This window comes from Marinomonas pollencensis (assembly GCF_003387375.1).
In the GTDB taxonomy this organism is placed as follows: Bacteria; Pseudomonadota; Gammaproteobacteria; order Pseudomonadales; family Marinomonadaceae; genus Marinomonas; species Marinomonas pollencensis.
Map to the genome: position 1 here is coordinate 115,344 of NZ_QUNG01000001.1, position 57,671 is coordinate 173,014.

Here is a 57,671-nt window from a genome sequence, read left to right on the forward strand (position 1 = left end):
ACCGCCACTCTTGATCGCGCTGGACGCTCAACTGCAATTAAGACAAGGCAATCAAACCCGACAAGTGGCCATCGAAGACTACTTCTTGGATTACAAAAAGACCGTACGCCAGACAAGCGAATTTACTGAAAAGATCCTCGTCCCTCTGCCAAAACAGTCGATTTTTAAAGCCTATAAGGTGTCAAAACGCCTAGACGATGACATCTCTGCTGTGTGTGCCGCCATCAATATTGAGATCAGCGCGGGTACAGTAAGCACGGTACGCATTGCCTTTGGTGGCATGGCCGCCATCCCGAAACGCGCCAGCCATTGTGAACAAGCGCTAATCGGACAAGATTGGACGCAAGATACGCTAGAAGCGGCTTGCGCCGCCCTTGCCCAAGACTTTACCCCTTTGAGCGACTTTAGAGCCTCAAAAGAGTATCGCCTGCTGGTTGCACAAAACTTATTACGTAAATACTTCATTGAAACCACGTCTAACCCAGACTACCTGAACACGCGAGTAACGGCCCATGTCTAATCATTCCGCCCCACAACTCAGCCAAGCAGAGCTAGAGCGCTTATTTAAAGCCAACCTAAAGAGCGGTGTTGGTCGTGGTATAAAACACGAAAGCGGTGACAAACACGTCAGTGGTGAAGCGCAATACATAGACGACAAATTAGAATTCCCTAATCAGCTTCACGTCTATGTTCATACCAGTGAATACGCACACGCTAAGATACTCAACATAGACACCAGCGCTTGCCTTTCCATGCCTGGTGTTGTGCGAGTGATTACCGCGCAAGATGTGCCGGGGGAGCTCGACGTAGGACCAATACTGAAAGGCGACCCATTGCTTGCCGATGGTTTGGTTGAATATTACGGCCAGCCGATTGTCGCGGTGGCGGCGAACAGTCACGAAGCGGCACTGAAAGCAGCCAAAGCCATTAAAATAGATTACCAAGCACTTACACCCATCCTTGATGTAAAAGAAGCGCTTGAAAAGCAGCACTTTGTGCAAGAAAGCCATCAGTTAGTAATCGGCGACAGTGCCAAAGCACTGGCGAGTGCTCCTCACCGCCTACAAGATGAGCTCTATATTGGTGGCCAAGAGCATTTTTACCTAGAAACCCAAGTGGCGTCTGTCATGCCTACCGAAGACGGCGGCATGATAGTGTATTCCAGCACCCAAAACCCCACCGAAGTACAAAAGCTAGTGGCCAGTGTGCTGGGCATTAGTATGAACAAGGTATTGGTAGATATGCGCCGCATGGGCGGTGGCTTTGGTGGTAAAGAAACCCAAGCCGCACCACTTGCTTGTTTGTGCGCTGTGTTTGCTCATCTCACTGGACGACCTACCAAAATGCGCCTACCGCGCATGGAAGACATGACCATCACTGGCAAACGCCATCCATTTTATGTTCGTTACGATGTGGGGTATGACGATGATGGCCGGGTTCTGGCCCTCAACATGGATCTGGCCGGAAACTGTGGTTATTCTCCAGATTTGTCTGGCTCTATTGTCGACCGCGCCATGTTTCACGCAGACAATGCGTATTTCTTCGAACATGCCACCATTACCGGCTATCGCTGCAAAACCAACACAGCCTCCAATACCGCCTATCGTGGCTTTGGTGGCCCGCAAGGCATGGTCCCCACAGAAGACATGCTGGATACCATTGCGCGCCGACTTGGCAAAGACCCGCTCGATGTTCGCCGTCTCAATTATTATGGTGTGAACGATCGCAATATCACCCCCTATCATCAAACGGTTGAGCACAATATTCTGCCTGAGATTACCGAGGAACTGCTCGCCACCAGCGACTATTATGCACGCAGAGAAAGTATCAAAGAATTTAATGCGAGCAGTCCGATTTTGAAAAAGGGCTTGGCTTTTACCCCAGTTAAGTTCGGCATTTCCTTTACCAACTCTTTTTTGAACCAAGCCGGCGCTCTGATCCACATTTACACCGATGGCACCATTCATTTGAACCACGGCGGTACTGAAATGGGCCAAGGGCTGAATACCAAGGTTCAGCAAATTGTTGCTCAGGTGTTTCAAGTGGAAACCGATAAGATTCAAGTCAGCGCCACCAACACAGAGAAAGTGCCAAACACCTCCCCTACGGCGGCGTCCTCTGGTACTGATCTAAACGGCAAAGCGGCGCAAAATGCCGCCTTAACCATCAAGCAACGCTTAGTGGATTTTCTGGCCAACCATTACCGAGTGTCCTTAGAGGAAATCGAGTTTAATAATGGTCAAGTAAAGGTCCGTGACACCTATTTGTCTTTCGAGTCGGTGATTGGCTTGGCCTACGTCAACCAAATCTCTTTATCGAGCACTGGGTTTTATAAAACACCAAAGATCCATTACGATCGCGCCACCGCCAAAGGTCGCCCATTTTATTACTTCGCCTACGGTCTTGCCTGCTGTGAAGTCATGGTCGACAGCTTAACCGGCGAATACCACTTTACTCGCACCGATATTCTTCATGATGTGGGGGCCACCCTGAACCCGGCCATCGACATTGGCCAGATCGAGGGCGGTTTCGTGCAAGGTATGGGCTGGCTTACCAGCGAAGAACTCGTTTGGAATGAACAAGGTCGCCTCATGACAAACGGTCCGGCGAGCTATAAAATCCCCGCCATAGCAGATATGCCGAATGATTTACGCGTGTCCTTGGTGGAAAGCCGTAAAAACCCAGAAGATACCGTCTACCACTCGAAAGCCGTTGGCGAGCCGCCCTTTATGCTGGGCATCGCCGCTTGGTGCGCGATAAAAGACGCGGTTGCGTCTGTGGGTGACTATCAAATCCATCCCAACATTGATGCGCCAGCCACACCAGAACGTGTGCTAATGGGCATTGAGTCAATTCGAAAACAAACGAACAACCAGTAAGAGAGACCTAATGAGTCAACTTAAAGCCTGGCGCTCAGCCATAATACATTGTATTGCAGACCCTAAAGAAGTGGGTGTTGAGCAGGCCTATGAATATTTCGAAGATGGTATGCTGATTGTCAAAGACGACAAAATTCAAGCCATTGGTCATGCTGCCGATCTATTGCCTACACTCGACTGCGACACTCTTGTCGAACACCACCCAGATGGTTTGATCACCCCAGGATTCATCGACACCCATATTCACTACCCGCAAACCGACATGATCGGCTCTTACGGTGAACAACTGCTGACCTGGTTAAACACCTATACCTTTCCAGAAGAAGGTAAATTTCACGACAAAACCCACGCCCGTGACGTAGCTGATCGCTTCTTAAAAGAGTTATTACGTAACGGCACCACCACGGCTCTCGTGTTTGGCACGGTACATAAAGTGTCTGTGGACGCTTTCTTTGAAGCCAGTGAAGTGCATAACCTGCGAATGATTTGTGGCAAGGTAATGATGGATCGTAATGCGCCGGATTTTCTAACCGACACGCCAGAAACCAGTTACCAAGAAAGCAAAGAGCTGATCGACACTTGGCATAACAAGGGGCGCTTGCACTATGCTATTACCCCACGCTTTGCGCCAACCAGCTCAGACGAGCAACTTAAACTCGCGGGCAAACTGCTCAACGAGTACGACGATGTTTATATGCACACACACCTGTCAGAAAATAAAGACGAGTGTGCCTGGGTACAAGACCTGTTTCCAGAGAGTAAAAACTACCTGGACGTATACGACCAACATAAGCTTTTAAGCGAACGCTCGGTGTTTGCCCATGGTATTCACTTATGCGACAGCGAGTACCATCGCTTGCATGAGACTGGCTCGGCAATCGCTTTTTGCCCGACTTCCAACCTCTTTATTGGCAGTGGTTTGTTTAAACTAAATAAGGCAGAAGAACATAAGGTTAACGTTGGTATGGGAACGGACGTCGGCGGCGGTACCAGCTTCTCCATGCTGCAAACCTTAAATGAAGCCTATAAGGTCATTCAATTGCAAAATGAAAACCTCAGCCCAATTAAATCCCTTTATTTAGCTACTTTAGGCGGCGCTAAAGCCTTGCGTCTAGAAGACAAAATTGGCAACTTGGCGGTGGGCACTGAAGCTGACTTTGTCATCCTCGATAAAAAGGCCACCCCTTTACTTAGCTCACGCCTTGCTCTATCAAAAGGCATTGAAGAAAGCCTGTTTGTTTTCATGACCCTTGGCGATGACCGAGCCATTAAAGCAACTTATTCTGCTGGGCAATGCGTCCACCAGCGCTAGTCGAGGCACTTTAGCTATCGCTTCCTGTGTGAAAAAGGTGTTCTGTTGAGCGCCTTTTTTTGCTTAGAATGAAGCCTATATGTTCCGCCACCCTATTTTAATCATTTGATTGGTGCTTTATGACTCACACTCTCATGCTCTATTCTAGCGTCGACGGCCACACTCAGGCTATTTGTCAGCGCCTGGCGAATCAGCTTGGCCCGCAACATAAGGTCAGACTGGCGTCCCTTGATGGGCTCGAACTGACCACTGCTCAGCTCGATGAATATGAGAAAATCGTCATTGGTGCCAGCATTCGCTACGGTAAACACAGAGCCAATGTTGGCCAATTTATTACTGATAATAGAGCGCTATTAAACACCAAGAAATGCGCTATTTTTAGCGTCAATCTAGTGGCTCGAAAAGCCGAGAAAAACACCCCTGAAAGCAACCCCTATTTGCAAAAGCTGCTCTCTGAGTGCGACTGGCAACCTAGCTTAACAGGCATCTTTGCGGGCAAGGTGGATTATCAGCAATACCGTTTTTTTGACCGGCAAATGATTCGTATGATCATGTGGATGACAAAAGGCCCAACGGCACTGGACAGCTCCATTGATTATACCGATTGGCAGAAGGTAGATGAGTTCGCAGGGCAAATTATTGCGCTCTAACACGTCTTTAATAAGAACGTATTCGGAGATTTTCCAAGGTGCCGGCTTCTGCTACAATGCCAGCATCTAAAATAGGACCCTTTACCATGAATTATGCAACTCTCTCATTAGGCGTTTTTGCCATTTTGTTTCTTGGCTTGGCGTTGACCATCGCTATACTGCAGATCAAAAAAATCAAGAAAAGCAAAAAATAGCCGCACTGGTAAACGTATCGAATGGCGCGTCGATAACCCTTACCAATCCACCATCATCGACTACCTGACTCTAAGGATAGAGTCGTACGATTCCTGTTTCTCCTGCCATATCTCCGACGATCCATACTTTCTCAAAGGCATGGGGCTCAGGTATCGTAATCAAGTGTTCAAGCGCCTTAATGTCTTCTTTGCTCCACGCGGGGTGGGCATTACGTATCACTAACCAAACTCGCTTAGATCGGTACTTTTTTTTGGATTTATTCTCTAAAATTCGATTCAGAGACTGCAACAATCGACTGTCGGTTGGTTCACTTTCCAACTTATGCAACACCTCACGAGTTTTGTCGGTTAAGTTGCGTCCTAAAATGGCCATGGCTTCCGCTTCATCACCATATAGGTGTGCGATCTCAAGATCTAATCGCTCTCCCTCCAATAGACAAGAAACATCTGGGCGAATCGGATCATTATGCCAAATATGGCGAATATGCTTACCCGTATTGCGTTCGTACCAGCGCATAAACAATTTAGCGGCTTGATGCTCTAATGTGATTTTCTCTTCTTCGCTATGAGACATAAATCCTCCCTTTTAGTACGGCCTGAAGATTTTGCCCGAGGAACTAGCGGCCAATGTAAAGTATAGAGTGAAAACATACTCTGGGAAGTAATCTGAATTCATTTCGCTCGACGCCCACCATAAAAACGCCTTTGCCCGAGGCGCATTTAAGAAGAATTGGTCGCCCAACAGCCCTTCGTTATTCACCATAAATACCTGCTTGAGGAGAATATTAGGTTATAATATCTAGCCCGTTTTTCAGCGGCATCTCTTTATTGCCTTTAACTTGGATACATTATGGAAAATCATCAAAACAGCACCTCATCAGGCATGTCGTCAAAAGAATTTACTATTTTGGTGGCGATGTTGATGTCGATTGTTGCCATCTCAATCGATGCACTGCTGCCTGCGCTTGGCATTATCGGCAAGGACTTAGCCGCTGCCTCAGCGAACCAACCTCAATTACTGATCAGCATGTTGTTCTTAGGCATGGCAATTGGCCAGCTTATTTGCGGCCCTTTGTCTGACTCACTGGGACGGCGCCCCGTGCTCTTTGGTGGTTTTGGCATCTACCTTATTGGCACCGTAATTTGCTACCAAGCCAATAGTATGGAAACCCTTATGTTTGGGCGTTTCATTCAGGGCTTAGGCGTTGCTGGGCCTTATATTTCTGCTATTTCTTTGGTTCGTGATTTATACCACGGCTCACAGATGGCGCGCATTATGTCCTTAGTGATGATGATTTTTATGTTGGTGCCCGCACTCGCTCCCACGCTTGGGCAGGCGATCCTCATCTTAGATGATTGGCGAGGTATCTTTGAGATGTACCTTATTTATGCGGTTATTTTAATTGCTTGGATTATGCTGCGCTTAAAAGAGACCCTTCCCAAAGAGCATCGAATTCCCTTTACCCAAAAAGGCTTTTACGAAGGCTTCAGAGAAGTGCTAACCAACCGCATCACCGCCAGCTACACCATTTGCATGGGGTTATTTTTTGGCAGTTTTATTGGCTATTTAAACTCGGCTCAACAAATCTTCCAAGTACAGTTTAAAACCGGCGCTTTGTTTGCTCTTTATTTTGGCATGCTGGCGGTTGTGTTGGCCATTTCCTCACTCATTAACTCGCGCATTGTCGAAAAGCACGGGGCAAAACACATTGCCTTTCGTGGCATTTATTGCGTTGTCATCGCATCAGCGATCTTTTTGAGCCTGCACGCCTTTGTCACTATCACTTTGTGGATGTTCTTACTCTACGCGGCGGTGTTTTTCTTCTGCTTTGGCTTACTATTTGGCAACATCAACTCATTAGCAATGGAGCCAATGGGGCACGTGGCGGGCATTGCTTCTGCGGTCATCGGCTCGGTTTCCTCGATTATGTCTATGGTGATTGGCACCGTGATTGGCCAGATGTACGATAATACATTGATCCCGATTGCTGGTGGGTTCACTGTCTTTGGTAGCATTGCAATAGGGATTATGTACTGGGCTGAAAAAGGCAGGATTGAAGAAACAGAAGAAGAGCTTAGTGAGGCTGAGTCTGTTTAGCGACGAAAAGTCTGTTTAGAAACGAAGCATCATTTGTTAAACACAGCTTCTAATACGAAAAGGCCGAGCTATGACTCGGCCTTTGCATTAATGAACACGCTTAACTGACTCACTAAGTCGTCGTCTGATAAGGCGTCTTGATGTAACAGTGTTGGCGTTAATAGCGCCTCTTTACTGATCGCCTTTAGCGCAAAAAAATGAGTAACTGGCATCTGATGCGCTTCTAACCAAGCCAGTAATACTTTTTCTAAAACGGCTTCAAACTGGGCAAACAAGCTCACTGTGGTCGCCGCCATTTTATGCTGTTCGCCCAATAGAATGCGATACACAGCCAAGCGCTCAGAGCGGCTTGACCAGACTTTCCACAAGCTAATCCAGCCGCTAATCACTGAATTCAGCTCACTCGATGAAGAAACATGATTTTGCTGCGCTACTAACGCTTGCGACATTTCGGTATTTGCCTGCTCGATAATCGCTTCTAGAACCGACTCCCACAACACCAACTTAGTCGGGAAATTGCTGTATACGGTCGGCTTAGACACCGCCGCTGTGACCACAACTTGGTCAACACTGGTACCTTGATAGCCTTTTTGGGTAAACAGCTCAGTCGCCGCACTGACAATCTCGCCCTTTTTACTGGGTCTTCCTCGGGCCACACCCTTCTCCTCATCACTTTTGATCTTGTGAAACATTCTAACCCATTGATTCAAAAATGTTTCATTTTCACCTAAGTTATTGGAGTAGGATGGAAAAAAGCCTACAAGCTCACCATGACTCTGTTGCAGCGCACGTTACAGCGCAAACAACACATCACTGCGAATAATGTATTTAACCCCTTCAGTAATGATAGTAGAGCCATGTAAGCAATGTAATGGATGGCTACCATGGGGAAAGAAAAGCAAGCCGCCTACTGGAGTACGAACCTCTACCTGCTGAGCGTTTTTCAGCTTTCTCGCCGGCAAACTAGGGTCATCCTGATCCACCAGAAACTGGGTCTCCCCTCCGCTAAAATCTTCACTTAAGAAAATCAAACAGGTGTATAAACTATAACGATCGCCAAAAGAGTCAACCACGGGCTGACCATTAATAATCCTGCTGCCAGGCCATGCACCGTCCGTATGAATACCGAAAAAATCCCCCGATTGATAACGATAAAAACGACAGCGCTGATTCAACCCCAGTGCGGCTCTTTCGAGTTGGGCCGCTTCTTTAGCTAAAAAAGGTGAAATACGCTGCCAAATTGTCCGTTCTGTAACCTCATCTATGATCCAATTGAGGTTCATATTGTGACGCACATTACGACCAAGAGACACAGCCGCATCTTCGGTATAGCCCATGGTTTCTGTCGCTTGAATAAAGGCTTTGCATTCCTCTTCACTAAACACATTTAATAACTGAAAAGCCCCTGGAACACCGGCAATTTCTTTACGCTCAATCTGGTTTGACGAACCGCTTGCCAAGGACAAAGGGTTATCGCTTGCACTCCCCCACAGCGGCAACCGTTGTGAAACTCTGCCTGACTCATAGGCGGCAACGAAAAAATCTTCTGGATTGATCTGTTTCATTATTGAGGAATTCCTTGTATTTCAAGTATGAGGTTTTCAGGGGCGCGAACGAAGATCTGCTTAACAGGGGAATCAGGTACGGCAGCGATCGAATGCGCCAGCCCCATGCGCTCAACTCGCGCCAAGACTTCCTGATAGTCATCACAGAAAAAACTCACGTGATGAACAATGTTTTGCTCTGCATATAGCAACGAATCTTGCTCTACGCCCCGCCTCATGGGTTGGCCAAAAATATGGATAACGTCTTTATCACCGGCAAACAGAAAATAGCCTTTAAAATTTAACTGAGAACGCTTGCCCACTTTCAGCCCTAATAACTCGACTAAGAAATCTCTCATGACTTCTGGGTGTTTTGCGCTTAATGAAAGATGGTCAAATCGGATATTCATGAGTAATACCTAACATCTTACTTCACGTTTAATGGGGATTAGAAAAGCGACGGGCGTCCGATAGGAAGAAAAAGCGCTATTGCGCATGCTGTAAAAATAACAAGAAGGACACCGGTAAAGCCGTTATAACCATGAAAAGTCACTGCGATAGCAACGTCCCATAATGATATCGGCTTACCGACAGGGTTAATACAAGCTCGCGTTTGAATCATTCCCTAATAAAATTAGAGAATCCCCCGCAACGCGACCTGATAGGAGGTATCGTGCCGAGAATAGCCCTCTACTGGCTCGTGTTGCGGACCATTAAAGTATAGTTCTTTGTCATCACCAAATCGGCAGCATTCTCAGACGCCATTTCATATTCAGCAGGTGTGCCCGATTTAGGATCACTTCGCTGAGCACCAGCGCCATGCCAGTCATAGTAGGTTGTAGCAGAGGAGTTTTTCTTACTAAAAGCCTTGCCAAACGAGATGTAATCCGCTGAATATTTAAAATCTCCCTGCGTAGTGCTTGACCACACCCACATAGGGTCGGCGACGGTATTTTTACTACTCAAGGTGAAGAACCTGGTATCTATCGCAGGCCAATCACCCACCTGCCCACCATATTCGACAATGCTTTGCAGCTCTTTAATATTTGGCAAACGCCAATCCGAATACCCAGCAAAGGTTGAATTCTCAGCATAAGACAAAGCATCTTGCCAGTTTCTACGGTTGCCATCATCGGCTTGTTGCCACATTAACCCGGTTGCTTCATCGGTCACTGTACCGTCTTGATTATCGACAAAATGGTTAACCCCGTAGACATTCTCTTCACCGCGCACACAGCGAACAAAATTGCCCGGAGCAAAAACGCCCTGCTTCTTGCTAGCAAATTCATAACCTGTTTCATAACCTTTGATATGACCATCGGCAAAATTAAAGCCAAACGCGGCATCCACATTCTGGGTATCATGCAAAGGCCCTAAGGTATACTTGGTAATGGACCAGTACTGCCCGATGTAAGCCATTCTTTTATCGTATTGAAAATCAAAATACTGAGTATCAATATAAGGCGTATTTTTCGTTTCATCCCGAGGGTCAACAATTTCACCATTAAAATCAGCAATAGAATAAAGCTCTTTGATTCTTGGTAAACGCCAATCTGAGTAACCCGCCACATTCAAACTGCCACAGTACGCAATCGCGCCTTCATAAGAATGATGTTTAAAATCTGGGGTTTGCTGCCAGATTAAGCCCGTGTTGTTGTCGGTTACCGTTTTATCGCCATTATCTGTAAAAGAGTTTTGGATACCTTGGTATTGAGCATCTTGACCATAAAGCTTGCTACCCACCACAGGACACGTTATTGCATCGCCATCATTGTCATAACAAGCATCTTGTCCGGTATCGGTTAACACATATTTTACCGCTGGCGTCGAGTTCACAGATGCAGCCTCAGACGCTGCCGCCCCATTGCCAACAAAGTAGCTGCAGCCAGACAACAAACCTAAAGCAACAGAAAAAGGAATAATGGCTAAGCGCCTATTAGTAAGCATGGAAATACCCTAAATAAATTTGTCTAGAAAACGGCAAAGATACCGCCAATAATAGTATTGAATATGGAGAAAAAGAAAAAGCCTAATACATGGCTAATAAAACGGCTTACATCTGCGTATGCGAAACATTAAAAAGCACTATTTTCATACAAGCCTGATTTCACTGTAATAAGCCTCCTCCCTGCTACGTCTAAAGACAATACCACTAGAAACTTGAACAAATGAGGTCTTTATTATGACAATAACAAAGCGGCTAAGAACAATAATCGGGCTTGGGGCACTCACTGGTACTGTTTTTTACATGAGCGCCGCCACTGCTGACACACAAACCATGATAGTCGCTGGCGGTTGTTTTTGGTGTGTGGAATCGGACTTCGAAAAAGTGCCTGGTGTACTAGAGGTAGAGTCTGGCTATATTGGTGGTCACACAAAAAACCCAACCTATGGCCAAGTGTCAGGCAAACAAACAGGCCACTTTGAAGCCGTTATAATCAAATACGACGATACTCAAGTCTCCCTTGCAAGCCTATCCGACTACTTCTGGAAAACCATCGACCCAACAGATCCAAACGGCCAATTTTGTGACAAAGGTGCTCCCTATAAAACCGCCATGTTTTATCAAAACGAAGAGCAAAAAGCCGTGTTCGATACTGCCTTAAAAAATGTCGAAGCCAACAAACCTTTTAACGCCAAAATAGTCACCGAAATACTGCCCGCTACGACCTTTTACCCCGCGGAAGAATACCACCAGGATTACTACAAAAAGAATCCGTTTCGTTACCGCTTTTACCGCAGCAGCTGTGGCCGAGATAACAAAATAGAAAGCCTCTGGGGCGACGTCGCCAGCAAGGCTTATCATTAAAAAAATCATTAACAGCCGCCGTGTTTAAAGGGACTTGACCTCGGCGAGCAACCACTTAACTTGCTAGCATCCAGCTCAATCGGTATTTTTCTTCGAAACTAATTGTGCCTGTCCTGTTGACGGATTTAGGGGTCATTTCCCATTAAAATCCCACCGAATTGGTAACATCTAAAATCACTGCCTTTAAAGGGACTTGACCCCGGCTCGCGTTGATTACTATCTCAACACAAAAACGGGACTCTAATGGCCAACATTAAGGCGGCTAGGTAGACAATTCATGATAGAAAAAAACAATAAGCAGAAAGGTTATTTTTAAACGAATCTATTGCTTGCTCATATAGCCATTTTGAATGGCTATCTTTTGCGTGCTTACACTGGAATAAAATAAAAAATGGCTTTAAGATCAATGACTAATGATTCACAGTACTGAGATAAGAGGCTGGGGATAAAAGTGTAAGCGCGTATGCTCGTTTAGCCGGTTGTTAATTTTGTGGTTAGCTTTATAAAACCATTAAAAATCAGTTAATTATAGAGATATTCAGAGTTTTTAAAAGTGCAAACGAGCATACCTACTAATAAAATGTTATACGCCTAATCATATATTGGAGTATCTAAGTGAATAGTGAAAATTTTAATAAATGTAGAGAATTTTTAGAAAAATCTCTCGAAAGTTCACCAGAAAATAATGAGCTGCTAAATGCATATGTTAAGTTGCTTGAACTCAAAAGCAAATATGATACTGAAACGGACAAAGCTCTAATAGAAAAAGAAATAAGGGAGTCTGAAGTTCAGGCAAATTATCAAACAGCCGTACATACTAATAATACAAATTATAATACAGCATCAAATAAAAATTTTGCCGAAAGCTATCGTCACGACCAAACACAGATGCATGGTACTGTTCAAACGGCTATGAATACGGGGTATTATCTACAACAGCCATTACCAAATAACCGTACTTATTAGTACAGTGTATAACAAGTTGCTTAAACGGTTAAGAGGTATTATGAATTGGTTAATAGAAAATAAAGAATGGATTTTTAGTGGTGTCGGTGTGTCTGTAATTATCTTTATTCTATCAGTCTTAAGAAAAAACTCTGACTCCAAACAAGTACAGAAGTCGGGGGCTAATTCTACTAACTATCAAGCCGGTGGTGATATAAAAATCGGTGAAAAAAAATGATAAATGATAAAGTTCAAAAGCAGCAAGGTGGAGATTCATCTACAAATCTTCAAGGTCAGTCTATTGTAATAAATCAAGGTATCAGTTATTCGGATGCGCGAGATATTGCTTTGGATGTGTACATGTCGAATTTTGTACAGCTTTCGCAAGATGCTGCAGAAGTAGCAAGAAATAGAGCTGAAGAGCTAACAGATAACTTTCTGGAAGAATTAAAAGAAAAAAATGAAGCTGCTATTAGCGAAATGAAGCAACCCGCGATGCAGGCTGCATTATATGAGGCTCAAAAGCAGTATGCGAAATCAGGCGATGAAAAACTAGAGTTTATGCTGGTTGATATTTTAGTACAAAGAGCATCGACACCTGAACGTAATACTAAACAAATTGTGCTTGATGAGGCCCTTGAAGTTGTTAGTAAATTAACTAATGAACAGCTAAATATTCTATCTTTAAATTTTGCTTTAACTCGGCTTTCCCGTCCAAGTGTTACTAATTTAGAGAAACTAATAAACTATATAAATGAAGAGTTGTTGGTGTTTGTAGATTCCAGTGTGGAATACCATCACTCATGGTTTGAGCATCTAGCTTATAGTGGTTGCGTTACACTTATGGATAGCTCTTATTACAAGAGTATACCTGAGCTTATATTGGGGAATTATCCAGCAATGTTTCAGAAAGGGTTTGATGACAAAGAGTTTGAAAAAATCGTTAGTAAATCTATGTCTGAATTTGAACCCTTACTGATGCGAAGCTTTCATGCAGTAAACTTTTTTCAATTTAATTCAATGGATGAAAGCATACTTGAAAATAAAGCGGAAGGGTTGGGGATAGACAACGAAGACATTAAAAGGTTAAAGAGCTGTTTCAATACATACCTCATGAAGCATGGTGAAGTTAGAAAATGGTTATTAGAAAAAGTTCCTGAGTTTGATATTTTATTTAAAAGATGGGGTGGTAGGGAACAGCTGTCAAAAATTAAGCTAACAACTGTTGGCGTTGCATTAGCTCAGGCAAATTACAAACAAAAAGTTAAAACTATAAACTTTGACCTTGGAGTATGGGTGAAATAATCGTATAACAAGGAAAACAAGCAGACGCGCATAGGTTGGCATCGTTATATTTTTCATAGGAAGTTTTTATTTTGCAAGGATTAGAGCATTTAGAAAACCAGCTAGATAAAGTCGAGTACCTTCAGAACCTACTAGTTGCCAGAGCTACTGGTGGTGATGCAAATGATGGGCACTATCAAATCATCAGGCAGGAAATATTAGACTCTCCTGTTGTTTCGGAGATGATGCCTCGTTGGATAAAGACAAACAGAAACTTGTCTCAGTTCTGGGAGTTTATAAAGGCAAAGTTTCCTAGTTACGCAGAACGTAGGCGATTCATATGGGATTCTTTTAATCCTATATTAGAATTTGTCGAAAGTGGCTTAGACCATCCGGCAAAGAAAACTATTGATGAAGTTCTAAGTAATTTCGATTCAGAGAGTATTCATTTTGCGTGGGCAAAGGCTCTTGAACGAAAAGCATCAGACCCAGAGGGGGCAATCACTATCTCAAGGTCAATGTTAGAAAGTGTTTGTAAGCACATTCTGGATGATAAAGGAATAAGCTATAACTCTTCTTCAATTGAACTGTCTGAACTCTATAAAATGACGGCTAAAGAATTAAACCTAGCCCCCGAACAGCATACTGAACAAATATTCAAACAGATTCTTGGGGGATGCTCTGGTATCGTTAATGGTCTCGGAACACTTAGAAATAAATTAGGCGACGCCCACGGACAAGGTAGATTAGCAGTAAAACCCCAAGCTCGTCATGCAGAGCTGGCTGTAAATTTAGCTGGTTCAATGGCTCTATTCCTAATCTCAACGTATGCCAGTAAAAAAATATAACAAACCACTTAAGGCACTCGCGGTGACGCTAACACATGGGCTGCGTCACTTTGCTCCTAATTTTAGCCCATGTATTATCACCCCTTAGTGGGAAGTTAGGAAGTTCATCAGCTTCGATTCGTGATAGTAGTTAAGAAATATGAAAGGTTTACTCAATAAAGTTACTGAGAAGTTGTTCAGCATATCCTTGGCCGTTATGTTAATTAGCATGATGGTAACGGTTATTACTGTAGTGCCTGCACTGCTGCTTACGGCATTTTTTCCTAGTTTTGGTGAGGCCTTATTTAAAATAACGTCGTGGTCTAGCTGGTGTTGGTTATGGTCAATGTTGCCTACTGGTATATTTGGCGTGTTTCAAGATTTCTTTGAATAAATAATAGAGCATAAGTATGGAGTCGGTAGAAATACCCTTCCTAACAAGCAAAGGCAAACTGGACGGCTTCGCACCCCTGCTTTGAGCGTTATGCCTCTTTCGTCATCCGCAAGGCTCAATATATAAATAAGGATATTAATGGATTTTTTACAGTTCGACTTAGGAAACCTCAAACGGGGTGAGATTGTTGAAGTAACACTAACAAGTGGTGCCAATGTAAGGTTAATGACTAGTTCAGAGTTTAATAATTACAAAAACGGAAGAAAGCATAGATTCATTGGTGGGCTAGCTAAAAGATCACCTGTAAACCTTCAAGTAACAAGTTCAGGTCGATGGTACGTTGCTGTGGATATGCAAGGGCTTCGAGGCTCAACAAAAGCATCAGTGAGAACACTTCCAGGAATGTTACCTGAAATACAAGAACGACCATTATCAGAAGTGCCCAGCCTAGTTAGGGATAATGTTCCTCCCCCTCTTGAGTCTGGTGGTGAAACTCACGATGTATTCATATCTCATGCATCCGAAGATAAAGATGATTTAGTTCGCCCTTTGGCAAATGCGCTAATTGCCAAAGGTTTAAATGTTTGGTTTGATGAAATGACACTTAGAATTGGTGATAGTCTAAGGCAGAAAATTGATAAAGGGCTAGCTAATAGCCGTGTAGGTTTAGTGGTTTTATCTCCATCCTTTATTAAAAAAGGTTGGACTAACTACGAACTTGATGGAATTGTCACAAGAACAGTATCAGGTGAACAGGTTCTTTTGCCTATTTGGCACAATATTACCAAACAACAAGTTGTTGATTTTAGTCCGTCTTTAGCTGACAAAGTGGCTCGTAGTACAGCAACTCATACAATAGATGAAATCGCTGATGAGATATATGAGCTTCTCGAGTCTAAGGCATAACAAGCCAATTCAGCAGGACAAAAAACAGCTGGCTGTGCTCGTTCCTTGCTATTATAGCCTGCCATTTTTAGCCGCTTAGCAAAGCGTTAAACATGTCTGTCCTAGTTAATGACCCCGATAAAAAAACATAAGCTCTCACGAATAACACCAGAGCGATTCTTCGCGCCTGCGCGGGAGCGAAGGCGTTATGAAAGAGATCACCTCTGACCAAGTTCAAGCCCAAGAGCATAACCCCCTCCAACTCCCCCTTGAAGAAAAGGGGGAGAGCTAAGAGCAAGCCCTGCCCTGCTGCTGATAACTATGCCTGTCCTACTAAGTACTGGTCCTGATAACTACTGCTAACTACTAACCTCCGCCACGACTGGGATTTAAACATGCCTGTCCTAATAACTGTGCCTGTCCTGATAACTGTGCCTGTCCTAGTAAAAGACTAAGGGGGGCATGGGTTATGCCTGAGCGATCCTCTGCGCTTGCGCGGGAGCGAAGGTGTAACACATGGGCGCCTTTTTGAACGCGCGCGCGTGCCTGTCCTGCTAAGTACTGCTTGCTTAATGCCGGGTGAGCTCGCTGAAGATAAAAGCCGTTGACCTCTTGACGAATCAAGTAATCGGCATTAAATTAACTATACCGTTTAGTTAATAAATGACAGGAGTACACCACAATGCAGAGCGAGAACGGTTTCTACGGGGAATACGGCGGTAGCTACATTCCAGAGATTCTTCATGCTAGTCAGCAGCAAATACTAAAAGCCTATGAAGATGCTAAAAATGACCCAGAGTTTCTCGCTGAGCTGCACAAACAATGGCAACAATACTCTGGCCGACCAACGCCACTGACCTACTGTGCTAACCTCACAGAGCACTTTGGTGGTGCGCAAATTTATCTTAAGCGTGAAGACCTTAACCACAGTGGTGCCCATAAAATGAACAATGTGATTGGCCAAGGTTTATTGGTCAAACGTATGGGTAAAAAACGGGTTATTGCCGAAACGGGTGCAGGACAACATGGGATTGCAACTGCGCTTGTGGCGGCGCGTTTAGGCCTTGAATGCACCATATACATGGGCGCGAAAGACGTAGAGCGCCAGTACCCAAATGTGTTCTGGATGCGTCAACTTGGCGCCACCGTTGTGCCTGTTGAAACTGGCTCACAAACCCTTCGGGATGCTCTGGATGAAGCCCTTCGCGACTGGTCATCAAGCCATGAAGAAAGCCATTACCTAATCGGTACTGCCTGTGGTTGTGCGCCCTTCCCTGAAATGGTGGCCTTCTTTCAGTCCGTGATTGGTGACGAAGTGCGCGAACAAAGCATCAACCAATTTGGTCAATTTCCAGATCGCTTGTACGCCTGTGTGGGTGGTGGCTCTAACGCCTGTGGTTTATTTCTGCCTTTCCTCGAAGACGAGAAGGTTGCTATGGTGGGTGTAGAAGCAGGTGGCCGCGGTATTAAACTGGGCGACCATTCCGTTCGCTTGTCCCATGACCTTGGCTCCAAGGGCATAGCCCAAGGCTTTGCCACCAAATTTATCCAAGACGATGCAGGGCAATTACAAGACACCCACTCCATTGCGGCTGGATTAGATTACGTGGGGGTATCCCCTATTATTGCGCATCTTGCGGACACTGGACGGATTGAAATGACCTACGCCATGGATGATGACGTGGTGGAAGCTTGTACTTTATTGCTCAAAAAAGAAGGTATTATTCCTGCCCTTGAGTCGTCTCATGCATTAGCGGGCGCCTTTAAAGATGCGCCAAACCTGCCGAAAGACAGCCATATAGTAATCAATCTATCAGGACGAGGTGACAAGGACATATTCAATGTAGCAAAAGCCGTTGAAGATGAAACCTTCCCACAATTCTTAAGTAGCTATCTTGCCACTTACCACGCGGATATGGAGAAAAAAGCATGAGCCAACTTGCCGAATTTATCCAAGATAAACGCCAAGCAAAACCTATTTTGTCCATGACTCACGTGGTCTATGGCTACCCAACACGCCAACAAAGTTTGGCTTGGATCAGCCGCTTATTATCTGAAGGGGTGGACTTTGTAGAAGTCCAATTCCCATTTTCTGATCCGGTGGCCGATGGCCCCAGCATTGTCGCTGCTTGTCACAAAGCATTAGAACAAGATCTTAACGTAGAAGACTTTTTAACCGACATGGGAGTACTCACCCGGGACTTCCCAAATAGCCGTATCGTCTTAATGAGCTACTTAAACCCCATGTATCGCTATGGTTTGGATAAGCTTGCCAAACGTGCTGCTGAAATCAATATGCCGGGATTGATCATTCCAGATTTACCGATTGAACTGTCAGCAGATTACATCACCGCTTGTGAAGCCAATCACATTGATCCGATCTGGTTAGTCACACCGGTGACGCCCAAAACGCGGCTCGAAATGCTGGCAAGCAAAGCCTCCGGGTTCTTGTACTGTGTGGCACGTTCTGGGGTGACTGGCCATTCAAACCACGAAGGCAAAGGCTCAACCAACTCTGTGGATGACTACCTAGCCCAGATCAAAGCCCATGCAAATGCCCCAATCGGAGTGGGGTTTGGCTTGCGAGAACGTCGCCAAATCGAAGCTTTAATAGGCAAAGCAGACATTGCCATTTTAGGCTCAGCCCTTCTAGATGCCTACAACCAAGGGGGTGAAGAAGCAGGGCTTAAACTACTGCGTTCCCTGTTCCCTACCCAGTAGCGATATTGCCCAATATGCCGAGCCAAAACGACAAAGCCGCTGTACTAAACATACAACGGCTTTGCTGATTGTCAGGCTCTGTCTGCTGTCTAAAATAATCAGATAAGCAGCTCACGCACTTTCGCAGATAAGAACTCAGACACCACTACGGTGGCTAGAATGACCAGAATAATCAGAGTCACTTGTGGCCAAGCTAACACGTTGAGCGATGAGGATAAAAACAAACCTATGCCCCCAGCGCCCACCAAGCCTAAGATGGTCGATTCCCTGATGTTAATGTCCCAGCGGAAAATAGTGATACCTAAAAAAGCCGGCAATATCTGTGGAATAATGGCGTAATTGATCGTTTGAAAACGCGATGCACCGGTGGATTCAATCGCCTCCACACTGGTGCCATTCACTTCTTCGATGCTTTCATAAAGCAGTTTCGCCACAAAGCCAATCGATCTCAAACCAATCGCAATCACACCCGCAAGAATCCCAGGACCTAAGATAGTCACTAGTAGCAGCGCCCAGATCAGCGAGTTAATTGAGCGTGATGAAGCAATGATCAAGAGCGCAATAGGACGCACAAACACAACCGAAGGGGTGGTATTTCGAGCCGCTAAAAAGGCCACTGGAAACGCTAGAATCACACCAAGCAAGGTGCCCAAAGTGGCAATATTCAAGGTATCCCACAAGGCTTTATAAAGCAGATGAATGTATGACCATTCTGGTGGAAACATTCGGTCAATCAAATCCGCCGCTTGCACTGGCGCATCGAGGACAAAGAACCAAATAGTGTCTTCGGTCATTTCCATCCAGCAGTATATCGTTAACAGGGTAATGGCAAACCAGCCACCCCAGACCATCCATGCTTTGCGTTTAGTACGGCCATGCCATACTAATTTTTGTTCTAACTCACCCATTTTCTTATCCATCCAGAAAAGTATTCACACGCCAACACAATAAGAATAATCAAAATGAGAATGGCGCCAGCGGAGTCGTATTCATAACGGTCAATCGAGGTGTTTAAGGTGGCGCCAATACCACCAGCACCAACAATACCGATCACCGCTGATTCACGAAAGTTGATATCAAAACGGTAGAAAGACAGGCCTATCATCCGCGGCATGACCTGCGGCCAGATTGCTATGTGCACTCTTTGCAACCAGGAGGCACCGGTCGAGGAAATGGCTTCCAACTGCTTATTGTCGATTTCTTCAATTTCTTCCGCGAGCAACTTACCCAAAAAGCCAATCGTCGCGTAAGTCAGGGTTAAAAACCCAGCAAAAGCGCCAAAGCCGAACAAAGCCACTAAGAAAATCGCCACGATCACTTCTTGCATAGAACGAGAAACCGCAATAAATGAGCGACAAAACAGATAAATCGGTTTCGGTGAAATATTACGAGCAGCCCCCATACCAAAGGGTATCGACAATAATATGCCGACCACAGTGGAGGTAACCGTCATGGTCAGACTTTCCAGAATGCCAGAGTAGATATCCGCAGCACGACGGGAAAAGTTAGGGTTAACAAACCCTTCCATAAACCGCATACCACGCTCTAGGCCTTCATAAGCGCGCTGCCAATTGACTTCAACGCTACTGATCCCTATAACCAAATAAAGCGCAAAAACAATCCAAAGGGCGATTCGCCAACGCTTATCTGGCACCAGATAATGAGGTCGCTGCCAAGTGCGCATTACGCCGCCTCCCCATTTTCGAGGTCATCTTCGTCCGGCTTAACCGACGTCCAATCTTCATCACCATAAATGCGCGTTAACACGTCTTCCGTCAAGGCTTCCGGCTTACCATCAAACACAATCTCGCCACCTTGCAGACCAATAATACGGTCAACAAACTGCATAGCGAGGGGCACATCGTGAATATTGATAATGGCAGATAGGGATTTTTCACGACAAATAGACTGTATTAAACGCATGATCTGACGTGACGTCTTCGGGTCCAAACTGGCCGTCGGCTCATCCACTAACAATAAACGCGGGTCTTGCGCCAAGGCTCTGGCGATACCAACACGTTGACGTTGACCACCAGAGAGTTCATCAGCGCGCTTATTAGCATGATCAATCAAGCCCACACGCTCTAAATATTCAAACGCATTGTCGATATCTTGCTCTGGATAGCGCCGTAAAAATGAGCGCCAGAATGGCAAATAACCAAGCCGACCAGACAGCACATTTTCCATCACACTTAAGCGTTCCACCAAAGCGTATTCTTGGAAAATCATACCAATATGACGGCGTTGCTCGCGAATTTTCCCCGCAGACAAACTACTCAGATTCACATCGTCTAGCTGAATATTGCCATCAGTCGGGTCGATTAAGCGGTTTACACAACGGATTAAGGAAGATTTACCGGCCCCACTGGGGCCGATAAGTCCAACAATCTCTCCATCAGGGACCTCAAAACTGATGTCTTTCAACACCCAAGGTCCGGTTTTATAGCGTTTCTTTAAATGTTCAATTTTAAGCACAGAAAATCCCTATCGGCAGCTATAAGAAACGCCATTCGCTTCGTCTATTTTACGGATAACACTCCACTCTTTCTTGAAGGTAATCGGTACAAATTTGTCTTCTTTAGCAAACTCTTTCTTCAGCGGGCTACCTTCCCACTTATAAGTGAAAAAGGCCTCTTTGATTTTTGCTTGTAGCTCAGGGGTTAAGTTATACGCCACGCCATAACTGGTGGTAGGGAAAGTTTGTGACTTGTAAATGGATTTGATTTGGTCGGCCTTAACCACACCACGCTCTTCCATACGGTGTAACACTGAGTTTGCCACCGCGGCAGCTGGGTAATCTTTGTTCGCCACACCTAAAATAGAGTTATCGTGCTTACCTGAGAACATCGGTTCAAAGTCACGATCAGGAATCAGATCAAAATCTGCTTTAAGAATCGCTGAAGGGGCTTTAAAACCTGAGTTAGAGGTTTGTGAAGTAAAGGCTAATTTTTTACCTTTAATATCTTCTGGGGTGTTAATACCAGAACCTGGGTAAGTGATGATTTCCATCTCATAGCCGTAAGAGCCATCTTTTGCCGCCATCATAGTAAATGGACGATAACCCGCACAGGCGACTGCCAATGGGTTGGAACCGGTATTAAAACCAGCAATATGAAGGCGACCGGCACGCATTGCCTCGATTTGTGCCGCATTAGATTGCACTGGGAAGAACTTAACTTTTTTACCTGTGACTTTTTCCATATGAGCCAAAAAGTCAGACCATACACCCGCATAAACCGCCGGATCTTCCACTGGCGTATAGGCGAAAATCAGTGTGCTAGGGTCCAATAACTTAGATTTATCTGTTGGTACATCGGCAATCAAGTCATTGTCTTTATCAACATAACGGCTGTCTAAAGTGAAGGCAGCATGGGCAGAACTAGCAGACAAAATCGAAGCGACAAGCAAAGAGTACATAGGTTTCATTTGGGCATCCCCTGAATAAGTTGTATCCAGACTCTACCCCTCTTATATGACACTTATGTTAAATATATACGCCAAAACACATATAGTTATTTTGCTTACTCATGTCGGCGTCATACTTGAACCACACTAAAAAGGCCGTTGCACGTATTATGCAACGACCTTTTTAGTAACACTATTTGCTTAGCCAACGGCTTTTCGCTTGTAGATAGTCGGCCAATTACCGGCCTATGCCGTTACTGATACGTTCGCTTCATTGGCAAATGGTAACGCTTGATAGTTGCCGGCGCCTTACAACTTGCTGCCATGGCGTCTTTGCCTAATAGTATCCAATGGCGTCCATGAGCTTTGCCCAGCTGGGTCGCTTTGCTGGCATCAAAACACACCATGGAACTATCCTGGATCGACAGGATAAAGCGGTTGGGCTTTTCGCGCATCCACAACCAAGCGTTTCTATCTTGCTCTTGGGTGGAGGTTAAATAGCTAAAATGCGTTAACGGAATGTCGCTGAAGAGTAAAAACTGCTCTTTAAAGCGTGTTAACCCTAACTCTCCCGCTGGCCCAATATCTTGCTGAGCCCTCTCCATGATGCCTTTTGCAGGGGTGCGAATAGGGTTTAACAAGGTGTAACCCCAAGTACTATAAATCACCCAAGTGATCGAGAAGACGGCCGCAAAGGCAAATAAGTCCATCGATTTCCACTTCCAAACCAAGACACCTAACCATACAAAGCCGGTGACAAGGAACAACCAAGCAAATTTCGTGGTGTCATCGCCCAGCTCCTTGGCCACTATATGAGAATGGCTAAAGCACAAGCCCGCAGCGACAAAAAACACTGAACCAAAGACAATAGCACCAGCAATCAGCACGCGCCGAAACCAAGGCTGGATTCCTACATGGCTAACATGAGCGCCCATTAGCAACGCCATCATAGGCAGCGCAGGCAAAACATACAGTCCACGTTTCCCAGGGCTGATACTAAAGAACACCACCACCAACACAACCCAAGCAAGTAAACTGATCATCGCCGGCGAGACTTTTACATTACGCCAAAATGATTTACTGAATAAAAAAGCATATAGCGGGAACCAAAAAGCAGGAATTACACTGACCACAAAGTAATACCATGGCTTAATGTGCCCCCAAGAGTTAGCGTAGCGCTCGCCTGTTTGCTTAAACAAAATGTTATCTCGATAGGCCGAGAAATCAGGATTGCTACTGGTGTTCGCAATATAAAGCATGGGCAACAGCCAAGCGGCCAGTACCAACAACATGGCAATTGGGCCCAGCAAAAGTCGCCAGTTTACCTGCGCTTTGCTAAAGCGATGCTTTGCGCTGAAATGCAGTACCAGGACTGGCAACAAGAAAAACAACGGCAAGAAGCCAACGCCTTTGGTTATGATACCTAGGCCCATAAAAGCCCAACTGCTCAAATACCAAGCCATACTGGCTTTATAGAAAAAGTGCCGCAATAAACCATACATGGCCACTGTTATCCAGCAGGCTACCATGGCATCGATCTGAGCACTTTTGGCTTGATCAATAAACTGCGGTGCAATCAGTAAAAACAGCACAGCGTTACGTGCGGTTTTCACATTCCAAAGTTTTGCCGCAATATCATATACACAAAATACCGACAGCAAACTTGCCAATGCATTGGGAATCAAAAAAGTGGCAGATAAGTTGCCAGTCAGCCAGTAAAGCGCGGCGATAGACCACATGAAAACAGGCGGTTTATCTGGGTACAATTCCCCTCCCCGCATAGGAAAAAACCAATTACCTGAATTCACCATTTCTTTCGCGACTTCCACAAAACGTGGCTCATCCGCAGGCCAAGGGTCACGTAAACCAACGCCTGCTAATATGACGACCGCGGTAATTAACAGAAGCAACCAAAGTGTTTTAGCGTAATCGTCATTATTAAACATTTTCGGTATCGTCATGATGCCTTGCCTTCAACCTGTAAAGTAGAGAGTTTGTATTTAAGGTGGTCTCGGTATATCAATGCGGTCAGTACAAAGCTTAATAGCGACAAGCCTACACTGGTATAAATCATCGCGTGGTTGGCGCCATTAATACCATGACCTACGAGTGCAAAAATCACCGTTTGCGGTAAGTAACCAAGCACACTAGCGCTGATGAATGCCCATAAAGGCACCCCCACACTGCCAGACAACAAGTTGGTGACCAAGTTGCTGCCAACGGGCAGCAAACGCAGCATTAGTATTTTCATAAAAGGAGCACGACTGGCAAACTGATTGAACTTATTCATACGCCGAGGAAAGTAATGAGCCAGCGTATGAGACAAGAGCACCCTAGCCATTAAATAATTGGCTAGTGCCGCGGTTAAACACAGCAACAAGGTGGCCAGAGTCCCCAACCATGCGCCGTACAAATAACCAAATAAAAAAGCCACTACTTGCTTAGGACCACCCGCTGTGACCAATACAAAGGCCGCCAATGCAACCCAGAGATAGCCCTGGTAACCCTGCCCGGCCAAATAGCTCGACAGCCAGTTCTTGTCTGAAAGGTGTGCTAGGATCGGGTTCAATACTCCGGAAAATAGCAAGCCTGCAAAAAGGCAGCCTAAAGCCAGTTTAACCCACTTCATTGCTTAGTCCTGATTAGAATAGACGGTCGCTATGATAGGTTGTTTAGCGCGCTTTTTCAGCCAAATTACCCCAACAATATCAACAATGCCTACCCAGGCTCTATTCCATGCGTTGTAATTGGAAACCCCTGCATTGCGGTCTCTATGGTTCACTTGGCATACGACAATCTCACCATCAATACGCTTGATCAAAGCAGGTAAAAATCGATGCATATGGTCAAAATAAGGCAACATTAAAAAAGTATGTTTAGGAAATAACTTCAGGCCACAGCCAGAATCAGGAACTCCATCATCTAATAATCCTTGGCGGATTTTATTGGCGACACGGGATTGAAAGCGAACCCACGCAGTATCAAGGCGTTTTTTCCGATAACCAGCAACACAAAAATGTTCCTTTGTTATTTGCTTGGCTTGATGAATAAGATTGGGGTAATCCTGCGGATCATTTTGTCCATCTGCATCCGAAGTGATAATCCACTCTCCCTTAGCATGACGCACACCAGAGGATAACGCCGTGCTCTGGCCACAACTCTTTGCATGAAACACTACTTGCAGCTGACAGCCAATTTCTTTGGCAGTATTGATCGCCACTTGCGCCGTATTATCGTCACTTCCATCATCGGTTAGCACTACTTCAAAAGAGTATTCTGGTGATAAGCTCGCGTGAATTTCTCTAATTAATACCCCTATGTTGCCCTGTTCATTTTTGGCAGGCAGAACAACCGATAAAAAAGGTACCATATACACTCCATCACAATAAATTAATTGCCAATTATAGCGGTAAGATTGAAAGCGTTATGATTCCATAACCAACACGAAAAAAATGTCGAATAAAAGAAAAAAACTTGCACGAATATAGCCTAGACCTGTGACTTTTGCGTTACAAATTGATTGTTTTTCAAACAAAATATTCTAATTCCATGGTTTTTTTGTCATTCAGCCGAGTTTCCACCCATCAAATAGACTGAGAAGCTTTTAAACGAGGGGATTTTCCTTGTATCATGCCGTCATAAAGACATTTCTCTGAAAAGGAAGTTACAGTGAAAAAAGTACTCGGAGTGTCCCTGGTCACGCTTATTGCAGCCTGCCTTATCGCCCCAAAATTTATTGCCAACGAGTATCAAGAGAATCTCACCGATCTAATCAATAATATCAACAGCGAAGCTGGCTACAGTGCGACAATCACCGCCTCTGAACAAGGCTGGTTTGGTGCGACGAGCACCGTATTAGTGAGCTTTGATAGCGCCATGATTAGCCCATCCGCCTCCGCTCAAAAGTTAACCGCTGAGCTCCAGTTGGAAAGCCATTTCGGCCCGCTGCTGTTTAGCAAAGAAAGTCTAGTTGGCTTATTCGCGACCGATGTCCAACTAAAAGGCGATCAACAGCGCCAGTATTTAAACTGGAACAATCAGACCCCTCTTTACCATCTTTCGATAGCCAGTAACTTAGCGGGTGACCTAAAATTCGATGACTACATTCCTGCCTTCACCAACAAAGCACAAACCTTGTCTGTCAGTGAATACAAAGGCCATGGTCAATACGCCAACAATAAACTGGTTTATAACGGCGGCTTCAAAGCAGCAACCTGTAAAGAGCGCGCCTCAGCCACAGTGGAAAATGTTGCTTTACACTTGGACCTCGATGCTGATTGGGCGACGCTGCGCAGCGAAGGGTTTTATAACGGTGATATGAGCCTCAACATCGATAAGCTAACGACCCAAGAGCAAGAGGAATTGACAGGCATCAAAGTCACTCTAAAAACTCAGCTAGATGAAGAAACTCAGCTAGGCAGTATGCAAATCGGTTACGCCATTAAAAAACTCATCGCCGACGACTTTCAAGCAGACAACCTCGAGCTAGTTACCGAGCTAAACCATTTAGACAATCAGGTGTTTCTTGATTATGGCAAGCTGGTCAGAGAATCAACCGAGCTTTCTGCCTCTCAGCAGCTCGACTTTATCCAACAACATCTTGAGCCCCTACTGGCAGGCAAGCCAGAGTTCAACATCCTGGCATTACGCGGTACCACCAATGATGGGACATTTAACGCCACGTTAAACAGCCACTTAGCAGACATCAATAACCCAAACCTTGGCCAAATGAATGATCCAAGATTTTGGTTATACAACGCGGTAATTCAGGCCGATGTCGAGATCGACCAAACGTTACTGCACACCGCGGTCCAACACTATGTGGCCAAGAAAATGTATGCACCAGCCAATTCACCAGAGGTGAAACAACAGTCTGATATGCTAATCGATAGCCTGCTTCATCAAGGTATTATCAAACCTGAAGGCTCTCAATACGTAACCCAGTTTCATAGTGAAAAAGGGCAAGCGACCATCTACGACCTAAGTTTTCCTCTGATCTGAGGTTTACCCTCTCTTTCAGCGTCGCTGTTAACAAAAATACCGCTCAATTTGAGCGGTATTTTTATTCATCTTGTTCTTAGTGTTTTGCCGTCTATGTTAAATAGCCCCTTGCCAGCATGGCATTTAATCCGCCGACACTAACGTTTGAATATCATCAACTCCACTGACACTAATATCAGCACATAAAACAGCTCCAGCACCCCCCACATCAAATTCGGATATTCAAGGGCTAACGTCATCGCCCCCAATGGGCTTAACATATTCAGCATCCATAATAATGCGGACAGCAACACCACAATAACGCCGCCAATTTTCGTTTTTAAGCGAATCATCGCGCCCACACCCAATAAGGTTAACAACCACCAAATACCAGAGCTGGAAACCAGCATTCCAGTCACACCAAACACTTCTCTGATGATAGTGGTCAGCAATAATGGCGGTTCAACAAGGACATAAAAGCCCACATCGATGATCAAGCAAAACAAAAACACATACATACGCCGACGCCCTTACTGGTTGCCCTTGTGGTGCCTCCTACACACTCGCGCTGTCATTACACTGGCACCGCAAATAACATGCTAAGGCTACTTTTGCTTTTCTGAACGTTTTTCTTTCTCTTCTCGTGCCTTTGCCAATAACAAAAAGCGTTTATGGATTTTACGCGTGGTAAACCAGACACCGCCAACAACAAGCGGCACAGATAAACCAAGGGCGAGACTTTTATCAAACTGCACGCCCTTGTCATAGACAGCTTCGATGATAAATTTAAGCAAACCAACCGAATAATAACTGATCGCGGCAACCGACAAACCTTCAACCGTATGCTGCATCGCCAATTGGATTTTAGAACGCCTATCCATAGACGCAAGAAGGTGTTGGTTCTGTGACTGTATCGACATTTCTACCCGCGTACGCATCATGTCTGAAACACGATCAATACGACGCGACAGGTTTTCTAAATGGTCTCCTGTGGCTTTGCAGGTTCTTACCGCGGGAGTGAGACGTCGCGTCATAAACTCTGTAATGGTTAAATGTCCCGATACTTCATCTTCTTTAAGCTCTGCTAAACGCTTGAGAACCAAATCATGGTAAGCATTGGTTGCGCTGAAACGAAAGGTAGTTTGCGCCCTGGCCGCTTCCACCCAAGCCGCCATATCAATCAGCTCTGCCAACAAGGCTTGCTCGTCTAGCTTCTCATTAGAGTCCGCTAAGCGAGCCGTAGTGGTCGCGAGCTGCTCATCCATTTTAGCCAGCTGCGCATTGTATTTTCGCGCAATGGGAAGCCCTAATAAGGCCATTAAGCGATAGGTTTCAATCTCCACAACACGCTGCACCATTCGCCCCAGCTGGCTATCACTCATGTTTTTATTATAAATAAGAAAGCGACCGCAACCATCACTGTGCAGCTGAAACGTTGTCCATACTTGTGCATCGCCGTTTTGTGGTCGACTACCAACTAAGCGCATACTTTCAAAGCCGCTTTTAACCGATACCAAATCTGGCTCTGGCTGTGTTCTGGCGTCTTCAATGGCAATATGAAAGGCCGCAATAATGGTGCCTGGTAATGCGGCCAGCCAAGCGTCAGGCAGTATTGCCAAGGCATGACTGGCAAAAGGGCTCACCGCTTGATTGGTGTCTGTATTAATGAACATATACGAAGTGAACTCTAAGTGCTTTTCACGCCGCACTCGCAACGAACCAAAATCCACTTCATAACATACCCCCTCCTGACTAGGCGGTTGCTGCTGAAAATGCTGGTAAAGACGACAAAAATGTTCAAACTCTTCCTGTTTATCATCCGCGCCAAGCATCACTGCCAAGTAGCTAATCCGAGCAGGACTCGACAGCACTTGAAACGGCCTTGAGTGTAACTCAGCGTATAGCTCTTCTCGCATTGGGTGTATCGATAACCCATAGGCATTTGATTCTTTATTCACAATATAATCCAGAGTGTGTATTTTCGGGGGAGTCATTAAATAATTCGATGAAAAGCAATAAATTGCAACCATACTAATGAGATAGAGGTGAGTTATTTAAATTTAATCAGGCGCTGCTCTGGGCCTTGTGAGGGAAAAACAGCAGACGGGCAATTTGCCCTTGGCCTCTGACTGCCCCTTGCCAAGCAAATGACAGTATAAAAGTGGCGCTATATTGCGATAGACTTAGTATAACTTTCAGCAGGATATGAATAGCTTATGATGCGCTCTTTTTCTAAACGGACAGAAAAACTCATTAATGCGGCATTGCTGTGTGGATGTGTCAGCGTGAGTGGCCAGCTGCAAGCGGTGGATTTAGTCACATTCGGTCAAGCCTGCCTAAAACAAGAAAGCTATTTAAACACCCTTAAGCGCAACATAGATGAAGCCGACTTTGCTAGACATACATCAAAAGATTTAAACCAAGGTGCTCGTGCCAATTTACGCTCTTACAATCGTCAGCTGAATGAGCTTGAACCTGAGCTACAAGCGTGCCAAAAAAACGCCCCCAACAGCCGCACTTGCCATGATATTCGTATCCGTCATAACCGCCTAACGGAGCTGGCTGACCGCGCTGAGCAACGGCTTGATAAGCAGCACGATGCGCTCAATCTGGACCCCCCTCAAACCCTCTTCTTTCGCCAACAGCGTTACCATGACGTGTACGATCAATTCATTGCCATGTGCCGCGATTCGGATGTGCACTACCAGCTGATCCAAGACCCTAACGCTTATCAACAAGTATGCGGCAGCGGATCAAACAAGGCCTCAATTACCTGCTCACTGTTCTAAGTGAATAGAGTTTTTGGCGCTGTTCAACTTGTCGACACTCAAGGTCGCACAATCACATAATTGTCATCTCTTTGTTGCATGCTTAGCTGAGGAAGGTGCGAATAAGTCGCCTTAGCCCCAAAGAACATGATCTAAAAGCTTGCTGTCTTTGTTAAGCATCTCGTTAATAGGCCTACTATTCACTTTCGATGCTCGCCGTGAGCAGCCTGCTTTTCATTTCATGTTAGAACAAGGGCATTTGTTCTCACCCTCCCTAGGCAACAGCAGGAGACTATTACCTTGACGAATTCAGCCCGTATTCGATTTCGCTTCTATAAACCCCGACTCGCCCGTCAGCCAAGACACGTCACCGTCAACCTAAACAAGACCCAAGCCAGTCACACCATAGACAAGAAATACCTTTCCTTTTCAATCGATATCTCGGTGTTAGCCGGTGGTTTTTGGTGGGATGGCAGCCAAGGCACCCACAAAGGATTAGGCACTCAAAAAACCGCACCGTTGGATTTACAGCAGAGTAAATTAAACAAATTAGTGCATGCTTTAGGGCCTGCTTATTTACGGGTTGGTGGCTCTGAGGCCGATAAACTGCATTACTTTAGTGCCCCAACTGAGCAACCGGATGCCCTTCTCCTGAGCCACACTATGTGGGATGAATTACACCATTTTTGCCAACGACATGAGTTGTCGCTCATGTTTACCTTTAAATATGGTCTGTTCCGTAAATCGTTGCATGGCCGCTGGCAAGCGGATGAAGTAGAAAAATTACTGAACTACAGCAATCAGCACCAACAGCACATTGCCATTTGCGAACTTGGCAATGAACTTAATGCCTATTGGGCATTTCATGGGCTCAACGCGCAACCTAGCGCCAGAAAACTTGCTCAAGATTACGACACCTTCACCCGCACCGTGCGACAGTTAAGCCCAGACAGTAAAGTAGCTGGCCCAGGCAGTGCTTTTTGGCCCAGAATCGGGGAAACCATTAAGCCTATTAGCAATGTTACGTCTCGTTTTCTGGCGTCCATAGAAGAACCATTAGACATTGTAGATTGGCACTATTACCCCTTTCAAAGCAGCCGCTCACCGGTCAAAACACGGCCTGCCACCCTTAATAATCTGCTGTCTTCACGTTCATTCTTAGATTATGAAAAATACCTCTCTCAACTGACACGATACCGCGACCGTTTCCAGCCCCAAGCCCGTATTTGGACAGGCGAAACAGGCTCTGCTCAATGCGGCGGAGAAAGCAATCTTTCTGACCGCTTTGCCTCCTCGTTTTGGTGGGCGGATCAACTAGGACGTGGCGCTAAGCTTGGCCAACAGGTTATGGTGCGTCAGAGTTTAATTGGTGGCGATTACGCTCTGATTAATAAAGACACCCTGAAACCCAACCCAGATTATTGGTTAAGCTGGTTGTGGAATAAGTTGATGGGGGACACGGTTTATCACGTCAGCAGCAGTGACCCTAACGTCATAACCTATTGCCACAGCGCGAAAAAAATCGGCAAATGCACACTGCTGATTATTAATATGACACCTTACCCTAAGCGTGTTCAGTGCCACGGGTTTGGTGGAAAAAAACGGCGCTTTGAAGTGACGGCCGATGAGCTCATTGCAGAAAAGATCCGCATCAATGGTATGCGCCCAAAATTTAAAGGCGGCAAAGTGAAATTAAAAGATTTCCCAACGCTATCTAAAGTGAATTTAGTCAGCCCTTATAGCATCAATTTTTGGTGTTTTACTGTGTAACGCAACAGCTAAAAACAGATGCCTTGCATATGAGGTAAAAGATTACTCAACCCCTTCAAGTAGAAGGTCGCACTGACGGTAGGCGCATCTTGCGACGAAATTTGCACACGGAACGTACGCTTGGTGGCCAACGTTTGAATAAAATCACCAGGATTCGACACATAAACAGATTGCTGAGCCAAAGAAAGGGGCCATTTTGCAGGTTGCGGCAAAGCATCATCAAAATGATAAGTAATGTTTACCTTGCCTTCTTGAATCACAACGCCATCCCAATGTATTTCTAGCTCTGTTTTTTTATTATCACAGCGCACCGTCATGGCAACGGGATTATCAAGGTAATGGATTTTTGAAGAGGATAATAAGGTCGCTATAAAGGTTGATCGCTCTTGTTCCTCTTTCTTAGGATGCAGGCTGTAAACCCATCGACCATTGTCTACTTTTGGAGATAGAAAATCGGCTGTGAGCGACTTAATCAAGCACGCGTTGAAGGCCTGATTGCTACTTTCTGACTCACAATTAGATGCCCCCCAAGCAGCACCTGTTATAAACCACAGCGAGATGATGACACAACGAAAATTCATACTTACCCTATCGCCCAAACTTAGTGCATAGCATACAAAAAATAGAGAGAAATGAAACGCAGTAAATAAGAACTAAACGCATCTTTACGTTCTTGGCAGGATTACTGCGTTAACAACAGCTGTATTATGCACGAAACCATCAAGCCATTACCCGGCTATGTTCATTATTTGAACAAAAGAGCAGATTAATAAAAGCGTCGACGAGGGCGGTATTTAGAAACCCCGCTGCCGTTTATCTCAATTGGCTGTCTTTGCTGCCGCTGCGGTTGTATAACGTGTCTGTTTTCGTATTTTTTTCCAGCTCACTTTGACACTGAATACATAAGTGAACACCTGGGATCGCTTGTCGACGACGCTCAGGAATGGGCTGTTCACATTCTTCACAGTGGGTTAGGCTCTCGCCAACAGGCATACGACTTTTGGCTTGCTCTACTGCATCATTTACCGTGGCATCAATTTGCTCTTGTACCGCGCCATCTTGCGCCCAGCCGCTGGCCATATGTCTCTCCCATTGCTAGCAATAGTTACTCTTATCATGCGCTCATCCGCCCTCGCACAGTAGGCGCGCGAAGGGCTCAAAGGCAACAACGCCTACCTCATTAATAGCAGACAAACGCCATTGAGCCAACTTGCACAGTTAACCCAGTGGCCCTCCTACTATGGTGTCTTTTAAGCCCGCCATGATCTTGTCTCCTTGCTCTTGCTTTAGCTCATCATACCAGGCCTGTGTCACCGCCATGTTTTTTCCATGGGTCACATCGCAACGTTTACGCGCTTTTAAAACAAGATCTTTCGCCCGCTCATGCCGCCTATCTTGATAATCCAGCAACGCCTCTTCAATAGTCGTATTGCCCGCAAAAGACATACCAAGCACCACGGCATCTTCCATCGCCGAACAACCACCTTGACCTATGTCTGGTGTGGTCGAATGTGCTGAATCTCCCAACAGAGCAACCCTTCCTTTTACAAAGGTATCAAAGGGTTCCACATCATGAATTTCAATTCGATTGGTGGTCTCTGGGTCCAGCTCATCGATCAACTTTTGCACAGGCTCTGCCCAACCAGCAAAATAGCCTTTTAAATCCTCTTTCAGCGTCAGCCGATTTTCTTCTAGCCCCACAGGAAGAGGCACATCAAAAAAGAAATAAAAACGCTGATCCGCAATTGGCATCACAGACACCCGCTTTCCTTCGCCGACAAATGTCGTCCACTGATCTATTGGGGCAATGCTTGAATCAGCGGCAACCAAACCATTCCAATTCACATAGCCTGCGTAGCGACGCTCTAGTTCCAAGCCTAATACATGGCCTCGCACCACCGATCGGGCGCCATCCGCTGCAATCATAAAATCGCCATGAGCGACACTACCATCGGTAAAGTAAGCGGTTACGCCATCGGCAGATTCAGTGACACGCTCGATGCGCTTATCAAATTGCACCTTGTCTCGGCCCCAGCAGTCGATCATCATCGACTGCAGCCCAGCGCGAGATACAGGGCAAGGTCGTTCGCCCACGTCATCAATTAATGGCTTAAGGCTAAACTGGGTCATCACCTTACCTGACTTGCCATCTTGGTATGCCATCTTGTGCATCGGGCCACCCAGTTCGTCCATAATATGGCCCATCCCAAGGTGGTTCATGCATTTCACGCCATTAGGCCAAACCGAAATAGCCGCTCCTACGGGTTTGATTTCTTTTACCGCTTCAAAAACGTCACACTCGATGCCCTGCTGCTTTAATGCTGCCGCGGCGGCCATACCACCGATACCGGCACCTATGATCAATGCTTTCATGATTCGCTATCCTCTTCGTCATCATCTAAGTGCCTGTAGCACGATTCATTCCATGACCCGACAAAATATTAATTTATTTTCAAACAACAAGAATATGAAACAAATGTTTCTCTATTAATCCAAGATACCTGAAAAAAAACAAAGATATAAGAGGAAAGTTAGCGAATAACGCCCTAAAAATGCCCTAAAAGGGCCCTAAGGGTGCGACAAAGAGGCTTCAGTGTCGGTAGCCAAATGTTTATTAGTACCTGCTTTTAAAACCCAATACATATAACTGACCACCACAATATTAATGCCCAGCACGCCCAGTGTGATGACATTTTGATCTTTGATCACTTCATAAATCTCAAACGGCAAATACACAGCACCACTCAAAAAAGCGAACCATTCTGTCCAGCGCATTCTGTGCCACAGCCCATAAGCTTCGATAAAGCGGATCAAGGCGTATCCCAAAGCAACCATGGTCACTAGGGTGAGCCCAGAATGGTTTATTTTATCAATGCTGTGCAATGCGAGCACGGCATAATGATTAGTCGCAGCCAGATGAAAATAGGCAAACATATTCACTGCCTCTTGGTGCAAATCGACGCCCGCCAACGCATGTACTCCGATGGCGACTAATACCGCTAATACACCTTTAAAAGCCTCTAATACGGCAATGGCACCTAAACCAGATAGATTCATACAAAGCTCATTTTTCAGACAGGATCAACAAAGGAAGCATTCTAGGATGAATGCAGATCAGCACAATAGACTCAGCAAAAAGCCATGCTCTTTAATAGGCCAAGAGTATTATTAGCATAAATAATGACAGCGGAAGGATTGAGAGGGTCAATAAAATGGAAGTAAAAAGAAAACCCCACTTTCATTTCTGAAAGCGGGGTTTTGAGGAGTTACGTATGTTGGTTACGCTAGATCAAATCGATCCAACTCCATCACCTTCGTCCAAGCTGCAATGAACTCACTGACGAAACGATCTTGTGCATCTGAACTTGCGTATACTTCAGCAAGGGCGCGCAACTGTGAATTTGAACCGAATACTAGGTCAACGCGTGTAGCGGTTGCCTTAATTTTTCCGGTTTTACGATCACGGCCATCAAACACCTCTTGCTCATCTGATTGAGCAAACCACTTAGTATTAATGTCCAACACATTGACAAAGAAGTCATTGGTTAGCACACCTGGGCGGTCAGTAAACACACCGTGACTGGTCTGCTCGAAGTTTGCATTCAAAGCACGCATACCACCAACTAACACTGTCATTTCAGGCGCAGAAAGGGTCAATAATTGCGCTTTATCGACCAACATTTCTTCTGAAGAAACCGTAAATTGACCTTTTTTGTAGTTACGGAAACCATCTGCTTCTGGCTCTAACACATCAAAAGATTCAACATCTGTTTGCTCCTGAGTCGCATCGGTTCGACCTGGAGTAAACGGAACCGTCACATCACTTCCGGCGTCTTTTGCGGCTTTCTCAACCGCCGCACTGCCTGCCAGTACAATCAAATCTGCTAATGAAATTTGCTTGCCATTTGCTTGCTCTGCATTAAATTCACTGCGAATAGTTTCTAATGTCGCTAGCACCTTAGCCAATTGCTTAGGTTCATTAACGGCCCAGTCTTTTTGCGGTGCTAAGCGAATACGTGCGCCATTGGCACCACCACGCATATCTGAACCGCGGTAAGTCGATGCTGACGCCCACGCTGTTGAAACTAGCTGAGCAACAGTTAATCCAGATTCAAGTACTTTCGCTTTCAATTGAGCCACATCTTGCTCATTGACTAATTCGTGCTCAACTGCTGGAACTGGGTCTTGCCAGATCAACTCTTCAGCCGGCACTTCATCGCCCAAGTAGCGTGTAACAGGGCCCATATCACGGTGGGTCAATTTAAACCAAGCGCGAGCAAAGGCATCCGCAAATTCTTCTGGGTTTTCATGGAAGCGCTTGGAAATCGGCCCGTAAATTGGGTCTAAGCGTAATGCCATGTCTGACGTAAACATCATAGGGGCGTGGCGTTTTGTCGCATCATGAGCGTCTGGCACACTGTTAGAACCTGCGGTGCCTTTTGGTGTCCACTGCCAAGCACCAGCTGGGCTTTTCGTTAGCTCCCATTCGTAGTCGAAAAGGTTATCAAAGAAACCGTTATCCCATTGAATTGGGTTCTTTGTCCAAGCACCTTCAAGGCCACTACTAATGGTATCAACACCGTTACCTGTACCCTGGCTATTTGCCCAACCTAAACCTTGCTGAGTAATGTCAGCGGCTTCAGGATCTGGACCCACTTGAGCGGCATCACCTGCACCGTGCGCTTTACCAAAGGTGTGACCACCAGCAATAAGAGCAACGGTTTCTTCGTCGTTCATCGCCATGCGTGCGAAAGTGTCACGAATATCACGAGCAGAAGCCAATGGATCAGGCTTGCCATCTGGGCCTTCAGGGTTTACATAGATCAAGCCCATTTGCACAGCAGCAAGTGGGTTTTCTAGCTCACGTTCACCAGAGTAACGGCTGTCTTCACCACCGCTTTCTTCAAGCCACTCTTTTTCACTGCCCCAGTAAATATCTTCTTCTGGTTGCCATACATCAACACGACCACCAGCGAAGCCAAGGGTTTTGAAGCCCATTGTTTCTAGTGCCACGTTACCGGTTAAAATCAGCAAATCCGCCCAAGAAATTTTACGGCCGTATTTTTGTTTGATAGGCCAAAGTAAGCGACGCGATTTATCGATGTTGACGTTATCTGGCCAACTGTTAAGTGGGGCAAAACGTTGCGAGCCTGAAGTCGCACCACCGCGCCCATCAGAAGTTCGGTAGGTACCCGCACTGTGCCATGCCATGCGAATAAATTGTGGGCCGTAGTGACCGTAATCTGCTGGCCACCAATCTTGTGAATCCGTCATTAAGTCAGCCAAGTCTTTTTTAATGGCTTTTAGATCCAAGCTATTGAATTCTTTTGCGTAATCAAAATCTTCACCCATTGGGTTAGACTTAACAGAGTGCTGATGGAGGATATTGATATTTAATTGATTCGGCCACCAATCTTTATTGGTTGTACCACGCCCCGCGGCTTGATTTGAACCTGTAGAGGTGTGACCAAATGGACATTTACCTTCGTTAGACATACTGCTCTCCTGCTTGTGAATTTTATTTCTTCTATCATGTTTGTCGACACCAGGCATTCGCCCTGCATCCTGTTCTTATAGTTATATATATATCCTTTCTTTATTTCTAATAAATAAAAACTAACAAACTAATAGCCAGCTTGGCTGCCCGCCCTCAAGCATAGTGAAAAAGTATCACCTTGACCGTCAAAAGAAAGAAAAAAACAAAAAAGCCCCACAAAAGTGGGGCTAAAAAAAGAACCTTAGAGCGCGGGGGCACCCTATAACTCATTAAATACGTTCGAATACCGTGGCGATGCCCTGTCCCATGCCGATACACATGGTTGCTAACCCGAGTGTCGCGTCTTTATCACGCATCACATTAAGCAAGGTCGTAGAGATACGTGTCCCAGAACAGCCCAATGGATGACCAAGTGCAATCGCCCCACCATTCAAGTTCACTTTTTGCTCCACAAGATCGATCAGCTTAAGGTCTTTCAACACCGGAATAGATTGCGCGGCAAAGGCTTCGTTTAACTCCACGATATCAATATCGTCAATCGTCAAACCTGCACGTTTCAGCGCTTTCTTCGTTGCTGGTACAGGTCCGTAACCCATAATCGCTGGATCACAACCCGCCACCGCCATGCTGCGTACCCGAGCAATCGGTGTTAAGCCTAATTCCTCGGCTTTTTGCGCAGACATCATCAACATAGCAGACGCGCCATCGGATAATGCAGACGAGGTACCCGCTGTTACCGTACCCACTTTAGGCATAAATACTGGCTTCAAGCCAGCAAGGGATTCCATTGAGGTTTCTGGACGAATCACTTCATCGACTTCTACTAGGATTTTATTCCCCGCTGCATCGTGACCTTCAATCGCCACCAATTCGTTATCAAAGCGACCTTGTAGTGTTGCCTCATGCGCCAAGCGATGAGAGCGTACTGCAAACGCGTCTTGCGCTTCACGACTTACACCGTGCATTTTGCCCAGCATTTCCGCCGTTACACCCATCATCATGGAGGCTTTAGCCATGTGTTTTGACAACGCAGGGTTCACATCAACTCCATGCATCATGTTGACATGACCCATGTGCTCAACGCCGCCCACAACAAACACATCTCCTTGCCCCGTCATAATGGCTTGGGACGCAGTGTGAATGGCTGACATGGACGAGCCACATAAGCGGTTGACCGTTTGCGCAGCGCTAGTGATCGGCAGACCCGCCAACAAAGACACCGCACGCGCCATATTAAAGCCTTGCTCTAGGGTTTGGTTAACACATCCCCAGATCAGATCCTCTACGTCATTCGGATCGACATCTGGGTTGCGTTTAAACAACGCCTTTACCAGCTCTGCAGACAAATTTTCTGCTCGAACATTGCGAAACACACCGTTTTTCGTTTTACCCATTGGTGAGCGAACTGCGTCGATAATCACGACATCATTTGGATTCAATTTCATCGAATTTCTCCTCTATCCTATTCTGACCTAGGGTAATTAATTGCCGTAGTAAGTTTCGTTGTTAGTTGCCATCTCACGCATTCTCGCGGTGGGCTCGTACAACTTACCTAACTGGCTGTATTTGTCTGCGAGCTCACAAAACGCTTGCAGTCCCATTTGGTCTAGGTAGTGCAATGCACCGCCAAGGTATGGAGGGAAACCAATACCATAGATCAATCCCATATCCGCTTCCGCCGCTGAGCCAACGATGTTTTCTTCCAAGCAACGCGCGGTCTCAATGCACAAAGGAATCATCATACGAGCAATAATGTCGTCTTCAGATAACTCAGTTTGCGAGGCAACCGTAGGCGCTAAGATATCAACGATGTCGGCATCAAAAATCTTCTTCGGTTTGCCTTTACGATCTGGCTCGTAGGCATAAAAACCTTTGCCATTTTTCTGCCCAAAACGCTCTAACTTAAACAAGCAATCGACCGCATTCACGCCTTCATGCTTCATCCGGTCAGGGAAGCCTTCTGCCATAACTTGATCCGCATGAAACGCCGTATCAATACCAACAACATCAAGCAAATACGCAGGCCCCATTGGCCAGCCAAAACGCTCCATGGTTTTATCTACTTGCTGGAAATCGGCGCCTTCTTTCATCATCAAAGAGAAGCCGGCAAAATAAGGGAACAAGACGCGGTTCACCAAGAAACCAGGGCAGTCATTAACCACGATAGGTGTTTTGCCCATGGCTTGAGCGTAGGCCACGGTTTTGGCAATCGCTTCATCGCTGGATTTTTCACCACGAATAACTTCAACCAAAGGCATACGATGAACCGGGTTGAAGAAGTGCATACCACAGAAGTTTTCCGGACGTTTTAAATCTTTCGCCAGCTCGGTTATCGAAATCGTCGAGGTGTTAGACGCTAAAATTGCATCTTCCGCAATGTGCTTCTCTGTTTCGGCTAACACAGACTTTTTCACATTCACGTTTTCGACCACGGCTTCAACAACTAGGTCAACATGATCGAATTCACCGTAGCTCAAGGCTGGCGTAATGCCATTCATGGCTTTCAGCGCTTTCGCTGCGGTCAAACGACCACGTTCGATTTGGCCATTCAGCAGTTTATTTGCTTCGCTCAAGCCAAGCTCTAACGCTTCTTGGCGAATATCCTTCATGATAATAGGCGTGCCCTTGGACGCGGATTGATAAGCAACGCCGCCGCCCATAATACCAGCACCCAACACCGCAGCTTGTTTGACTGGCGTGGCGTTTTTCGCGTATTTACCAGCGCTTTTCTTAATCGCCTGATCGCTCAAGAACAAGTTCACTAGGGATTCAGCCACTGGACCTTTGGCCAGTTTAACAAAGCCTTTTATTTCAGTTTCAAGGGCTTTTTCCATCTCTTGGCTGACGCCTTTTTCGATGGTTTTGATGGCTGCCATTGGCGCTGGATAATGTTTACCCGCTTTAGCCCCCACCACACCGCGAACCGATTCAAACACCATCATTTTTTCGATTGGTGAGAATTGCATTGGCGCACGCAGCTCATCACGACGCTGGCGATAGTTCAGCTTGCCGTCCAAAATTTGTTGCACCAAATGACGTGCTGACTCTTGTACTTTATCGGCTGGCACAACGGCATCTACCGCGCCATCTTTTAACGCATCTGCACTGCGTTTTTGCGCACCGCCACAGATCCATTCACAGGCATTATCCGCACCGATCAAACGCGGCAAACGTACTGTTCCACCCCAACCTGGGTAGATTCCCAGTTGAGTTTCTGGCAAGCCAATTTTAGCGCTCTCAGCCATTACGCGATAATCACAGGCTAAGCACAATTCCATGCCGCCACCCAAAGCAATGCCATTAATCGCCGCTACCGTTGGGCAACATAAGTGGGAGATATCATTAAATATGCTGTGCGCATGACGCAATTTATCGGTTAACTCCTCGTCATCCAGTTTGAACCAAGTGGTAAACTCAGTAATATCCGCCCCCACCACAAAAACGTCTTTTGCGCTGGCAAAGATCACCCCTTGCAAATCATCTGTGTGCTTCAGAATAGCAATCACCTCAGCCAATTCATTCAAAGTAACACTGTTGAATTTATTGACCGACTCACCTACTAAATCCAGTGTGACCGTTGCCACTCTAGCGTCGTCCATTGCGACTTTTACGGCTTGCCCTTCGAATATCATGCTGGTCTCCATTTGTTTTTATTGTGATTGCAGTGCGCTTCTTTAAAGCGCCACTGCAAACCAGTATTAAGAATCTGTTCCTTGGCTGTAAACCAAGCTATTAAAGACTGCTTTCAAGCTCAGGGATGGCCTCGAATAAATCCGCCACTAAGCCATAGTCTGCTACTTGAAAAATCGGCGCTTCTTCGTCTTTATTGATAGCCACTATCACCTTAGAGCTTTTCATCCCTGCTAAATGCTGGATCGCTCCGGAAATGCCCACTGCAATATAGAGGTCAGGAGCGACGGTTTTACCGGTTTGCCCAACTTGCAAATCATTCGGCACAAAGCCTGCATCTACCGCAGCTCGAGAAGCACCAATAGCGGCGCCAAGTTTGTCTGCAACGCCTTCTAAAATTTTAAAGTTATCGCCATTGCCCATGCCTCGACCGCCAGAAACCACGACGCTGGCTGAGGTTAATTCAGGGCGATCGGATTCAGCTAATTGCTCACTAATAAAACGGCTCTTCTCAGTCGCAATCACCTGTGAAAGCACTTCGCGCTCTGCGTTACCGCCCTCAGAAGCCACCGCATCAAACCCAGTAATACGTACTGTTAACACCTTAATCGGGTCTGTTGAAGTGACTGTCGCAATGGCATTTCCTGCGTAAATAGGTCGCACAAAGGTATCAGGTGACTCCACCTTGATCACATCGGATAATTGCGACACATTCAGCAATGCTGCCACTCGTGGCATGGTGTTCTTACCCGTGGTGGTAGCTGGTGCTGCCACATGGCTATAATTGCCCGCAAGCTCGACCACCAATTTAGAAATATTTTCTGCCAATTGATGCTCATAAACCGTATTGTCAGCCACTAAGACTTTACTCACACCAACTACTTTAGAGGCTTGCTCAACCACAGTTTGGCATTCGAAGCCAGCAACCAGAAGATGCACGTCTTGATCTATTTGTGTTGCTGCCATTACGGTGTTTAATGTCGCGGCTTTTAAAGACTTATTATCGTGTTCCGCTAAGATTAAAACGCTCATGAGATCACCTTCGCTTCGTTTTTAAGTTTTTCAACCAATTCAGCCACTGAACCAACCTTGATACCTGCTGCGCGTTCAGCTGGAGCGCTCACAGAAACAATGCTGACATTGCAGCCAACCTCAACCCCCAAGTCACTGACTGTTTTTACTTCCAAAGGCTTTCTCTTGGCTTTCATAATATTTGGCAAAGAAGCAAAGCGTGGCTCATTTAAGCGTAGGTCTGTGGTAATCACCGCAGGTAAGGTAACCGCTAAGGTTTGCAAGCCAGCGTCGGTTTCGCGAGTCACTTGTGCTTCACCATTTTCAATAACCACTTCAGAAGCAAAAGTTGCTTGTGGGTAATCCAATAAAGCCGCCAGCATTTGGCCGGTTTGATTATTGTCGGAATCAATGGACTGTTTCCCCATTACTACTAGGTCCGCATTTTCTTCTTTTGCGACTGCGGCTAACAACTTGGCCACCGACAAAGAATCCAGCCCATCTTCTGCTTCCACTTGAATCGCACGATCTGCCCCTAGAGCAAGAGCAGTACGCAGTGTTTCTTGGCAGGCTTTAGAACCAACGGTCACTACCACAACCTCATCGGCTACACCTTTCTCTTTCAAGCGAATCGCTTCTTCTACTGCGATTTCACAAAATGGATTCATGGACATTTTGACATTGGTTAAATCGACGGATGACTGGTCGGCTTTAACTCGAACCTTAACGTTGTAGTCTATGACCCGCTTCACGGATACTAAAATTTTCATAAGTCCCTCGCATTTATCATTAAGCTCTGTCATTTAAGTTCAAGCGCTTCTAATGACTGGTTTTATTATCGTTATGGATACGGATGAACAAACGCGGTACATCACTTGATTGCTAATACCTTAATACTAGTTTGCAAGGGATTTTCATCAATAACAAAAAAGCCCCTGTTAACTAACAAAAAAAACCACCATAAAGAAAACAGATTATTTTTTGAACGACCTTCCCGTCTTTTTAGGCGCTCATGACAAAAAGCAGCAATAAAAAAGCCCTATCCAGTTATGGATAAGGCTTTGTAAGCATCTTAGCAACATCAGTTCAGGTTTTGCTTCGAGAAAGAAAGGCCATAAATGCCTGACGAGCTTCATTTGATCCCAATCTATCTTTAAAGATGCGCCCTTCTCGCATCAGCGCCATTTGCACGTCGTCTCGGGCTCGGTATCTCAGTAGATCTTTGCTTAAAATCACCGCTTCCGTGGGCAAATCTGCGATTTTATTGGCATAAGCCAGCGCCACATCAAACGCCTCTCCGGACTCACAAAGGTGGTTCAACATCCCCATGGCTAGCGCTTCTTCACTGCCAAAAACATCACCTAAGATCAACTTTTCAAAGGCATTTTGATGACCAACAAGCAATGGTAACAAGTGACTAGAAGCTGCTTCAGGCACAAGGCCCAACTGCACAAAGGGAAACTGAAAACGACTGTCTCTTGCTGCCAGTACCATATCGCAATGCAACAACATGGTGGCACCAACACCAACCGCTCGCCCTTCAACACCAGCCACCAATGGTTTCTTGTAGCTGGCTAATGTTTGTAAAAAGGCCATAACTGGTGACATTTTCTCCGGTGTTTGAGCGATCTGCACAAACTCATTGATATCATTACCCGATGAAAAGTCCGTGCCTTTACCATGAATCAAGGTGACTTTAACCGCAGGATCCACTTCCGCCCTATGCAATGCATCTGACAATGCTTGGTACATTTCAATAGTGACCGCATTTTTCTTCGCGGCACGATTCAAGCATAAACACTGAACGCCTGCTTCGATATTCTCTATAACAAAATCGCTCACGCTCACTCCTTCTCAGGCAGTTGAATCACCTGTTCTGCTAACAGTTTCTGTACCATAGGGCCATCATCGGACCAACCATGACACGTATTCACCAGCCCTATCAAAGCCTGAGGGACAGCGCTTGGGTATTTTTCTGCTAGAGGTTGCCACATGGTTTGAAAAGCCGTCGTAGCTGCGACTGGCAATAGCTCTAAAACATGCGTACAGCCCACCTTACCGGCATAGTTTTCCTTTAACCAACGACTCCAACCAGGGCCAATCCGAGTACCTTTTATCTGCTCAAAACTCGGCACAGCACCACCACAAGAAGGAAAAGGAAACGCCGCCATATTTACTTCTATATCATGAATCAGGAACTTATCATCCAAAATCAACCTAACACTAATGTCGTGGAAAGGTGAGCCATTCGGCACTGGACTGCCATCGTACTCCCGCACCACATCATAGGTTTTTCGGTCAATCATTTGGGCTTCTATTTCCCACAGCCCATCCTCTCTCAAATAGCCATTCGAGGAGATGCTACGACAATGCATATGCTCACGTTTAGAAGGCAGCATAATGAACTCCTTCGTTATGTTTGCTCGTCTCGCAAAGCGCGGCGTAACACTTTCCCAACATTCGTTTTAGGCAATTCTTGGCGTACTTCTATGTATTTTGGCACCTTATAAGCCGCCAAATTTTCCTTACAATAGGCCCGTACCGCCTGCATATCGAGATCTTGAATACCGTCTTTAAGGGTGACAAAAATCTTCACTGCCTCGCCCGTTTTATCATCTGGCACTCCTATCGCCGCAGACTCAAGGATATCAGGGTGACTGGATAAGCAGTCTTCCACTTCTGTTGGATAAACATTAAACCCAGAGACAATGATCATGTCTTTCGCACGATCAACAATTTGCAGGTAACCATCAGCATGCTGCATGGCGATGTCACCCGTCATCAAGAAGCCATCCGGCGTCATGACTTCAGCCGTGGCTTCTGGGCGCTGCCAATAGCCTTTCATCACCTGTGGGCCACGTACGCACAACATGCCAACTTCCCCTTGCGCTACCTCATTGCCCTCTTCATCCTGTATTTTGATGTCAGTTTCATCGACAGGAAGACCAATCGTACCAATGCGCTCTTCCCCACAAGGGTTAAAAGACACCACGGGGGAGGTTTCCGTTAAGCCATAGCCTTCCACCACAGTACAACCGGTAATCTCCTTCCAGCGATCTGCAGCGGCATGGGTGAGCGGCATACCACCAGAACAGGTGATTTTGAGTGCAGAGAAATCCAAGGCCGCAAATTCTGCTTTATTACACAAGCCAACAAATAAAGTATTAAGGCCCACAAAGCCGCTAAACTGCCATTTTTTCAGCTCTTTAATAAAACCAGGAATGTCTCGTGGGTTCGGAATCAATACGGAATGACCACCCGCTTCGATCATGGTGAGCCCATGAATTAAAAACGCATAAATATGGTAAAGCGGCAAAGGAGCAATGAAGGTTTCTTTCCCATCTTCCAACACATCTTGCAACCTAAAGCTCAATTGATGCATGTTGGACAAGAGATTGGCATGGGTAAGCATAGCGCCTTTCGCCACCCCAGTAGTACCACCTGTGTACTGCAGTACGGCAATATCCGCAGGCTGTGTTGTCACTGGTGCCACGCTTTTGCCAAGGCCTTTTTCCAGCGCTTGATTTAGGCTAATCGCTTGAGGTAAATGGTAAGCTGGAACCATTTTTTTTACGTACTTAACAATCGAGTTAATCAAAATACGCTTTGGCGTACTGTGAAAATCAGCGATTTCGGTGATTATTAAGTGCTTGATAGAGGTTTTATGAAGGATCTTCTCCACATGGCTCGCCATGTTAGCAAACACCACCAACGCCTTAACATCCGCATCATTAAATTGGTGTTCAAGCTCTTTAGGGGTATAAAGAGGGTTGGTGTTCACGACCGTTAAACCCGCTTTCATCGCACCAAAAACCACCACCGGGTACTGCACCACGTTTGGCAACTGCACGGCAATACGATCGCCCGGTTGCAGGTCGGTACAATGCTGTAGATAGGCTGCGAACTGATCAGATTTTTGTGCTAAATCAGCATAAGAAAGCGTACAACCAACACTGGTAAAAGCAGGCTTAGTCGCGAATTTTTGGCAAGAGACATTCAACACATCCAACAAAGATGTATAGTGATGAGGGTTTAGAGATTCTGGAATATAGCTACCAGGCTCTTTCGATATCGTAGAGATATTTTCCGTCTGCATTGATTACTCCAGTTATTTTTGTTGTTAGGAGAATGAAGCATCATCTAAAACACCCGAGCGTACGAATACACTCGGGTTATCACACATTCGCAGTGCGGTTTTAGATTACTACTGGGGAAATATTTGCGTTAACTTAGTGGCCAACATAATGTCCCCTTCAGCACGAATTTTGCCCTGCATAAAAGCAGCCATGCCGTCCAATTCACCAGTCATCACACTTTTAAGTGTATCCAAATCCATTTCCAGCGTAACAGTAGGGTCATCGTGATCCCCTTCTCCTAGCGTACATTCACCATCGTCGATGGTGACATAGTAACTGGCGCCCTCTTCCATATTAAATTGGAAAATAGCATCCATTCCATCCGCTTGATCCGCATCAAAACGGCTTACCATGTCGTCAAATACAGCGTTCGCTTCGCTCATTGTGTCACCCTCTTAGTCTAGACTCTTTTTATCTGTTTGTTGAGCACCCAGTATCGATAAACTGGGTACTGATAAATGTTTTTCTTCTTTGCTAATAACCAGTTAGGCATTCAGGAAAAGAAAATTCTCTTCGTCCATCGCCAACAAATTATCGACTCCAGACAACATTGCCTCAGCATGAGCACGGGTACGTGGTAACAAGCGCTCATAATAGAAAGTCGCGGTTTGCAGTTTCGCCGTGTAAAAGCCAACTTCGTCAGACCCTTGGTCTAGCTTAGTTTGTGCTGTGATCGCCATACGCGCCCAAAAGTAGGCTAACACCACGTAACCAGAGAACATTAGGTAGTCAACAGAGGCAGCACCCACTTCATCCTTATTACGCATAGCTTTCATGCCAATTTTCATTGTCAAATCTCCCCACTCTCCATTCACTTTATCCAGAGCAGAAATGTAAGATTTGAAACGTTTATCGCCCTTATGTTCTTTACAGAACTTATGGATGATTTTTGTAAAGCGACGCAATGTAGCGCCTTGAGTCATCAAGACTTTGCGACCCAGCAAATCAAGTGCCTGAATGCCGGTGGTGCCTTCATAAAGCATAGAGATACGGCAATCACGAACATTTTGCTCCATGCCCCATTCGGCAATAAAACCGTGACCACCGAACACTTGTAGTCCCTGATTCGCTGCTTCAAAACCGGTTTCGGTTAAAAAGGCTTTAGCAATCGGCGTCAACAATGACATCAACTCATCCGCTTCCGCCTTTTCTTCTTCATTACCGTGTTTGGTTTTATCCACCAGCAAAGAACAATAATGAATTAGTGCTCGCCCACCTTCCGCAAAGGCCTTTTGTGTCAATAACATACGACGAACATCAGGATGAACAATAATAGGATCGGCAGCCTTATCCGGCGCTTTGGCACCAGACAAAGAACGCATTTGCAAACGATCTTTCGCGTAAGTAACGGAGTTTTGTAGCGCCCATTCAGAGTGTGCAAGACCTTGTAATGCAGTACCAAGGCGAGCCGTGTTCATAAAGGTAAACATGCAATTCAGACCACGGTTTGGCTCACCAATAAGGAAGCCTTTCGCGCCATCAAAATTCATCACACATGTGGCGTTACCATGAATCCCCATCTTGTGTTCAATCGAACCACAAGCCACTTGATTCCGGTCGCCAACATCACCGGACTCGGTAACATTGAATTTCGGCACGATAAACAGAGAAATACCCTTGGTACCCGCAGGCGCATCAGGCAAACGCGCCAATACGATATGGACAATATTTTCTGCCATATCATGCTCACCCGCCGAGATGAAAATCTTCGTGCCAGATAGCGAGTAGCTACCATCAGCATTCGGCTCGGCTTTGGTTTTAAGCATGCCTAAATCGGTACCACAATGGGGTTCAGTCAGACACATGGTGCCGGTCCATTCGCCGGAAACCAGTTTTGTTAGGTAGGTTTGTTTTTGCTCATCGGTACCATGTTGTTCAATGGTATTCATTGCGCCATGACTCAAGCCTGGGTACATCCCCCACGACCAGTTTGCAGTGGCCACCATTTCTGTGATCATCATGCCTAATGAATCAGGAAGACCTTGACCACCCACCGCTTCTGGGTGAGATAAAGAAGGCCAGCCGCCATCAACATATTGTTGATAGGCTTCTTTAAAACCGTCAGGTGTCGTCACAACACCATCTTCAAACTGACAACCTTGCTGGTCGCCAACACGATTTAGAGGAGACAAAACCCGCTCCGCAAATTTGGCACCTTCTTCTAAGATTGCCGACACCATATCTGGTGTGGCTTCTTCGCCACCGGGTAAATTCGCGTAATGAGCATTAATGTCGAGTAGCTCTTCAGTGACAAATTTAATATCGCGTATGGGTGCTTTGTATTCAGGCATAGCCTATAACCTCTTATTGTTTTTATCTTGCCTCGGTTCGCTAAACAAACCCAGTTCTATGCTAGAAAGAGTCGTCCATCAGCAAGGTTCGCTCAATAACAAAAGACACCAAGATTAATGACAAAATTAATCAATGGTGTTTTTTACGTTCAACAAGAGAAAACAAGAAACAATAAAAGAAGGGAGAAATATAAGATTTTAGAAGGGTTTTAACGAACTTTGTCTACAAAAGAGCACACATTACTTTCCCAGACCTCTTCATCAAGGCCAATCACCTCGAAGCGATTTGATTGATCCCAAGGTGACATTTTCATAGACAATATGCCTCTGGAGCCATTAACAAAAAGCGCTTTATTGGGCCCGAGAAGAAAAACCCCCTTGATACGGTAGATTCCTTTATCACGGATTAATGCGGCTAACCCAGAACGCAATCGACTCTCAGCAAAAATACAATCAGCGGGCCATTGCCAGCCAACGACCTTCATACCACCTTGCTGCTTCACATAGTGACGCTTCTTATTGGCTTGTCTGCTTGGCTTATCGTACTGCTCTATATGGCTGTGATCGTGATCATGACTGGGCTGGTACTTATGAAGGTCGGCGGGCTGCGAGGCTACTATTTTTCCAGCGTCTATCTCTCTAATCTGCAAACGTGGATCTAGGTCTTCCTCCAGCAGCTTCATGGTCGTGTTCATGACTAACTGTTCTGCCAATAGGCCTCGTGCTTGACAATATTCCATGAGGCGCCTTGTGTCCGCCTCACAGTAATCCGTCACATGACTTGCCACCAGCACATCGGCACATTCCAACTGGTCGTTAAAAATAGCGTGTTGCGTGTAACGCGTATCGGCTAAATTACGTGCATCAAGCACACAAAACGCCCCAGTCAGCCACAATACATCTTGGTACTGAGGTGCGTTTAAAGACGCGATAATTTGTTTAGGGTGACCCAACCCAGAAGGCTCAATCAAAATACGATCTGGGTTTTGCTCGCGAATTAACTGATTGATCCCCTGTGTAAATGCTGTTGAGGTAACACAACAAACACAACCACCAGGCACTTCTTTAATGGCCACACCTGTGTCACTTAACAGGGCCCCGTCCAGCCCAATATCGCCAAACTCATTGACCAATACTGCCCAGCGCTCATAAGCTGGCACTTGGGCGAGCAGGCTGCGAATTAATGTGGTTTTACCGGCACCTAAAAAGCCCGTAACCAGGCTGACTTTGATTCCCTGATAGCGCATTTCTTCTCCTAAAACACAAGGCGAGCTACTTTCGGGGGGCGCGCACTTTGACGTTATTATTGACGTCTTTACTGCGTCGAATCAGCTCATCATCCGCCACTAATTGAGTGGATTTAGCCAAACGATCATAAAGTAAAACATTCACCGAAGCGGCCAAATTCATGCAACCGACGGTAGGCACGAATACCACATGATCGGCACGATCGACCACTTTTTGGCTAATCGTGCCATCCTCCGGACCAAACACATATAAGGCCTTTTTAGGGTGTTCAAAGTAAGGCAAAGGGGTTGCGCCCTGGATCAAATCCACACAAACAATTTTTGTTTCTTCATCCACTGCATCGATTAACTCATCCACGCCAAGGGACTCTATGTTGATCAATGGAATCGAGGTGTGGGCTTTTTTCGTATCGGTTGCCAACTTAGCGGCTCGATCATAGCGTGCACCTGAGTACAGCACTTGATCCACTTGATAACAGCCCGCTGCGCGCATCACAGCACCTACGTTTGAAGTACTTTTTGGATTGGTTAAACCAATAGAAACAAAATCACTATTCATTAGAAAAAATAGACCTTAAGGAAACGAAGCGAGGAATAAAAAAGACGCAATCAAAAAGCATAAATCATACCACTGTTTTGCGTAATTCCCAGTAATAAGGCAACACCTCGCATCTGCCGCACCGAGATTGCTCCAACGACACAATTCAAGCTATGCTGACTTTTTATGCCACTGTTACGAGTAAACAAGATGTCCTTTATTAAAAAATGTGGTTTAACGCTGTTCGCCGCAGCTGCATTCCAAAGCCAAGCGGCGTCAGTCTGGAAAGTCGCGTCTGGTAATCAGACCTTATTTCTAGGCGGCACTATTCATATTTTAAGCCCAGATGACTACCCTCTTCCTGCGGCCTACGATCAAGCTTACAACGCCTCAGACAAGGTGGTATTTGAAACCGATATCAGCGCCATCAATTCCCGTGAATTTCAACAAAAGCTGATCAACCAATTGTCATACCGAGATGGCACCACGATTGATCAAGTGCTCCAACCTGAGACTTACCAAGCACTGACTCACTTTCTCGAAGCACGCCATATTCCATTCAGCAAAATCGCACCGCTAAAACCCAGCCTCATCGCCATGACATTAAGCGTCATGGAATTACAATCGCTGGGCTTCACCAGCGAAGGGGTAGACCAATATTATGCCGCCAAAGCCACCATAGACCACAAACCTCAAGGCTGGCTTGAAGCACCTCAAGACCAAATCGATGTGCTAGAAAGTTTAGGCGAAGGGGACGAAAATGAAATGATGGCGTACTCTCTACAAGACATTGAAGACATGCCAAACACAGTAGATACACTCAGACAAAGCTGGCGTGACGGCAATATGGTGGCCATGGCGGAAGCAACAATTACCGAGTTTAAGCAAGATTACCCCGACATATATCAGGCATTATTGGTCGAGCGAAACAACCTCTGGATGCCTCAAATTGAAACCATGCTAAAGGATGACAGCACCGAATTTATTATGGTCGGTGCCATGCACCTTGCTGGCCCCGATGGCATATTAGCCAGACTGGCAGCACGCGGTTACCAAATAGAAAAACTCTAACTTGCTCTAATCTGATCAGAAAGCGAGGCTAAAACGTTTCGTTTTCTGAGCGCACCAACACTCTGGGGCTCCCCTCTCGCTCTGAATCCACATAGAAAACAATAGGCTGGCAACAGACTTGGCAGTCTTCTATGTACTCTTGCGACTCTTCCAAGAGCTCCACACTTACGCTCTCTCTTTCGCCACAATAAGGGCATACAATGTCTATTTCGAGCAAATCATTCATCTGTCTGTCCTCGTCTTCGACTGGGTTTTGTTCACTGCTGTCACTACCCTAACACCTGCGCTTGGCTGGCCTGAATACAAACAGCAAACAAGCTGTCTTTTACCTTCGCAAAAGCCCGCTATTGATATATGATGCGCCCCTCATTTTTCATGCCATCTGCGGCTTTATAAGCCCAGCTCAACAAGGTCATTATGTCTTATAACGCGTTATACACGGATTTATCCGGCTACTATGATCTCATGTGCGCCGACATAGATTATCAAGGGCAAAGCAGCAGCGCCCATCGCCTGCATCAAATCTTTGGTAATAGCGGCAAACAGCATTTAGATCTGGCCTGTGGCACTGGCCCACACATTGCGCACTTGATCCAGCATGGGTTTCACAGCCAAGGCTTAGACATCAATCAACCTATGCTGGAAATTGCTCAGCAACGTTGCCCAGAAGCGCAATTTGCACAAGGCAATATGTGCGCCTTCCAGACCGATCAAAAATTCGACCTAATTACCTGTTTCTTATATTCCATTCACTACAGCGGCAGTATTGAAGAGCTAATTGGTTGCATTAAAAGCGCCCATCAAGCATTACAAAGTGGTGGCGTGTTTTACTTTAATGTCGTGGATAAAAACCACATTAATAACGAGCTATTTGCTAAACACAGCGTGTCACAGGGCGCTGACCTTTTTCAGTTTAGTTCAGCGTGGCATTATATTGGCGAGGGCGAAAAGCAAACCTTAAATGTAAGAATAGACAAAACCTGTGATCAGCAAACGCTCACATGGGAAGATGCACACCCCATGGTTGCATTGGACTTCGAACAGCTAAAAACGCTGCTCACACCGTATTTTGAGGTGCATGTATTTGAGCACAATTACGAACAAATTACGCCTTGGCAACAGGCCTCCGGCAACGCCATCTTTGTCTGCACCAAAGCCTAATAAAACGCCATAACAGTAAGCTATAAAGCATACCCCTAATTACTCACAAGGGGTATTACTTACTCTTCCAAATGGTGGCAACCGCCCGTTCACTGCCCAAAAAACCAACTATTCCACACACCAAGCCGACCCCTAAAAACACCACAATAGGGATAACTCCGCCCAGCTCAGAAAACTTCACCGACAAGGACAAAGAGGCTAACGACAGAGCGCAGAACAACAAGCCAATGACGATCAATATTTTGCGATGGGAACCTTTATAAACATAAGCCCCTTCTCCTTTTTCAAAAGGAGCAAGCACCAACCATAAACGCTTTCTTAATGCTTCTTTCATAGTATCCCCTAGAAAATACACACCGTTTACCACGGCAACAGTAATGAGGTGTCGCAGCCTGCCAACACCTCACACAAAAACGGCCTCTAAACTGTACTCTATCACACCGGTATTATCTAACTGGCTCACTTGCGCCATTTTTTGCGCCACCTCTGAGCCGCGAATCGGACGGTAGCGCTTTAAGCCTGGCACTCTGGCCAAGATGGGCAGACAATACGTGGCCAATGTCTCAGCTAACCGAAACTCCTCACGCTCACCAAGCAATAGCGAGGGGCGAAAAATACTGATGCAAGAAAAGGGCAGCGCCTTTACCTTACTTTCTAATTCACCTTTCATGGCTAAATAAGCACTTTTACTCTTGGCGTTGGCGCCACTTGAAGAGACCAAAAGATAATGACAGACCCCTTGCTTAAGCGCGAGCTTTGCCGCACACAATTGATAATCAAGATCCACTTTTCGCTGCGCCTGAAGCGAACCTGCCTGTTTCAATGTGGAGCCCAAACACGAGAATAAAAAGTCCGCTTTAAAAAGATTTTCAGAGGCTTCAAGGTGATCAAAATCCACTTGATGGTTGTCTACTTTAGCTGCGGAATGTGGTGCGGGACAGCGCGTAAGGGTCACTACCCTATCAATCGACGCCATGCCCACTAACTGATCCACCAAAGCGCGACCCACCAAGCCTGTCGCGCCAATAACAACGGCTGTTTTCCCCATACCTTACGCCTTTCAATTGGTCTCGTTCAATTTATGCCATGGGCTGACAATACGCCAACAAAAAAAGGCCAGAGACACAGCCTCTAGCCTTTTTATAACACGAATCTAACGGTGCTAGTTAAGCGATTTTTGTTAACCAATTATGCGTGTCTGGCGCATTACCCCATTGAATATCATTCAATGCTTTACGCAGCTTTTCAACCACTGGCCCAGGCTCACCAGAACCCACCTTGATGTCTTCACCGTTATGGATAAAGGTGCCCACAGAGGTCAGTACCGCCGCAGTACCAGACAAGGCCGCTTCAACACCCGGTTTCGCAGCACGCTCTAACAACTCAGTTACCGTAATGTCTCGCTCACTTACGGTCATACCAAGGTCCGCCGCCAAAGTAAGCACAGAAGAACGTGTCACCCCGTGTAAGAAACTAGAATCCAATGCTTTGGTAATGATTTCATTACCATCGATCAACAAGAAGTTAGCGGCGCCCGTTTCTTGCACATCGCCATTCGGACAGAACAAAATTTGGTCAGCTTGCAATTCTGCTTTGGCTTTCATCGTGGGGCCCAATGCACTGGCATAGTTACCACCGCTCTTGATCATTCCCATGTGCGGTGCACAGCGCATGCCGGTCTCATCCAACAATAAACGCAATGCTTTCACACCACCGGTAAAGTAATCCCCTACTGGTGACAATAAAACATACATCATAGAGGACAAGCTTGGCGCAGCCGCTTTACCAATCGCCGCTTCTGTTCCTATGTGTGTTGGACGGATATATAAAGACCCTGGTGGCGCTGGCACTTCGTCTGTGTATTCAGCCACAGCGTCTACGATCATTTGTGACAGCTGCTCTTGGTCAACCGTTGGCAATGCCAATAGTTCGCTGCTTTGTGCAAAACGTTTAACGTTTTGATCCATTCGAAAAACGTGCACACTTCCGTCCGCATGGCGAAATGCTTTTAACCCTTCAAAACAAGTACTTGAGTAATGAAGAACATGAGCACCAGGATGTAACTGAATGCTATCTGCAGGTACTAGTTCTGCTTTACTCCACTGATTATTGTCAAATGTCGCCAATGCCATCTTAGGCAAAAACACGCTACCAAAAGCCGCCATTATTATGTCCTATTAAGTCAGATGTATACGATCCAATATCGCTGTGATGAACGGGCGATTGACGCTTAAAAGAAAAAGAGTCTGCCCTATAGTAGATGATAGTAAATCAGATTAGTGCAGCAAGAAAGCAAATCAGAATTGACAAGCCACCTAGAGATCAGATTTTCAGTATTTTTGCGTAATTGATTAAAAAACGCGCTACCTTAAAGCCATTATAAAGCAAACTCCGAAATCTGGTTACCGCCTGCATTCTTAGCTTGGTACATAGCGTGGTCAGCGCGCTGAATCAAGGTCAGTACATCGTTCGCATGATCAGGATAATGGGCAATGCCGATACTGGCGGTAATCTTGAGTTCAATGCCATCAATAAGATACCCCTTACCAATGTCTCGACAAATTTTACATGCCACATTATAAGCGTCTTCAAACGCCGCAATATTGTTTAACAGGATTAAAAACTCATCTCCACCTTGTCGCGCAGCACTATCAGAATCTCGTATGCTCCCGGCCAGCCTTTTAGCAACCGCCTGTAGTAGCTGATCACCTATCCCATGGCCATATTGGTCATTAATCTCTTTAAAGCAATCAAGATCAATAAACAGCAAAGACAAGATACTGGATTCGCGGCGCGCTCTGCTGAGGCCGGTTTGCAAGCGATCCAAAAATAACGAACGATTAGGCAAGTCCGTTAACGGGTCATGACGCGCCATTCTTTCTAGCCGCGCTTCCATTTTCTTACGCTCAGTAATATCGTGCGCCACGGCAATACGGTACTGGTGCTTTTCAGACCATCGTGCCGACCATAACACATGCACAACACGGCCACTTTTATGCACCCAGCGATTCTCAAACCTAGGCTTAAGCTCACCCTCTAATAGGTTTTCAACCACTTGATGGGTTTTTTCTACGTCTTCGGGCAGAATCATAATATCCATTGGCTGACCAATCACTTCACTGGGAGCATAGCCAAATATCCGCTCAAAGGCGGCACTGACAAACACAAAATTGCCTTCACGATCGACCACACAAACGGCGTCTAACATCAGCTCTAAAACATCAGAAAGATGAACCAAGTCATTACTTTTCATAGTGCAAAGCCCCTCTAAGGTAACACCATAATCAACCAAACAATTAAGTCTAAATGCTTGTTTCTACTGGATCTAAGTTAATAATAGAGTGGTTTTTAATATTTTGTCTGTCGAAAACAAAAAAACATTACTAAAAAATACACTACTCGCTTTTAGGGACCGAAGTATTCTCCTCATCATCTGGCAGCTCATAATAAATAGCTTGGCCAGTCACCTTCGCCTTTGGCAAAGAAAAGCCAGACCCTATGGAGGTACCAACACCGCCACTGCCTAAAGACAGCCCTAACCCTGTTCCCAAATGCTCAAAAGAGCTTTCTGAAACCTGATCCAATATCACGCCATTGGCGCCAATCTTAGCGGCTTGCTCTTTGAGCTCAACTTTGGCTTTTTCCAACCTAGCGTCATCAGAAAAGCCTTTTTCACTGGTGGCTTTCACGGTACCAATCACCTGATAAGAGAACGTCGGTTTATGGGAAAAAAGCGCCACTTGTTCAGGGTCAATTTCAGGGCGCTTTTCGCCGGTTAATTGATACGAACCGGACGCACAACCGTACAAAAACAAACTAAAGAAGACGAGTAAAACAGACGTGGAGGCTTTTAACATAATCACTCTCATGGGGGACGTTAAAACCGTAATAGAATCTTACAGTCAGTGGTAAGACGCTAACGAAACACTCATATGAAGATATACCAGTTTGCCCTAAGACTCCAAAAAAACGCCGTGAAAAAACGCCCCACTTGCTTTATCTTGCCGCTTTACTCACGTACTAGACAGAACATTTGCTCAAGCCCTAAACATAAAAAAAGAGGCCGCCGCCTCTTTTTTATCCAATCACCTCATCAATCAGCTTTTATCACCGGATATACGGCTTCCTACCGCCGACGTTTGGTTCTTGTACTTCGCATTATCTCGCTTGTTATAAGGACGCTCAGCAGAGCCAGACATGGTTTCAAAGTTAATCGCTCCGATGGTCATGCCTGGGCTCAGCGCAATCGGCAGTTTGCCACCGTTTAGAAATTCCAAAACAATGCCGCCGCTCCAGCCTGGATCGATCCGGTGTGCTGTCACGTGCACCATCAACCCAAGGCGCGCTAAAGAAGAACGACCGTCTAACCAACCCACCAAGTCGTCTGGCAAGGTCACTGACTCTTTCGTCACGCCTAACACCAACTCACCAGGATGAATGAAAAATGGCTGACCATCATCAACCAAAATTTCATCACTCATCACCGACTCAATCACCTTGCTCAGATCGGCTTTCGAGCTACTAAGATCCAAATATGGCGCAGGATGCCCCTGAAACACACGAAAGGAATTCCCTAATCGAAGATCCACGGAGACGCCGCTAATCACGCTATTATCTGGGCGAGGCTCTATGATGATGCTACCTTCGTCTAAGGCTTTAATGATATCTCGGTCACACAAACGCATTTCTATTCCTTAATCATCACTCATGCCAATGGTCGGCATGGTAAACTGGTTGTCTTGTTGGGACGCAAGAGTAGCACCAAGCTTACGCGCAATCGACTGATAAATGTCGGCCGCGTCACTTTCTGGCTCGCTCACCACTACTGGTGTGCCCGCATCGCTCTGTTTACGTATCGCCAAACTTAGAGGCAGCTTACCCAATACATCTACTTTATATTCAGCGGCCAGACTGTCCCCCCCTTGGTCACCAAAAATGGCCTCTTGATGACCACAGTTAGAACAAATGTGTGTCGACATGTTTTCGACCACACCCAATACAGGGATTTTCACCTTATTGAACATTTCAATACCACGACGGGCATCCAACAAAGCAATATCTTGCGGCGTGGTGACAATCACAGAGCCAGCAACGGGCACTTTTTGCGCTAAGGTCAGCTGAATATCTCCCGTGCCTGGTGGCATATCAATAAATAAATAATCCAGATCGTTCCAATCGGTTTGCGTCAAAATCTGCATCATCGCCCCTGTCACCATAGGCCCCCGCCATGCAACCGGTGTGTCTTTGGTCGTCAAAAACGCCATCGACATGACTTGCACGCCATGTGCCATCGGCGGAATAAAGATTTTTTCATCACGCACTTGCGGGCGAGTGCCGTCCGCAAACCCCATCATCATGCCTTGGCTTGGGCCATAGATATCCGCATCCAAAATCCCCACGCGCGCACCTTCCTTCGCCATGGCCAGCGCTAAGTTAACCGTGGTGGTTGATTTGCCCACTCCGCCTTTGCCAGATGCCACCGCAATAATATTCTTTACCCCAGTTAAGCCTGGGATATCACCTTGCGTTGCTTGGCTTTCTACTTGGTGCTCGATATCAAGCAACAGGTCTCTAGGATCTGCCAAGCTATCTTTAATGCGTGCACTGAGTGCAGCGTGCTCTGC

At 45.8% G+C, this 57,671-nt stretch carries 57 protein-coding genes (2 of these 57 cut by a window edge); 19 read left to right on the forward strand and 38 right to left on the reverse strand.

Annotated features, from left to right (window positions below):
• From xdhA to hemG, 4 genes are all read left to right on the forward strand, one after another.
• Window positions 1-520: the 3' portion of a xanthine dehydrogenase small subunit gene (gene xdhA, locus DFP81_RS00535; RefSeq protein WP_115895812.1), read on the forward strand. 923 nt of this gene lie to the left of the window's left edge; 520 of the gene's 1,443 nt are visible here — the last part of the coding sequence; its start codon lies off the left edge, out of view; it ends in the stop codon at window positions 518-520.
• The gene (gene xdhB, locus DFP81_RS00540) at window positions 513-2,879 is read left to right on the forward strand and encodes a xanthine dehydrogenase molybdopterin binding subunit (RefSeq protein ID WP_115895813.1); all 2,367 of its coding nucleotides are present in this window, start codon (window positions 513-515) and stop codon (window positions 2,877-2,879) included. The genes xdhA and xdhB overlap by 8 nt, the downstream gene beginning before the upstream one ends.
• 10 nt (window positions 2,880-2,889) lie before the next feature.
• Window positions 2,890-4,191, forward strand: coding sequence for a guanine deaminase (gene guaD / locus DFP81_RS00545; RefSeq protein ID WP_115895814.1), 1,302 nt, complete (start codon window positions 2,890-2,892; stop codon window positions 4,189-4,191).
• Window positions 4,192-4,310: 119 nt separating this feature from the next.
• A complete protein-coding gene (gene hemG / locus DFP81_RS00550) occupies window positions 4,311-4,841 on the forward strand; it encodes a menaquinone-dependent protoporphyrinogen IX dehydrogenase (protein WP_115895815.1) in 531 nt (176 codons plus the stop codon).
• Between the two features lie 264 nt (window positions 4,842-5,105).
• Here hemG and DFP81_RS00555 read toward each other — a convergent pair whose 3' ends face one another.
• Window positions 5,106-5,609: a hypothetical protein gene (locus DFP81_RS00555; protein ID WP_115895816.1), complete on the reverse strand. Its 504-nt coding sequence runs from the start codon at window positions 5,607-5,609 to the stop codon at window positions 5,106-5,108.
• A gap of 276 nt (window positions 5,610-5,885) precedes the next feature.
• Here DFP81_RS00555 and DFP81_RS00560 point away from each other — a divergent pair, with 276 nt between their 5' ends.
• On the forward strand, window positions 5,886-7,133 hold the full coding sequence (locus DFP81_RS00560) for a multidrug effflux MFS transporter (RefSeq protein WP_115895817.1): 1,248 nt from the start codon (window positions 5,886-5,888) through the stop codon (window positions 7,131-7,133).
• Window positions 7,134-7,201: 68 nt separating this feature from the next.
• Here DFP81_RS00560 and DFP81_RS00565 read toward each other — a convergent pair whose 3' ends face one another.
• The 4 genes from DFP81_RS00565 to DFP81_RS00580 all read right to left on the reverse strand — a co-directional run bounded on the left by DFP81_RS00565 (window position 7,202) and on the right by DFP81_RS00580 (window position 10,624).
• The gene (locus DFP81_RS00565) at window positions 7,202-7,789 is read right to left on the reverse strand and encodes a TetR/AcrR family transcriptional regulator (protein WP_115896248.1); all 588 of its coding nucleotides are present in this window, start codon (window positions 7,787-7,789) and stop codon (window positions 7,202-7,204) included.
• Between the two features lie 135 nt (window positions 7,790-7,924).
• Window positions 7,925-8,698 carry a prolyl hydroxylase family protein gene (locus DFP81_RS00570; protein WP_115895818.1) on the reverse strand — a complete coding sequence of 258 codons (774 nt, stop codon included), beginning with the start codon at window positions 8,696-8,698 and terminating at the stop codon, window positions 7,925-7,927.
• The gene (locus DFP81_RS00575) at window positions 8,698-9,087 is read right to left on the reverse strand and encodes a VOC family protein (protein ID WP_115895819.1); all 390 of its coding nucleotides are present in this window, start codon (window positions 9,085-9,087) and stop codon (window positions 8,698-8,700) included. The genes DFP81_RS00570 and DFP81_RS00575 overlap by 1 nt, the downstream gene beginning before the upstream one ends.
• 280 nt (window positions 9,088-9,367) lie before the next feature.
• The gene (locus tag DFP81_RS00580) at window positions 9,368-10,624 is read right to left on the reverse strand and encodes an Lcl C-terminal domain-containing protein (protein WP_115895820.1); all 1,257 of its coding nucleotides are present in this window, start codon (window positions 10,622-10,624) and stop codon (window positions 9,368-9,370) included.
• A 235-nt stretch (window positions 10,625-10,859) separates the two neighbouring features.
• Between DFP81_RS00580 and msrA the strand changes: the two genes are divergently transcribed.
• The 9 genes from msrA (at window position 10,860) to trpA (ending at window position 18,542) form a co-directional block, all read left to right on the forward strand.
• Window positions 10,860-11,486, forward strand: a complete 627-nt coding sequence (gene msrA, locus DFP81_RS00585; RefSeq protein ID WP_115895821.1) for a peptide-methionine (S)-S-oxide reductase MsrA — start codon at window positions 10,860-10,862, stop codon at window positions 11,484-11,486.
• 615 nt (window positions 11,487-12,101) lie between these two features.
• A complete protein-coding gene (locus tag DFP81_RS00590) occupies window positions 12,102-12,452 on the forward strand; it encodes a hypothetical protein (protein ID WP_115895822.1) in 351 nt (116 codons plus the stop codon).
• Between the two features lie 40 nt (window positions 12,453-12,492).
• The gene (locus DFP81_RS18155) at window positions 12,493-12,669 is read left to right on the forward strand and encodes a hypothetical protein (protein ID WP_181903016.1); all 177 of its coding nucleotides are present in this window, start codon (window positions 12,493-12,495) and stop codon (window positions 12,667-12,669) included.
• Entirely contained in the window at window positions 12,666-13,736 is a 1,071-nt protein-coding gene (locus DFP81_RS00595; protein ID WP_115895823.1) for an LPO_1073/Vpar_1526 family protein, read from the forward strand. Before DFP81_RS18155 ends, DFP81_RS00595 begins: the two co-directional genes overlap by 4 nt.
• Before the next feature lie 71 nt (window positions 13,737-13,807).
• Window positions 13,808-14,563 (forward strand): abortive infection family protein, encoded by a 756-nt coding sequence (locus DFP81_RS18415; RefSeq protein WP_245959041.1) that lies wholly within the window; start codon window positions 13,808-13,810, stop codon window positions 14,561-14,563.
• A gap of 139 nt (window positions 14,564-14,702) precedes the next feature.
• Window positions 14,703-14,936, forward strand: a complete 234-nt coding sequence (locus DFP81_RS00605; RefSeq protein WP_115895825.1) for a hypothetical protein — start codon at window positions 14,703-14,705, stop codon at window positions 14,934-14,936.
• Between the two features lie 138 nt (window positions 14,937-15,074).
• Window positions 15,075-15,842, forward strand: a complete 768-nt coding sequence (locus DFP81_RS00610) for a DUF1883 domain-containing protein (RefSeq protein WP_115895826.1) — start codon at window positions 15,075-15,077, stop codon at window positions 15,840-15,842.
• A 661-nt stretch (window positions 15,843-16,503) separates the two neighbouring features.
• Window positions 16,504-17,754, forward strand: a complete 1,251-nt coding sequence (gene trpB, locus DFP81_RS00615) for a tryptophan synthase subunit beta (RefSeq protein ID WP_115895827.1) — start codon at window positions 16,504-16,506, stop codon at window positions 17,752-17,754.
• Complete coding sequence (gene trpA, locus DFP81_RS00620) at window positions 17,751-18,542, forward strand: tryptophan synthase subunit alpha (RefSeq protein WP_115895828.1); 792 nt, start codon at window positions 17,751-17,753, stop codon at window positions 18,540-18,542. The genes trpB and trpA overlap by 4 nt, the downstream gene beginning before the upstream one ends.
• Before the next feature lie 98 nt (window positions 18,543-18,640).
• On the opposite strand, the gene phnE (DFP81_RS00625) is transcribed toward trpA, so the two are convergent.
• The 7 genes from phnE (DFP81_RS00625) to DFP81_RS00655 form a co-directional block, all read right to left on the reverse strand.
• The gene (gene phnE, locus DFP81_RS00625; RefSeq protein ID WP_115895829.1) at window positions 18,641-19,450 is read right to left on the reverse strand and encodes a phosphonate ABC transporter, permease protein PhnE; all 810 of its coding nucleotides are present in this window, start codon (window positions 19,448-19,450) and stop codon (window positions 18,641-18,643) included.
• Window positions 19,438-20,226: a phosphonate ABC transporter, permease protein PhnE gene (phnE, locus tag DFP81_RS00630; RefSeq protein WP_115895830.1), complete on the reverse strand. Its 789-nt coding sequence runs from the start codon at window positions 20,224-20,226 to the stop codon at window positions 19,438-19,440. Before phnE (DFP81_RS00630) ends, phnE (DFP81_RS00625) begins: the two co-directional genes overlap by 13 nt.
• The gene (gene phnC, locus DFP81_RS00635) at window positions 20,226-21,017 is read right to left on the reverse strand and encodes a phosphonate ABC transporter ATP-binding protein (protein WP_115895831.1); all 792 of its coding nucleotides are present in this window, start codon (window positions 21,015-21,017) and stop codon (window positions 20,226-20,228) included. Before phnC ends, phnE (DFP81_RS00630) begins: the two co-directional genes overlap by 1 nt.
• Window positions 21,018-21,026: 9 nt before the next feature.
• A complete protein-coding gene (gene phnD, locus DFP81_RS00640) occupies window positions 21,027-21,968 on the reverse strand; it encodes a phosphate/phosphite/phosphonate ABC transporter substrate-binding protein (RefSeq protein ID WP_115895832.1) in 942 nt (313 codons plus the stop codon).
• A gap of 233 nt (window positions 21,969-22,201) precedes the next feature.
• Window positions 22,202-23,908 (reverse strand): ArnT family glycosyltransferase, encoded by a 1,707-nt coding sequence (locus DFP81_RS00645; protein ID WP_115895833.1) that lies wholly within the window; start codon window positions 23,906-23,908, stop codon window positions 22,202-22,204.
• Window positions 23,905-24,576 carry a TVP38/TMEM64 family protein gene (locus DFP81_RS00650; RefSeq protein WP_115895834.1) on the reverse strand — a complete coding sequence of 224 codons (672 nt, stop codon included), beginning with the start codon at window positions 24,574-24,576 and terminating at the stop codon, window positions 23,905-23,907. Before DFP81_RS00650 ends, DFP81_RS00645 begins: the two co-directional genes overlap by 4 nt.
• Before the next feature lie 3 nt (window positions 24,577-24,579).
• Window positions 24,580-25,317, reverse strand: coding sequence for a glycosyltransferase family 2 protein (locus DFP81_RS00655; protein WP_115895835.1), 738 nt, complete (start codon window positions 25,315-25,317; stop codon window positions 24,580-24,582).
• 299 nt (window positions 25,318-25,616) lie between these two features.
• On the opposite strand from DFP81_RS00655, the gene DFP81_RS00660 reads away from it, so the two are divergent.
• A complete protein-coding gene (locus DFP81_RS00660) occupies window positions 25,617-26,948 on the forward strand; it encodes a YdgA family protein (RefSeq protein WP_115895836.1) in 1,332 nt (443 codons plus the stop codon).
• A 137-nt stretch (window positions 26,949-27,085) separates the two neighbouring features.
• On the opposite strand, the gene DFP81_RS00665 is transcribed toward DFP81_RS00660, so the two are convergent.
• A complete protein-coding gene (locus tag DFP81_RS00665) occupies window positions 27,086-27,445 on the reverse strand; it encodes a hypothetical protein (RefSeq protein ID WP_115895837.1) in 360 nt (119 codons plus the stop codon).
• 87 nt (window positions 27,446-27,532) lie between these two features.
• Window positions 27,533-28,885, reverse strand: coding sequence for a DUF3422 family protein (locus DFP81_RS00670; protein ID WP_245959042.1), 1,353 nt, complete (start codon window positions 28,883-28,885; stop codon window positions 27,533-27,535).
• A gap of 258 nt (window positions 28,886-29,143) precedes the next feature.
• On the opposite strand from DFP81_RS00670, the gene DFP81_RS00675 reads away from it, so the two are divergent.
• Window positions 29,144-29,716: a hypothetical protein gene (locus tag DFP81_RS00675; RefSeq protein WP_115895839.1), complete on the forward strand. Its 573-nt coding sequence runs from the start codon at window positions 29,144-29,146 to the stop codon at window positions 29,714-29,716.
• Between the two features lie 279 nt (window positions 29,717-29,995).
• On the forward strand, window positions 29,996-31,465 hold the full coding sequence (locus DFP81_RS00680) for a glycosyl hydrolase family 79 N-terminal domain-containing protein (protein WP_245959043.1): 1,470 nt from the start codon (window positions 29,996-29,998) through the stop codon (window positions 31,463-31,465).
• A gap of 8 nt (window positions 31,466-31,473) precedes the next feature.
• Here DFP81_RS00680 and DFP81_RS00685 read toward each other — a convergent pair whose 3' ends face one another.
• The 16 genes from DFP81_RS00685 to DFP81_RS00760 all read right to left on the reverse strand — a co-directional run bounded on the left by DFP81_RS00685 (window position 31,474) and on the right by DFP81_RS00760 (window position 49,836).
• Window positions 31,474-32,046 (reverse strand): type VI secretion system-associated protein TagO, encoded by a 573-nt coding sequence (locus DFP81_RS00685; protein ID WP_115895840.1) that lies wholly within the window; start codon window positions 32,044-32,046, stop codon window positions 31,474-31,476.
• A 232-nt stretch (window positions 32,047-32,278) separates the two neighbouring features.
• Complete coding sequence (locus DFP81_RS00690) at window positions 32,279-32,545, reverse strand: DksA/TraR family C4-type zinc finger protein (protein WP_115895841.1); 267 nt, start codon at window positions 32,543-32,545, stop codon at window positions 32,279-32,281.
• Window positions 32,546-32,683: 138 nt separating this feature from the next.
• A complete protein-coding gene (hpxO, locus tag DFP81_RS00695; RefSeq protein WP_115895842.1) occupies window positions 32,684-33,838 on the reverse strand; it encodes an FAD-dependent urate hydroxylase HpxO in 1,155 nt (384 codons plus the stop codon).
• Between the two features lie 195 nt (window positions 33,839-34,033).
• Window positions 34,034-34,522, reverse strand: a complete 489-nt coding sequence (locus DFP81_RS00700; protein WP_115895843.1) for a DUF2127 domain-containing protein — start codon at window positions 34,520-34,522, stop codon at window positions 34,034-34,036.
• 222 nt (window positions 34,523-34,744) lie between these two features.
• Window positions 34,745-36,961, reverse strand: a complete 2,217-nt coding sequence (katG, locus tag DFP81_RS00705; RefSeq protein ID WP_115895844.1) for a catalase/peroxidase HPI — start codon at window positions 36,959-36,961, stop codon at window positions 34,745-34,747.
• Between the two features lie 270 nt (window positions 36,962-37,231).
• Window positions 37,232-38,407, reverse strand: a complete 1,176-nt coding sequence (fadA, locus tag DFP81_RS00710) for an acetyl-CoA C-acyltransferase FadA (RefSeq protein WP_115895845.1) — start codon at window positions 38,405-38,407, stop codon at window positions 37,232-37,234.
• 36 nt (window positions 38,408-38,443) lie between these two features.
• Window positions 38,444-40,594, reverse strand: a complete 2,151-nt coding sequence (gene fadB, locus DFP81_RS00715; protein WP_115895846.1) for a fatty acid oxidation complex subunit alpha FadB — start codon at window positions 40,592-40,594, stop codon at window positions 38,444-38,446.
• A gap of 100 nt (window positions 40,595-40,694) precedes the next feature.
• Window positions 40,695-41,624, reverse strand: coding sequence for an electron transfer flavoprotein subunit alpha/FixB family protein (locus DFP81_RS00720; RefSeq protein ID WP_115895847.1), 930 nt, complete (start codon window positions 41,622-41,624; stop codon window positions 40,695-40,697).
• Window positions 41,621-42,373 (reverse strand): electron transfer flavoprotein subunit beta/FixA family protein, encoded by a 753-nt coding sequence (locus tag DFP81_RS00725; protein WP_115895848.1) that lies wholly within the window; start codon window positions 42,371-42,373, stop codon window positions 41,621-41,623. The genes DFP81_RS00720 and DFP81_RS00725 overlap by 4 nt, the downstream gene beginning before the upstream one ends.
• Window positions 42,374-42,689: 316 nt before the next feature.
• Window positions 42,690-43,445 (reverse strand): enoyl-CoA hydratase-related protein, encoded by a 756-nt coding sequence (locus DFP81_RS00730; protein WP_115895849.1) that lies wholly within the window; start codon window positions 43,443-43,445, stop codon window positions 42,690-42,692.
• Window positions 43,446-43,447: 2 nt separating this feature from the next.
• Complete coding sequence (locus tag DFP81_RS00735) at window positions 43,448-44,002, reverse strand: DUF2889 domain-containing protein (RefSeq protein ID WP_115895850.1); 555 nt, start codon at window positions 44,000-44,002, stop codon at window positions 43,448-43,450.
• A 14-nt stretch (window positions 44,003-44,016) separates the two neighbouring features.
• Window positions 44,017-45,699 carry an AMP-binding protein gene (locus DFP81_RS00740; protein WP_115895851.1) on the reverse strand — a complete coding sequence of 561 codons (1,683 nt, stop codon included), beginning with the start codon at window positions 45,697-45,699 and terminating at the stop codon, window positions 44,017-44,019.
• A gap of 108 nt (window positions 45,700-45,807) precedes the next feature.
• Complete coding sequence (locus DFP81_RS00745) at window positions 45,808-46,122, reverse strand: SCP2 sterol-binding domain-containing protein (protein ID WP_115895852.1); 315 nt, start codon at window positions 46,120-46,122, stop codon at window positions 45,808-45,810.
• A gap of 102 nt (window positions 46,123-46,224) precedes the next feature.
• Entirely contained in the window at window positions 46,225-48,030 is a 1,806-nt protein-coding gene (locus tag DFP81_RS00750; RefSeq protein WP_115895853.1) for an acyl-CoA dehydrogenase C-terminal domain-containing protein, read from the reverse strand.
• Between the two features lie 209 nt (window positions 48,031-48,239).
• Window positions 48,240-49,277: a CobW family GTP-binding protein gene (locus tag DFP81_RS00755; RefSeq protein ID WP_115895854.1), complete on the reverse strand. Its 1,038-nt coding sequence runs from the start codon at window positions 49,275-49,277 to the stop codon at window positions 48,240-48,242.
• A 25-nt stretch (window positions 49,278-49,302) separates the two neighbouring features.
• Window positions 49,303-49,836: an RNA methyltransferase gene (locus DFP81_RS00760; protein WP_115895855.1), complete on the reverse strand. Its 534-nt coding sequence runs from the start codon at window positions 49,834-49,836 to the stop codon at window positions 49,303-49,305.
• 189 nt (window positions 49,837-50,025) lie between these two features.
• Between DFP81_RS00760 and DFP81_RS00765 the strand changes: the two genes are divergently transcribed.
• Window positions 50,026-50,886, forward strand: coding sequence for a TraB/GumN family protein (locus DFP81_RS00765; protein ID WP_115895856.1), 861 nt, complete (start codon window positions 50,026-50,028; stop codon window positions 50,884-50,886).
• A 28-nt stretch (window positions 50,887-50,914) separates the two neighbouring features.
• On the opposite strand, the gene DFP81_RS00770 is transcribed toward DFP81_RS00765, so the two are convergent.
• On the reverse strand, window positions 50,915-51,112 hold the full coding sequence (locus tag DFP81_RS00770) for a CPXCG motif-containing cysteine-rich protein (protein WP_115895857.1): 198 nt from the start codon (window positions 51,110-51,112) through the stop codon (window positions 50,915-50,917).
• 191 nt (window positions 51,113-51,303) lie between these two features.
• On the opposite strand from DFP81_RS00770, the gene DFP81_RS00775 reads away from it, so the two are divergent.
• On the forward strand, window positions 51,304-52,047 hold the full coding sequence (locus tag DFP81_RS00775) for a class I SAM-dependent DNA methyltransferase (protein WP_115895858.1): 744 nt from the start codon (window positions 51,304-51,306) through the stop codon (window positions 52,045-52,047).
• Between the two features lie 55 nt (window positions 52,048-52,102).
• On the opposite strand, the gene DFP81_RS00780 is transcribed toward DFP81_RS00775, so the two are convergent.
• From DFP81_RS00780 to apbC, 7 genes are all read right to left on the reverse strand, one after another.
• On the reverse strand, window positions 52,103-52,381 hold the full coding sequence (locus DFP81_RS00780) for a hypothetical protein (protein WP_115895859.1): 279 nt from the start codon (window positions 52,379-52,381) through the stop codon (window positions 52,103-52,105).
• Window positions 52,382-52,450: 69 nt separating this feature from the next.
• Window positions 52,451-53,095 carry an NAD-dependent epimerase/dehydratase family protein gene (locus tag DFP81_RS00785; protein ID WP_115895860.1) on the reverse strand — a complete coding sequence of 215 codons (645 nt, stop codon included), beginning with the start codon at window positions 53,093-53,095 and terminating at the stop codon, window positions 52,451-52,453.
• A 118-nt stretch (window positions 53,096-53,213) separates the two neighbouring features.
• On the reverse strand, window positions 53,214-54,212 hold the full coding sequence (locus DFP81_RS00790; protein ID WP_115895861.1) for a branched-chain amino acid aminotransferase: 999 nt from the start codon (window positions 54,210-54,212) through the stop codon (window positions 53,214-53,216).
• A gap of 212 nt (window positions 54,213-54,424) precedes the next feature.
• A complete protein-coding gene (locus tag DFP81_RS00795) occupies window positions 54,425-55,300 on the reverse strand; it encodes a diguanylate cyclase domain-containing protein (protein WP_115895862.1) in 876 nt (291 codons plus the stop codon).
• Window positions 55,301-55,442: 142 nt separating this feature from the next.
• Complete coding sequence (locus DFP81_RS00800; protein ID WP_115895863.1) at window positions 55,443-55,904, reverse strand: hypothetical protein; 462 nt, start codon at window positions 55,902-55,904, stop codon at window positions 55,443-55,445.
• Window positions 55,905-56,144: 240 nt separating this feature from the next.
• Window positions 56,145-56,732 carry a dCTP deaminase gene (dcd, locus tag DFP81_RS00805; RefSeq protein WP_115895864.1) on the reverse strand — a complete coding sequence of 196 codons (588 nt, stop codon included), beginning with the start codon at window positions 56,730-56,732 and terminating at the stop codon, window positions 56,145-56,147.
• 9 nt (window positions 56,733-56,741) lie between these two features.
• A protein-coding gene (apbC, locus tag DFP81_RS00810; protein WP_115896250.1) for an iron-sulfur cluster carrier protein ApbC crosses the window boundary here: on the reverse strand, window positions 56,742-57,671 show its 3' portion. The gene runs 141 nt beyond the window's last position; only the last 930 of its 1,071 coding nucleotides appear in the window; its start codon lies off the right edge, out of view; it ends in the stop codon at window positions 56,742-56,744.

Bases quoted from the DNA above. Each gene is read 5' to 3' on its own strand.
- phnD (WP_115895832.1), bottom strand. From the start codon at position 21,968: ATGAAACCTATGTACTCTTTGCTTGTCGCTTCGATTTTGTCTGCTAGT.
- DFP81_RS00770 (WP_115895857.1), bottom strand. From the start codon at position 51,112: ATGAATGATTTGCTCGAAATAGACATTGTATGCCCTTATTGTGGCGAA.
- DFP81_RS00775 (WP_115895858.1), top strand. From the start codon at position 51,304: ATGTCTTATAACGCGTTATACACGGATTTATCCGGCTACTATGATCTC.
- DFP81_RS00690 (WP_115895841.1), bottom strand. From the start codon at position 32,545: ATGGCCAGCGGCTGGGCGCAAGATGGCGCGGTACAAGAGCAAATTGAT.
- hpxO (WP_115895842.1), bottom strand. From the start codon at position 33,838: ATGAAAGCATTGATCATAGGTGCCGGTATCGGTGGTATGGCCGCCGCG.
- fadB (WP_115895846.1), bottom strand. From the start codon at position 40,594: ATGATATTCGAAGGGCAAGCCGTAAAAGTCGCAATGGACGACGCTAGA.
- DFP81_RS18155 (WP_181903016.1), top strand. From the start codon at position 12,493: ATGAATTGGTTAATAGAAAATAAAGAATGGATTTTTAGTGGTGTCGGT.
- xdhB (WP_115895813.1), top strand. From the start codon at position 513: ATGTCTAATCATTCCGCCCCACAACTCAGCCAAGCAGAGCTAGAGCGC.
- DFP81_RS00685 (WP_115895840.1), bottom strand. From the start codon at position 32,046: ATGAATTTTCGTTGTGTCATCATCTCGCTGTGGTTTATAACAGGTGCT.
- hemG (WP_115895815.1), top strand. From the start codon at position 4,311: ATGACTCACACTCTCATGCTCTATTCTAGCGTCGACGGCCACACTCAG.
- DFP81_RS00560 (WP_115895817.1), top strand. From the start codon at position 5,886: ATGGAAAATCATCAAAACAGCACCTCATCAGGCATGTCGTCAAAAGAA.
- DFP81_RS00650 (WP_115895834.1), bottom strand. From the start codon at position 24,576: ATGAAGTGGGTTAAACTGGCTTTAGGCTGCCTTTTTGCAGGCTTGCTA.
- DFP81_RS00645 (WP_115895833.1), bottom strand. From the start codon at position 23,908: ATGACGATACCGAAAATGTTTAATAATGACGATTACGCTAAAACACTT.
- DFP81_RS00740 (WP_115895851.1), bottom strand. From the start codon at position 45,699: ATGCAGACGGAAAATATCTCTACGATATCGAAAGAGCCTGGTAGCTAT.
- DFP81_RS00655 (WP_115895835.1), bottom strand. From the start codon at position 25,317: ATGGTACCTTTTTTATCGGTTGTTCTGCCTGCCAAAAATGAACAGGGC.
- trpB (WP_115895827.1), top strand. From the start codon at position 16,504: ATGCAGAGCGAGAACGGTTTCTACGGGGAATACGGCGGTAGCTACATT.
- phnE (WP_115895829.1), bottom strand. From the start codon at position 19,450: ATGGGTGAGTTAGAACAAAAATTAGTATGGCATGGCCGTACTAAACGC.
- DFP81_RS00790 (WP_115895861.1), bottom strand. From the start codon at position 54,212: ATGGCGGCTTTTGGTAGCGTGTTTTTGCCTAAGATGGCATTGGCGACA.
- DFP81_RS00760 (WP_115895855.1), bottom strand. From the start codon at position 49,836: ATGAATAGTGATTTTGTTTCTATTGGTTTAACCAATCCAAAAAGTACT.
- DFP81_RS00745 (WP_115895852.1), bottom strand. From the start codon at position 46,122: ATGAGCGAAGCGAACGCTGTATTTGACGACATGGTAAGCCGTTTTGAT.
- DFP81_RS00735 (WP_115895850.1), bottom strand. From the start codon at position 44,002: ATGCTGCCTTCTAAACGTGAGCATATGCATTGTCGTAGCATCTCCTCG.
- phnE (WP_115895830.1), bottom strand. From the start codon at position 20,226: ATGCGCACTTGGCAGCGACCTCATTATCTGGTGCCAGATAAGCGTTGG.
- fadA (WP_115895845.1), bottom strand. From the start codon at position 38,407: ATGAAATTGAATCCAAATGATGTCGTGATTATCGACGCAGTTCGCTCA.
- guaD (WP_115895814.1), top strand. From the start codon at position 2,890: ATGAGTCAACTTAAAGCCTGGCGCTCAGCCATAATACATTGTATTGCA.
- DFP81_RS00595 (WP_115895823.1), top strand. From the start codon at position 12,666: ATGATAAATGATAAAGTTCAAAAGCAGCAAGGTGGAGATTCATCTACA.
- DFP81_RS00605 (WP_115895825.1), top strand. From the start codon at position 14,703: ATGAAAGGTTTACTCAATAAAGTTACTGAGAAGTTGTTCAGCATATCC.
- DFP81_RS00555 (WP_115895816.1), bottom strand. From the start codon at position 5,609: ATGTCTCATAGCGAAGAAGAGAAAATCACATTAGAGCATCAAGCCGCT.
- DFP81_RS00570 (WP_115895818.1), bottom strand. From the start codon at position 8,698: ATGAAACAGATCAATCCAGAAGATTTTTTCGTTGCCGCCTATGAGTCA.
- DFP81_RS00675 (WP_115895839.1), top strand. From the start codon at position 29,144: ATGATGCGCTCTTTTTCTAAACGGACAGAAAAACTCATTAATGCGGCA.
- DFP81_RS00800 (WP_115895863.1), bottom strand. From the start codon at position 55,904: ATGTTAAAAGCCTCCACGTCTGTTTTACTCGTCTTCTTTAGTTTGTTT.
- msrA (WP_115895821.1), top strand. From the start codon at position 10,860: ATGACAATAACAAAGCGGCTAAGAACAATAATCGGGCTTGGGGCACTC.
- DFP81_RS00610 (WP_115895826.1), top strand. From the start codon at position 15,075: ATGGATTTTTTACAGTTCGACTTAGGAAACCTCAAACGGGGTGAGATT.
- DFP81_RS00755 (WP_115895854.1), bottom strand. From the start codon at position 49,277: ATGCGCTATCAGGGAATCAAAGTCAGCCTGGTTACGGGCTTTTTAGGT.
- DFP81_RS00795 (WP_115895862.1), bottom strand. From the start codon at position 55,300: ATGAAAAGTAATGACTTGGTTCATCTTTCTGATGTTTTAGAGCTGATG.
- DFP81_RS00750 (WP_115895853.1), bottom strand. From the start codon at position 48,030: ATGCCTGAATACAAAGCACCCATACGCGATATTAAATTTGTCACTGAA.
- DFP81_RS00720 (WP_115895847.1), bottom strand. From the start codon at position 41,624: ATGAGCGTTTTAATCTTAGCGGAACACGATAATAAGTCTTTAAAAGCC.
- DFP81_RS00575 (WP_115895819.1), bottom strand. From the start codon at position 9,087: ATGAATATCCGATTTGACCATCTTTCATTAAGCGCAAAACACCCAGAA.
- DFP81_RS00780 (WP_115895859.1), bottom strand. From the start codon at position 52,381: ATGAAAGAAGCATTAAGAAAGCGTTTATGGTTGGTGCTTGCTCCTTTT.
- trpA (WP_115895828.1), top strand. From the start codon at position 17,751: ATGAGCCAACTTGCCGAATTTATCCAAGATAAACGCCAAGCAAAACCT.
- DFP81_RS00765 (WP_115895856.1), top strand. From the start codon at position 50,026: ATGTCCTTTATTAAAAAATGTGGTTTAACGCTGTTCGCCGCAGCTGCA.
- DFP81_RS00665 (WP_115895837.1), bottom strand. From the start codon at position 27,445: ATGTATGTGTTTTTGTTTTGCTTGATCATCGATGTGGGCTTTTATGTC.
- katG (WP_115895844.1), bottom strand. From the start codon at position 36,961: ATGTCTAACGAAGGTAAATGTCCATTTGGTCACACCTCTACAGGTTCA.
- DFP81_RS00580 (WP_115895820.1), bottom strand. From the start codon at position 10,624: ATGCTTACTAATAGGCGCTTAGCCATTATTCCTTTTTCTGTTGCTTTA.
- DFP81_RS00700 (WP_115895843.1), bottom strand. From the start codon at position 34,522: ATGAATCTATCTGGTTTAGGTGCCATTGCCGTATTAGAGGCTTTTAAA.
- DFP81_RS00785 (WP_115895860.1), bottom strand. From the start codon at position 53,095: ATGGGGAAAACAGCCGTTGTTATTGGCGCGACAGGCTTGGTGGGTCGC.
- dcd (WP_115895864.1), bottom strand. From the start codon at position 56,732: ATGCGTTTGTGTGACCGAGATATCATTAAAGCCTTAGACGAAGGTAGC.
- DFP81_RS00725 (WP_115895848.1), bottom strand. From the start codon at position 42,373: ATGAAAATTTTAGTATCCGTGAAGCGGGTCATAGACTACAACGTTAAG.